Annotated in this window: 58 protein-coding genes, 1 pseudogene and 1 riboswitch (1 of these 60 only partly in view); of the genes and pseudogenes, 10 read left to right on the forward strand and 49 right to left on the reverse strand. The window is 52.1% G+C overall.

The features are described 5' to 3' along the window. From P0X86_RS28425 to uptA, 20 genes are all read right to left on the reverse strand, one after another. Positions 1-1,580, reverse strand: the 5' portion of a protein-coding gene (locus tag P0X86_RS28425; protein ID WP_481858313.1) for a glycosyl hydrolase family 18 protein. It extends 70 nt beyond the left edge of the window; only the first 1,580 of its 1,650 coding nucleotides appear in the window; the start codon lies at positions 1,578-1,580; the stop codon falls past the left edge of the window. A 188-nt stretch (positions 1,581-1,768) separates the two neighbouring features. Further along, entirely contained in the window at positions 1,769-2,188 is a 420-nt protein-coding gene (perR, locus tag P0X86_RS28430; RefSeq protein WP_009594041.1) for a peroxide-responsive transcriptional repressor PerR, read from the reverse strand. Positions 2,189-2,275: 87 nt separating this feature from the next. Then, on the reverse strand, positions 2,276-3,595 hold the full coding sequence (locus P0X86_RS28435; protein ID WP_277747048.1) for a DUF4097 family beta strand repeat-containing protein: 1,320 nt from the start codon (positions 3,593-3,595) through the stop codon (positions 2,276-2,278). 57 nt (positions 3,596-3,652) lie between these two features. Beyond that, positions 3,653-4,270 (reverse strand): hypothetical protein, encoded by a 618-nt coding sequence (locus tag P0X86_RS28440; RefSeq protein WP_277747049.1) that lies wholly within the window; start codon positions 4,268-4,270, stop codon positions 3,653-3,655. Positions 4,271-4,466: 196 nt separating this feature from the next. After that, positions 4,467-5,180 carry an MgtC/SapB family protein gene (locus P0X86_RS28445; RefSeq protein ID WP_096776970.1) on the reverse strand — a complete coding sequence of 238 codons (714 nt, stop codon included), beginning with the start codon at positions 5,178-5,180 and terminating at the stop codon, positions 4,467-4,469. Between the two features lie 48 nt (positions 5,181-5,228). Beyond that, a complete protein-coding gene (locus P0X86_RS28450; RefSeq protein ID WP_213580982.1) occupies positions 5,229-5,687 on the reverse strand; it encodes a GNAT family N-acetyltransferase in 459 nt (152 codons plus the stop codon). A 217-nt stretch (positions 5,688-5,904) separates the two neighbouring features. Further along, positions 5,905-7,344 (reverse strand): Asp-tRNA(Asn)/Glu-tRNA(Gln) amidotransferase subunit GatB, encoded by a 1,440-nt coding sequence (gene gatB / locus P0X86_RS28455; protein WP_192570574.1) that lies wholly within the window; start codon positions 7,342-7,344, stop codon positions 5,905-5,907. Between the two features lie 30 nt (positions 7,345-7,374). Beyond that, positions 7,375-8,832: an Asp-tRNA(Asn)/Glu-tRNA(Gln) amidotransferase subunit GatA gene (gene gatA / locus P0X86_RS28460; RefSeq protein ID WP_213580980.1), complete on the reverse strand. Its 1,458-nt coding sequence runs from the start codon at positions 8,830-8,832 to the stop codon at positions 7,375-7,377. Positions 8,833-8,852: 20 nt separating this feature from the next. After that, positions 8,853-9,140, reverse strand: coding sequence for an Asp-tRNA(Asn)/Glu-tRNA(Gln) amidotransferase subunit GatC (gene gatC, locus P0X86_RS28465; protein ID WP_009594109.1), 288 nt, complete (start codon positions 9,138-9,140; stop codon positions 8,853-8,855). A 174-nt stretch (positions 9,141-9,314) separates the two neighbouring features. Further along, entirely contained in the window at positions 9,315-9,695 is a 381-nt protein-coding gene (locus P0X86_RS28470; protein WP_009594088.1) for a hypothetical protein, read from the reverse strand. Positions 9,696-9,906: 211 nt separating this feature from the next. Beyond that, on the reverse strand, positions 9,907-10,683 hold the full coding sequence (locus tag P0X86_RS28475) for a hypothetical protein (RefSeq protein ID WP_096776965.1): 777 nt from the start codon (positions 10,681-10,683) through the stop codon (positions 9,907-9,909). Continuing rightward, positions 10,680-11,603, reverse strand: a complete 924-nt coding sequence (locus P0X86_RS28480; RefSeq protein WP_277747050.1) for an ABC transporter ATP-binding protein — start codon at positions 11,601-11,603, stop codon at positions 10,680-10,682. The genes P0X86_RS28475 and P0X86_RS28480 overlap by 4 nt, the downstream gene beginning before the upstream one ends. Further along, complete coding sequence (locus P0X86_RS28485) at positions 11,600-11,794, reverse strand: PLDc N-terminal domain-containing protein (RefSeq protein ID WP_009594094.1); 195 nt, start codon at positions 11,792-11,794, stop codon at positions 11,600-11,602. The genes P0X86_RS28480 and P0X86_RS28485 overlap by 4 nt, the downstream gene beginning before the upstream one ends. A gap of 35 nt (positions 11,795-11,829) precedes the next feature. After that, positions 11,830-12,039: a hypothetical protein gene (locus tag P0X86_RS28490; protein ID WP_009594077.1), complete on the reverse strand. Its 210-nt coding sequence runs from the start codon at positions 12,037-12,039 to the stop codon at positions 11,830-11,832. Beyond that, positions 12,036-12,374, reverse strand: coding sequence for a YxlC family protein (locus P0X86_RS28495; RefSeq protein ID WP_015737461.1), 339 nt, complete (start codon positions 12,372-12,374; stop codon positions 12,036-12,038). The genes P0X86_RS28490 and P0X86_RS28495 overlap by 4 nt, the downstream gene beginning before the upstream one ends. Continuing rightward, the gene (sigY, locus tag P0X86_RS28500; protein ID WP_096776962.1) at positions 12,358-12,915 is read right to left on the reverse strand and encodes an RNA polymerase sigma factor SigY; all 558 of its coding nucleotides are present in this window, start codon (positions 12,913-12,915) and stop codon (positions 12,358-12,360) included. Before sigY ends, P0X86_RS28495 begins: the two co-directional genes overlap by 17 nt. Positions 12,916-13,150: 235 nt before the next feature. Then, the gene (locus tag P0X86_RS28505) at positions 13,151-13,342 is read right to left on the reverse strand and encodes a hypothetical protein (RefSeq protein WP_009594128.1); all 192 of its coding nucleotides are present in this window, start codon (positions 13,340-13,342) and stop codon (positions 13,151-13,153) included. Between the two features lie 180 nt (positions 13,343-13,522). After that, a complete protein-coding gene (locus tag P0X86_RS28510) occupies positions 13,523-14,161 on the reverse strand; it encodes an MBL fold metallo-hydrolase (protein WP_015737464.1) in 639 nt (212 codons plus the stop codon). A gap of 2 nt (positions 14,162-14,163) precedes the next feature. After that, a complete protein-coding gene (locus tag P0X86_RS28515; protein ID WP_096776960.1) occupies positions 14,164-14,730 on the reverse strand; it encodes a thioredoxin family protein in 567 nt (188 codons plus the stop codon). Between the two features lie 3 nt (positions 14,731-14,733). Next, positions 14,734-15,345 carry an undecaprenyl phosphate transporter UptA gene (gene uptA / locus P0X86_RS28520; protein ID WP_277747051.1) on the reverse strand — a complete coding sequence of 204 codons (612 nt, stop codon included), beginning with the start codon at positions 15,343-15,345 and terminating at the stop codon, positions 14,734-14,736. Between the two features lie 163 nt (positions 15,346-15,508). Here uptA and P0X86_RS28525 point away from each other — a divergent pair, with 163 nt between their 5' ends. After that, the gene (locus tag P0X86_RS28525; RefSeq protein WP_009594078.1) at positions 15,509-15,823 is read left to right on the forward strand and encodes a hypothetical protein; all 315 of its coding nucleotides are present in this window, start codon (positions 15,509-15,511) and stop codon (positions 15,821-15,823) included. A gap of 238 nt (positions 15,824-16,061) precedes the next feature. Here P0X86_RS28525 and P0X86_RS28530 read toward each other — a convergent pair whose 3' ends face one another. The 5 genes from P0X86_RS28530 to yyaC form a co-directional block, all read right to left on the reverse strand. Further along, complete coding sequence (locus P0X86_RS28530; protein ID WP_277747052.1) at positions 16,062-18,221, reverse strand: O-antigen ligase family protein; 2,160 nt, start codon at positions 18,219-18,221, stop codon at positions 16,062-16,064. 364 nt (positions 18,222-18,585) lie between these two features. Next, complete coding sequence (locus tag P0X86_RS28535; protein WP_176502548.1) at positions 18,586-19,776, reverse strand: class I SAM-dependent methyltransferase; 1,191 nt, start codon at positions 19,774-19,776, stop codon at positions 18,586-18,588. Positions 19,777-19,803: 27 nt separating this feature from the next. Then, a complete protein-coding gene (locus tag P0X86_RS28540; protein WP_277747053.1) occupies positions 19,804-20,496 on the reverse strand; it encodes a DUF6483 family protein in 693 nt (230 codons plus the stop codon). A 340-nt stretch (positions 20,497-20,836) separates the two neighbouring features. After that, the gene (locus P0X86_RS28545) at positions 20,837-21,628 is read right to left on the reverse strand and encodes an alpha/beta fold hydrolase (protein WP_192570566.1); all 792 of its coding nucleotides are present in this window, start codon (positions 21,626-21,628) and stop codon (positions 20,837-20,839) included. Positions 21,629-21,734: 106 nt separating this feature from the next. Next, entirely contained in the window at positions 21,735-22,274 is a 540-nt protein-coding gene (gene yyaC, locus P0X86_RS28550) for a spore protease YyaC (RefSeq protein ID WP_192570565.1), read from the reverse strand. A gap of 178 nt (positions 22,275-22,452) precedes the next feature. On the opposite strand from yyaC, the gene P0X86_RS28555 reads away from it, so the two are divergent. Further along, entirely contained in the window at positions 22,453-22,680 is a 228-nt protein-coding gene (locus P0X86_RS28555; RefSeq protein ID WP_015737472.1) for a DUF1128 domain-containing protein, read from the forward strand. Between the two features lie 106 nt (positions 22,681-22,786). Here P0X86_RS28555 and P0X86_RS28560 read toward each other — a convergent pair whose 3' ends face one another. Next, entirely contained in the window at positions 22,787-23,506 is a 720-nt protein-coding gene (locus P0X86_RS28560) for a pirin family protein (RefSeq protein ID WP_277747054.1), read from the reverse strand. Positions 23,507-23,571: 65 nt separating this feature from the next. Continuing rightward, positions 23,572-24,576 carry an asparaginase gene (locus P0X86_RS28565; protein WP_096776952.1) on the reverse strand — a complete coding sequence of 335 codons (1,005 nt, stop codon included), beginning with the start codon at positions 24,574-24,576 and terminating at the stop codon, positions 23,572-23,574. 281 nt (positions 24,577-24,857) lie between these two features. Here P0X86_RS28565 and P0X86_RS28570 point away from each other — a divergent pair, with 281 nt between their 5' ends. The 3 genes and pseudogenes from P0X86_RS28570 to P0X86_RS28580 all read left to right on the forward strand — a co-directional run bounded on the left by P0X86_RS28570 (position 24,858) and on the right by P0X86_RS28580 (position 26,139). Continuing rightward, complete coding sequence (locus P0X86_RS28570; RefSeq protein WP_015737475.1) at positions 24,858-25,115, forward strand: GlsB/YeaQ/YmgE family stress response membrane protein; 258 nt, start codon at positions 24,858-24,860, stop codon at positions 25,113-25,115. A gap of 48 nt (positions 25,116-25,163) precedes the next feature. Beyond that, entirely contained in the window at positions 25,164-25,574 is a 411-nt protein-coding gene (locus P0X86_RS28575; RefSeq protein WP_009594054.1) for a YtxH domain-containing protein, read from the forward strand. Between the two features lie 134 nt (positions 25,575-25,708). Continuing rightward, a pseudogene (locus tag P0X86_RS28580) lies at positions 25,709-26,139 on the forward strand (DUF5665 domain-containing protein). 99 nt (positions 26,140-26,238) lie between these two features. Here the strand turns inward: P0X86_RS28580 and P0X86_RS28585 are convergent. The 11 genes from P0X86_RS28585 to P0X86_RS28635 all read right to left on the reverse strand — a co-directional run bounded on the left by P0X86_RS28585 (position 26,239) and on the right by P0X86_RS28635 (position 38,280). After that, positions 26,239-27,216 carry a magnesium transporter CorA family protein gene (locus P0X86_RS28585; RefSeq protein WP_192570562.1) on the reverse strand — a complete coding sequence of 326 codons (978 nt, stop codon included), beginning with the start codon at positions 27,214-27,216 and terminating at the stop codon, positions 26,239-26,241. Between the two features lie 122 nt (positions 27,217-27,338). Continuing rightward, positions 27,339-28,109 carry a sigma-70 family RNA polymerase sigma factor gene (locus tag P0X86_RS28590; RefSeq protein ID WP_009594120.1) on the reverse strand — a complete coding sequence of 257 codons (771 nt, stop codon included), beginning with the start codon at positions 28,107-28,109 and terminating at the stop codon, positions 27,339-27,341. Then, positions 28,106-28,555: an anti-sigma B factor RsbW gene (gene rsbW / locus P0X86_RS28595; RefSeq protein WP_015737478.1), complete on the reverse strand. Its 450-nt coding sequence runs from the start codon at positions 28,553-28,555 to the stop codon at positions 28,106-28,108. Before rsbW ends, P0X86_RS28590 begins: the two co-directional genes overlap by 4 nt. A gap of 32 nt (positions 28,556-28,587) precedes the next feature. Then, positions 28,588-28,911, reverse strand: a complete 324-nt coding sequence (locus P0X86_RS28600; protein ID WP_009594079.1) for an STAS domain-containing protein — start codon at positions 28,909-28,911, stop codon at positions 28,588-28,590. A gap of 112 nt (positions 28,912-29,023) precedes the next feature. Beyond that, positions 29,024-30,703, reverse strand: a complete 1,680-nt coding sequence (locus P0X86_RS28605) for a response regulator (RefSeq protein ID WP_036663869.1) — start codon at positions 30,701-30,703, stop codon at positions 29,024-29,026. 20 nt (positions 30,704-30,723) lie between these two features. Then, positions 30,724-31,578 (reverse strand): CheR family methyltransferase, encoded by an 855-nt coding sequence (locus P0X86_RS28610; protein ID WP_374705909.1) that lies wholly within the window; start codon positions 31,576-31,578, stop codon positions 30,724-30,726. 78 nt (positions 31,579-31,656) lie between these two features. Further along, a complete protein-coding gene (locus P0X86_RS28615; RefSeq protein ID WP_277747055.1) occupies positions 31,657-35,316 on the reverse strand; it encodes a response regulator in 3,660 nt (1,219 codons plus the stop codon). Further along, the gene (locus P0X86_RS28620; protein WP_277747056.1) at positions 35,313-36,488 is read right to left on the reverse strand and encodes a PP2C family protein-serine/threonine phosphatase; all 1,176 of its coding nucleotides are present in this window, start codon (positions 36,486-36,488) and stop codon (positions 35,313-35,315) included. The genes P0X86_RS28615 and P0X86_RS28620 overlap by 4 nt, the downstream gene beginning before the upstream one ends. 251 nt (positions 36,489-36,739) lie before the next feature. After that, positions 36,740-37,081, reverse strand: a complete 342-nt coding sequence (locus P0X86_RS28625) for a YflT domain-containing protein (RefSeq protein WP_009594092.1) — start codon at positions 37,079-37,081, stop codon at positions 36,740-36,742. Between the two features lie 87 nt (positions 37,082-37,168). After that, on the reverse strand, positions 37,169-37,702 hold the full coding sequence (locus P0X86_RS28630; RefSeq protein WP_277747057.1) for a hypothetical protein: 534 nt from the start codon (positions 37,700-37,702) through the stop codon (positions 37,169-37,171). 56 nt (positions 37,703-37,758) lie between these two features. Continuing rightward, the gene (locus P0X86_RS28635) at positions 37,759-38,280 is read right to left on the reverse strand and encodes a DUF948 domain-containing protein (protein WP_036663863.1); all 522 of its coding nucleotides are present in this window, start codon (positions 38,278-38,280) and stop codon (positions 37,759-37,761) included. Between the two features lie 278 nt (positions 38,281-38,558). On the opposite strand from P0X86_RS28635, the gene P0X86_RS28640 reads away from it, so the two are divergent. Further along, a complete protein-coding gene (locus P0X86_RS28640; RefSeq protein ID WP_036663891.1) occupies positions 38,559-38,723 on the forward strand; it encodes a DUF1328 domain-containing protein in 165 nt (54 codons plus the stop codon). Positions 38,724-38,845: 122 nt separating this feature from the next. On the opposite strand, the gene P0X86_RS28645 is transcribed toward P0X86_RS28640, so the two are convergent. The 3 genes from P0X86_RS28645 to P0X86_RS28655 all read right to left on the reverse strand — a co-directional run bounded on the left by P0X86_RS28645 (position 38,846) and on the right by P0X86_RS28655 (position 41,692). Then, positions 38,846-40,351, reverse strand: coding sequence for a DHA2 family efflux MFS transporter permease subunit (locus P0X86_RS28645; protein WP_015737485.1), 1,506 nt, complete (start codon positions 40,349-40,351; stop codon positions 38,846-38,848). A gap of 56 nt (positions 40,352-40,407) precedes the next feature. Beyond that, entirely contained in the window at positions 40,408-40,857 is a 450-nt protein-coding gene (locus tag P0X86_RS28650) for a MarR family transcriptional regulator (protein ID WP_277747058.1), read from the reverse strand. Between the two features lie 256 nt (positions 40,858-41,113). After that, positions 41,114-41,692 carry a hypothetical protein gene (locus P0X86_RS28655; protein ID WP_192570559.1) on the reverse strand — a complete coding sequence of 193 codons (579 nt, stop codon included), beginning with the start codon at positions 41,690-41,692 and terminating at the stop codon, positions 41,114-41,116. 188 nt (positions 41,693-41,880) lie between these two features. On the opposite strand from P0X86_RS28655, the gene P0X86_RS28660 reads away from it, so the two are divergent. Continuing rightward, on the forward strand, positions 41,881-42,225 hold the full coding sequence (locus P0X86_RS28660) for a hypothetical protein (protein ID WP_009594133.1): 345 nt from the start codon (positions 41,881-41,883) through the stop codon (positions 42,223-42,225). Positions 42,226-42,333: 108 nt separating this feature from the next. Here the strand turns inward: P0X86_RS28660 and P0X86_RS28665 are convergent, their stop codons facing one another. Continuing rightward, a complete protein-coding gene (locus P0X86_RS28665; protein ID WP_036663860.1) occupies positions 42,334-43,209 on the reverse strand; it encodes a cation diffusion facilitator family transporter in 876 nt (291 codons plus the stop codon). Positions 43,210-43,431: 222 nt separating this feature from the next. On the opposite strand from P0X86_RS28665, the gene P0X86_RS28670 reads away from it, so the two are divergent. After that, positions 43,432-43,620: a hypothetical protein gene (locus P0X86_RS28670; RefSeq protein WP_009594046.1), complete on the forward strand. Its 189-nt coding sequence runs from the start codon at positions 43,432-43,434 to the stop codon at positions 43,618-43,620. Between the two features lie 117 nt (positions 43,621-43,737). Here P0X86_RS28670 and P0X86_RS28675 read toward each other — a convergent pair whose 3' ends face one another. From P0X86_RS28675 to P0X86_RS28690, 5 genes are all read right to left on the reverse strand, one after another. Next, positions 43,738-45,363 carry an ABC-F family ATP-binding cassette domain-containing protein gene (locus tag P0X86_RS28675; RefSeq protein ID WP_090913202.1) on the reverse strand — a complete coding sequence of 542 codons (1,626 nt, stop codon included), beginning with the start codon at positions 45,361-45,363 and terminating at the stop codon, positions 43,738-43,740. A 445-nt stretch (positions 45,364-45,808) separates the two neighbouring features. After that, on the reverse strand, positions 45,809-46,840 hold the full coding sequence (locus P0X86_RS28680; RefSeq protein ID WP_096776941.1) for an MBL fold metallo-hydrolase: 1,032 nt from the start codon (positions 46,838-46,840) through the stop codon (positions 45,809-45,811). A gap of 127 nt (positions 46,841-46,967) precedes the next feature. Then, positions 46,968-47,069 (reverse strand): cytochrome bd oxidase small subunit CydS family protein, encoded by a 102-nt coding sequence (gene cydS, locus P0X86_RS33350; RefSeq protein ID WP_015737491.1) that lies wholly within the window; start codon positions 47,067-47,069, stop codon positions 46,968-46,970. 5 nt (positions 47,070-47,074) lie between these two features. Further along, on the reverse strand, positions 47,075-48,106 hold the full coding sequence (locus P0X86_RS28685; RefSeq protein ID WP_192570556.1) for a cytochrome d ubiquinol oxidase subunit II: 1,032 nt from the start codon (positions 48,104-48,106) through the stop codon (positions 47,075-47,077). Continuing rightward, positions 48,103-49,455 (reverse strand): cytochrome ubiquinol oxidase subunit I, encoded by a 1,353-nt coding sequence (locus P0X86_RS28690; protein ID WP_277747059.1) that lies wholly within the window; start codon positions 49,453-49,455, stop codon positions 48,103-48,105. Before P0X86_RS28690 ends, P0X86_RS28685 begins: the two co-directional genes overlap by 4 nt. A gap of 358 nt (positions 49,456-49,813) precedes the next feature. Between P0X86_RS28690 and P0X86_RS28695 the strand changes: the two genes are divergently transcribed. Next, the gene (locus P0X86_RS28695; protein WP_096776938.1) at positions 49,814-50,944 is read left to right on the forward strand and encodes a virulence factor; all 1,131 of its coding nucleotides are present in this window, start codon (positions 49,814-49,816) and stop codon (positions 50,942-50,944) included. Between the two features lie 118 nt (positions 50,945-51,062). Further along, positions 51,063-51,243: riboswitch (Lysine riboswitch) on the forward strand. 113 nt (positions 51,244-51,356) lie between these two features. Continuing rightward, a complete protein-coding gene (locus P0X86_RS28700) occupies positions 51,357-52,808 on the forward strand; it encodes an amino acid permease (protein ID WP_015737496.1) in 1,452 nt (483 codons plus the stop codon). Positions 52,809-52,881: 73 nt separating this feature from the next. Here the strand turns inward: P0X86_RS28700 and P0X86_RS28705 are convergent, their stop codons facing one another. Next, positions 52,882-54,024: a transglutaminase domain-containing protein gene (locus tag P0X86_RS28705; protein ID WP_096776936.1), complete on the reverse strand. Its 1,143-nt coding sequence runs from the start codon at positions 54,022-54,024 to the stop codon at positions 52,882-52,884. Between the two features lie 107 nt (positions 54,025-54,131). After that, positions 54,132-56,483 carry a YcdB/YcdC domain-containing protein gene (locus P0X86_RS28710; RefSeq protein WP_277747060.1) on the reverse strand — a complete coding sequence of 784 codons (2,352 nt, stop codon included), beginning with the start codon at positions 56,481-56,483 and terminating at the stop codon, positions 54,132-54,134. Between the last annotated feature and the right edge of the window lie 6 nt (positions 56,484-56,489).

Raw genomic sequence — 56,489 nt, forward strand, 5'->3', positions numbered from 1 at the left:
CCGCCAAGCTCCAGCTTTTTGGCCATTTTGACCCGGGATTGCAATGAAGTGCCGTCTTCCATCCATATCTTCTTAATGGACTCTCCCTCCGTGAATTGGACATAATTCTGTCCGGTCCCGGCATCCAGCGAGCCTTTCACCTTCTGCTCCTTCAGCAGGGCCTGCAGCTTCTCCATACCAATCGCTTTGGAGGAAACCTTCGTCTCTCCCGCTTCGCTCGTTTCCGTCCAGACCCTTGTATATAACGGTACGCCCAACACCAGCTTGGATGGCGGTACTGCATCCTCTTCCAGGATTCGCCTTACCGACTGCTCAGCCCATGGCAATGAGGAGACCGATCCCGCTTTCGGACTGGTGGCCCAGTGCTCGTCGTAGGCCATCACCATCATGTAATCAACGGTTTCGCCAAGTCGTTTCCGGTCGAGAAAGAGCGACCACATCTCGCTGTTCGATTTGGGCGTAACGTCGATGGACACAATCAAACCTCTGGCTTTGGCCAGCGGCTTCATTTCCCGCACGAATTGTACGACATGATCTTTATCCTTGGTGTAGACATTTTCAAAGTCGATATTGATACCGTCAAGATTGTATTGCTTGGCATAAGCCAGCATCTGTTCGATGATATGGGATCTTCTATCGAACGTAGACAGCGCTTCGGTTGTCAGGTCAGGGTCGAAGCTGTTGTCCATAAGACCCCAAACTTCCTTGTTCCTGTTATGCGCCCAACTCACATACTGCTTAACCGCTTTGGACTTGACCGTTCCTTCTCCGTCCACGATGCTGAACCAGGTCGGACTGACCACGTTGACCCCGGGCAGTTCGCCAATGCTATCCGTGCTTGGATTCTTGGTGTAAACGGCTTCCCATACCAGGTTGACCGACTTGTTCTTCCATTCCAGCTCAGCCCGCGAAGGGGTCTGCTTCAGAGCCGGAATTTCTTTCAGTTCCCCAAGCTCGATCTGCTCTTTAAGAACATATCCCGTATACCCGTTATCCGCCTGAACGAATAACCATCCCCCCTCTTCGCGCCATACCCGAAGCCGCTCGCCGGCCGGCATGTCCAGTACGATCGGGGACTTCTTCTCCCCGCTCTCGCGCAGAGCCACGGTGTCCTCAGGTTGACCGGGAGCGGCCTTCGCAAGCTGAATCGCATCCCCGGGGCGCATCAAAATGACCGCGCCTGTTGCCGAGTCTTCGTGAACGGCCACCCCATAATGCTGTTTGAGCGGCTTCAGCGGAACGTAAGCAATGCCGTTAACCAGTTCAGGCGCATAAGGCAGGGTCACCGTTTTGCCGTTCAGTTCCCCCTTCGTGCTATCCATCTTCATGCGAAAAACCGATTCGGAAGTCGTGATAATAATCGATTCCGTTTCCTGCTCGTAACGGATGTCGGCATCCACGCTCTCCTGAATCACCGTGATCGGCAGCAGCAGCTCTTCGCCGGACCCCAGAGCAGGATGCTCCTTCAATTCGCCCTGAACGAAAATCGGCTTGTCCATTCCGCGCCAGTCCGGTTCGGTATAGGTCTGGTTCGGAAACAACGTGGTGACAACCCACCAGACCCCCGCCGCAATCAGCATCAGCCCCAGATAAAAAGAGCTTCTGTTTGTACGCCTCTTTTTTCCCCGATATCTTCTTCTTGCCAAACTGCTCCCCCATTTCACTTTCGCCAAATTGCCCCAATGCCGTCGCGAAAAAATAAGCCCTTAAAAATAAAAACGTGTGGAATGGTTCATTCCGCACGTTCATCATCTATAACAACCGGCGTCTATTGACAGGACTTGCAGAGCCCATACAGCTCCATTCTCAGTCCCTTTACTTCAAATCCGGTGCTTTTCTCAGCCTGCACTCCCACATCTTCGAGGGACGGATAGCTGAAATCTTCGATTTTGCCGCAACTTTGACAGATGACATGATGATGGTCGGAGACGTTGGCGTCAAAGCGACTCGAATTGTCTCCGTACGTCAGCTCACGCACCATGCCGGCTTCAATAAACATTTTTAAATTGTTATATACTGTGGCTACGCTCATACTAGGAAAATTAGGTTCCAGAGCCCGATAAATATCATCCGCTGTCGGATGGCCCATAGATTCCACCAAATACGTTAAAATCGCATGACGTTGCGGCGTGATTCGGACACCGGTCGTTTTCAGTTGTTCCAGCGCATGCTGTACGGACGTTCCCATGGTTGCCCACCGCCTTCAAGTTTAACTGGTTTTTACAAAGCTTAGATCGCTCTTACGCTTTATTGTACGGCGTTTCTTGGATTGTTGTCAATCCGGCAGAGGCGTCCAGCCCCCGCTGTTCCGGCCTTCCTCCTGTTCCGGGTAGCTCCGGTAAATGTTCAGGTTACTGTTGCCTTCAATGCGAATGGAATGCTCGCCGGTGCCGGATTCCCCGGAAATGGTTTTCTGCTCGATCTTAAGATTAGGCAGCGTGGTCAGAATTCTTCCGTAACTAATCGTCCCTTCAAGCTTGTAATCGCCCTCGAGAGGAACGTGAAGATTCATCTCTCCAACCGCGCTATATACATTCCAATCGCCTCCGATCCGAGGGGAACGAATGGCTACTCCGCCATTAAGGGACTCGGCGCTTAATTGCGACTCTGCGCCGCTGATCAGAATATTGCCGTTCCTCGTCTGGACCCGGATATGATCCATCGTTCGTTTGACCGTCATGTTTCCTACTTGCGTGGTCAAGTCGGTCTCGCCCGTGATGTCGACGGCCAGCATATTCCCGCGGTTGGTGGACATTTTAATATTACCGATAACGCCGCGCGCGGTCATTTCGCCGTTCAGCGTTTTGCCTGTGACATTCCCGTAGACCCGATCCATCGTGATGGGCCCATTCCCGCTCTCCAGCAAAATATTCTCAATCGCCTCCACGCGGTTTAAGGTAATCGCTCCGTTCATCGTCCGTATCTCAAAATTGAACCGGCGATCATCCGGGACCGCGATATTCAAATTCATTCGGGGCTGCCGTTTACCCGATTCTCCATAGGCTTTTCCCTTGGACCGAATCGTGATCGTCTTGCCTTCCCCGACCTCGATCGTCGACTGCTCGGCGATCGCCTCCGCTACACCGGGCTGCTCTCGGTCGACCCACACTACCGCTTCGACCCGGATATCGTCGACATCCTGCCGCGTGATGGAGATATCTCCGTTCAAGTGATCGACGATGATCTTCTCGGTGTCGAGCTCCACCGGTATATCCAGTGCCGGCTTCTGGAACCGGTTATCTTCCGCTTCGCTGTAATCCACGCCCGCTGCCGTCAAATTCAGGCTCACCCGGTTCCAGAGATGAAGGAAATGCTCCTGCTGGGAAATCACGAATACGGACGCCGTAACGGCGACTGCCAGAAGAATTCCCCGAATATCCGGCCGAAACCGAAATTCCCTGCGACGGCCCAGGGCGCGGGACAGCGTATACCTGACTATATATTCAATGCCGAGCAGGATAAACAGCAGCGGCCACCAACGCTGGAGCATGAATATATAATCCGTCCCTCTCCACTCGTCAAGCAGCAGCAAAGCGCCCGTACTGACAAGCAGCAAGGCGGCCGTATATCGCCCAACTCTGATTTTGTGTTTCATCCGTCTCCTCCCCTCGTCTGATTACGCGGCTTTCACCCAAGTGCCGCTGTACGTGTACTATAGGGATTTTCTCTTGTCTTTATGATGCCTGAGAGCTTCCCGGATCCCGGCCCAAATCCCGATAACGATGAGCACGACGGCGGAGGCCTCCGCACCGTAGTCGCGAATCCCCTGCTGCAGCCAAGGCGGCTTCTGGTGAAACAAAATGAGCAGGGACCCGGTAACAACCAGCATCAAGCCAAAGGCGATTCCCCGTTCGCCGCGGAACAGATGATTAGCCCCGTTCCCTCTTCCGTCACCTCCGGAAGCAGCGGCTGCCTCGCCGCGTCTTTTTCGGGAAATAATATATTCGGCTGCCTGCAGCACGTCATACACGTTATAGAAATAACCGACCGGAATCAGAAGCCCCAGCACGACAAGCAGCGGAACGTTGATCTGCATGCCGATGGAAGAGAAATATAGAAGCGCCGATATATCCAGCAGCAGCAGCATGATGAACGTGATTCCCTTACGGTACATGCCGAGGTACAGATGACCCAAACCTGGAATGAGAGCGGCTAATAAAAGCGCGTAGAGTTTCCGTCTTTTTCGCTGAAGTCCGGGATGCCGCTTCATCCGAATCGAGCGCCTTTTTTTCTTGCGGACTGCGGATTGCGTTTCGGTGGTTGGATTCATAACCTTCTCGCCTCCTTCCAAACATCAAGGGACTGGCGTTGTTTACCGATGTTTTTCTTTGATAGTACCCCAATGCGAAGCCGAAGTAACTGGCAAAAAACTGGATAGGCCGTTCAGGAGAAGCTGATAAGCCTACAAAAAAACGGCCCTGCCGGTAATTCAGCAGATGCCGTTGGGTTATGATGATGGAAGCCGGTTATTCAGCCGTTACCATCGTTACGTGGCCGATTCCCCGCAATCGCCGGGTGATCTCCATCGGTTCGAATTTACGGTCGGTCAAGACTTGCAGCGAAATTTCGAGTCCTAGGACCGCAGGCTGCAATTCCCCGTATGCCGCATTGCTCCGCTCGTTTACGACGAGCTTCTTGATCACGAATTCCTGCTCCTCCAGAACCGCCGATATGTCATCCAAAATATTCGGCGTATTCGCCGCATGCAGGGTGATCAAATGCAGTTTGCTGCCGCGGATGTACCGCTGCTCCAGTTTATTAAAGACCACCAGGTTCAGAAGGATCAGCACCGTGGATACAATCGACGCAAAATAAAACCCGGCCCCTACGGCAAGCCCCACGGCACCCACAACCCAGATGGACGCGGCGGTCGTTAATCCGGTAATGGATTTGCCTGTAAACAAAATGGTGCCGGCGCCCAGGAATCCGATCCCTGTAATGACGGCCGTTGCCAAGCGCGCAGGGTCAATCCGAACGTTAATCTCGTCTACGAAATCGGAGAAACCGTAAATGGATAACAGCATAATAAGTGTAGAACCCAAGCATACCAATATATGCGTGCGAAGTCCTGCAGCATGGTTGGAACGCTCCCGTTCAAAACCGATCAAGCCGCCAAGCAGCATAGCCAGCAGCAATCGTAATAATATGGATACATTATCTATCACCCAAGGATTAGTCAAAAGAACGATACTCCCCTCACGTCACGTCTGTCGAATATGCGATATCATTCATTGTTGATGAAGATGGAACTCGGTCAATTCCACGCCCGGAGCAACCTCGAATGCATGGTCCCTCACGAACCCGAATTTCTCGTACAAGGTCACCGCCGGCGTATTGCGCGTCCCTGTCGAGACCGTGAACATCGGCGCCTCCTTGTAGCATTCCAATACATGGCGAATTAAACTCCCCGCGATACCCTTGCGAAAATGACCGGGATGGACCATCATCCGCGATATGGTAACCTGATTCTGTTCGGGCTCCACCGCTATGGCACCGATGAGATCTCCTTCTTCATTTATATAACCAAAAAAGGTTTCCCCGCTCGCACGGATCGTCTCAAAGGTGTCCAGCAGCGGAGGAATTTCGGAGAATCCGATCAATTCGGCTTCCAAAGGGTACGCCATGTGCTGCAGGCTCCATATCTGCTGTACGGTATCCCGATCCTCCAAGGATAGTTCCTTAATCATCCGTTCATCCCCTAACCGAGTTATTGTAAGAAAAAAATCATCGGCGTGCTCTCAAAGAAGACAGACCGCGTTTAACGGTATCTTTTCTGGCGATATCAGGCAGCAGCCCCTCCGAAGTTCATACTTTCTGATATCTTAAAAAGGAACTTGCCCCGATTTCGGGACAAGCTCCACATCTTCTGAAAACATGATTCGAGGAAACCCCCGGATCGTTTAATTATCCGTTCAGCACCTCAACCAGCAGTTTGTTGGCGAGGGCCGGGTTGGCTTTCCCTTTGCTCTCTTTCATCACTTGACCAACCAGGAAGCCGATCGCCTTCTGTTTGCCTGCCTTGTAATCCTCCACGGATTGCGGATTGTTCGCGACCACCTGCTCGACGATGCCTTTGATCGCACCTTCATCGCTGATTTGGACAAGTCCCTTTTCCTCAACGATTTGCGCAGGCAGCTTGCCGCTTTCCAGCATCTCCTTAAAGACGGTTTTCGCGATTTTGCTGCTGATGGTCCCCTTTTCGATCAAGCCGATCATCTCGCCCAAGCCTTGGCCCGTAATCTTCACTTCAGACAGCTCCAGATTGTTCGAGTTCAAATAACCCAGCAGATCGCCCATGATCCAGTTGGATACGGATTTGGCATCCTTCGTGTAGTTCAAGCTGTCCTCAAAAAAGTCGGCGAGCAGCTTGGATGACGTAATGACCGCAGCATCATAGTCCGGCAGGCCGTACTCGGAAGCATAGCGGGCCTTGCGGGCATCCGGAAGCTCGGGGATCGTCGCGCGAACCGCCTCTTTCCACTCTTCGCTGATATGCACCGATACCAGATCCGGGTCCGGGAAATAGCGGTAGTCGTGCGCCTGCTCCTTGCCTCGCATGGAGAAGGTCTTCGCCTGGGCTTCGTCCCAGCGCCGCGTTTCCTGTACGATCACGCCGCCTTCATCAAGGATTTCCGCTTGACGGAACTGCTCATATTCCAATCCGCGCTGCACGCCGCGGAAGGAGTTCATGTTCTTCAGCTCGGCTTTCGTTCCGAATTCCTTCTGTCCCCATGGACGAAGGCTGATGTTGGCGTCGCAGCGAAGCGAGCCCTCTTCCATCTTCACGTCGGATACGTCGCAATACTGCATAATCGCGCGCATTTTCTCCAAGTAAGCCTTGGCTTCCTCCGGCGTTGAGATCTCCGGTTCGGACACGATCTCAACGAGCGGCGTTCCGACCCGGTTAAAGTCGACCAGCGATGCATAACCTCCGTCGACATGCGTGAGCTTGCCGGCATCTTCCTCCAGGTGCAGGCGGGTAATGCCGATCCGCTTCGTCTTCCCGTCCACCTCAATATCGATCCAGCCGTTTTCGCCGATCGGCTGATCGTACTGGGAAATCTGGTATGCTTTCGGGGAATCCGGGTAGAAATAGTTTTTGCGGTCGAATTTGCTGACATCGCCGATGGTGCAGTTCAGCGCCATGGCAGCCTTTATGGCATATTCCACAGCCTGGCGGTTCAATACGGGCAGAACGCCGGGATGGCCAAGGCAGATGGGACATGTATGCGTGTTCGGCGGAGCTCCGAACGCAGTGGAGCAGCCGCAAAAAATTTTGGAATGGGTATGCAGCTCTACGTGAACTTCCAATCCGATAACCGTTTCATATTTAGATGTAGACATCGATTGTTTCCCTCCTTCTCTGCCGCCGGTTTACAGTTCAGGGCGCCGTTTATGATGATCTGTATTTTGCTCGTAGGCATGCGCGACGCGCAGCACGGTCGACTCATCAAAGGCTTTCCCGATAATTTGCATTCCTACGGGCAGTCCGTCCGCGAATCCGCAAGGGACGCTTACTGCCGGCACTCCCGCCAGGCTGACAGGAATCGTCAGGATATCGTTCAAATACATCGTCAGCGGATCATCGACTTGCGTCCCCAGCTTGAAAGCCGTAGTCGGAGCCGTAGGTCCGATGATGACATCATATTGCTCGAATACTTTATCGAAGTCCTGCTTGATGAGGGTGCGGGCTTTCTGCGCCTTCAAATAATAGGCATCGTAATAGCCCGAGCTGAGCGCGTAAGTCCCCAGCATGATGCGGCGTTTCACCTCATCCCCGAAGCCTTGGCTGCGGGATTCGTGATACAGGTCGATCAGGCTGCCTGCATTGTCGGAACGAACGCCGTAACGCACGCCGTCAAAGCGGGCCAGATTCGAGGAAGCCTCCGAAGAAGCAAGCAGATAATACGTAGCGACCGCATAATCGGTATGCGGCAGGGAAACTTCGTCCCAGGTAGCGCCCAGCGATTCAAGCACCTTCAGCGCGTTCAGGACGGTTTCCTTCACTTCGGCATCAACGCCCTCGCCCAGATATTCTTTAGGCACGGCGATGCGCAGACCGGCAACGTCTCCGGACAATGCGCTCAGATAGTCGGGCACGTCCACTTTGGCGGATGTCGAATCCATCGGGTCATAACCGGCGATGGCTTGCAGGACATAGGCAGAATCTTCTACGTTTTTCGTCAAAGGCCCGATCTGGTCCAGCGATGAAGCGAAGGCGACAAGGCCAAACCGGGATACGAGTCCGTAGGTCGGCTTAAGTCCCACGACGCCGCAATAAGAAGCCGGCTGCCGAATGGAGCCGCCGGTATCCGAGCCCAGCGCGAAGTAAGCTTCGCCGGCAGCTACGGCCGCAGCCGAGCCGCCGCTCGATCCGCCTGGTACCCGGTCCAGGTCCCAGGGGTTGCGCACGGGATAAAAGCTGGAGTTCTCATTGGAGCCTCCCATTGCAAATTCATCCATGTTCAGCTTACCGATCGTTACGGTGTCCGCCGCGCGCAATTTGCCGACAACCGTCGCATCGTAAACCGGCGTGAAATTGGACAGAAACTGACTTGCGCATGTGGTGCGAAGCCCTTCCGTTACGATATTGTCCTTAATTCCGACAGGAAGTCCGAACAACAGTCCGCGCGTCTCCCCAGCAGCCAGCTTGTCGTCCAAAGCCTTGGCCGATATACGCGCGCCTTCCTCGTCCAGCGTAATAAATGCCTTTACCCGATCCTCACGTTCGGAAATACGGGTAAACGCTTGGTCGACCAGATCGGTTACGGAAAGCTCCTTATTCTGCAGCTTATTATGTATCTCCGATAACTTGTAATCAAACAGACTCAAGTGTGTATCCTCCCTCCAGGCTATTCCAAAACAGCAGGTACTTTAATTTGATCGTCTTCTTCATCCGGTGCGTTGAGCAGCACTTTCTCGATCGGCAGGCTCTCGCGCACTTCGTCTTCCCGCATGACATTGCTGAGGTGCAGCACGTGCGTAGTCGGCTCAACGCCGTCCGTATCCAATTCGTTTAATTTCTCGGCATATTGTAAAATCGCATTCAGTTGGCCGGTAAACATCTGCTCTTCTTCAGGCGTCAAATTTAATCGGGCCAGCTTCGCTACATGCTGAACATCCTTATCGGTAATGCTCATGGCTTTGCGTCCTCCTTCATGCCCCCATCCAGTTAAAGGGGTAAAGTCTGTCTCGATAACTTTTCTCATTATATTGTAGAAGCATGGAAGATTCAATCCAATGGCTTGAAGCGCGGAGCTCTCAGGAACTGCTTGCCCGTCACTTCAAAAAAGAGTCGGCCTCAGCCGACTCTCCTAGATCCAAGCGCGAAGATTCACCTGTTTGATGAAGTCCGCCTGGGACATTGCTTCCTTGGTTTCCTCTTCCTCTTCAACACTTTCCAACTCGCCGTTCATCACTTGACGAAACAGCTTCTCATTATATGTCGACAGGGCGAAATCGATGAGCGCTTCCCGCTCGACCCGCTCGGCTTCCTGTTTCAACACGATTGATTCCAGCTCTACATCATCCGCCGGAACAAAAAAATTACGGTTGAGGCTCGGAATCCGAATGACGTAATCGAACGCATTGTCCGGATTTCGGTCATACGCGATGATATAGCCGTATTGACCGATTGGAAGATTCTGCTCAAAGGCATCCGCAACGATTGTGATCTTTTCCCCTAAACGCAGCATCGTCTACCTCCTGAGTTGTCTATCCTTTTTCAAGCGATAAGAAAGTATAAACTTCTACAGCTAATCATCCTTATTTCCCCAGAAAACTTCCGCTATATGCGGTCTGTCTTCCGAAAAGTAAGTCGATTGCCATTTTCTTATCTTCATAGTCTACTAAAAAAAGATAGAGATGTCCATGTGATTCAGATAAAACCTGAATCTCCCATGGAAACTAGGATTGCGGGGACAATGGGCTCCGTCTGAGCAGCCTCGCGGCAACGATAATCGACAGCACCATGAGCAGTATCGCCACGATGATCGGAGACCAGACGCTGCTCACTTCGCCGACAATCCGCTCCGCGGCCATGCTGCTTAATCGGCCCGGGTTCCATTGAAGGCGGGAGGGCAGCAAACCGGACAAGAGCGAAAGCGCGCCGGCCACCGCCAAGCTGATGAAAGCAGCAGCAGGGCCGCGGAGGACGGCGCCGAGCGGCAGGGCAAGCGTTACGATCCAAGCCAGCCATACGACATACAATCCCCCGCCGCTGGCCACCGCTCCCCATTCCAAGGGACCGATGAGCAGATGCGTATAATACGCTGCGCCGCCAAGCCCAAGCGCAAAGGATGCGGCTACCAAAGTCATCATGGCGGCCCATTTGGCAGCCATCATGGGAATCGTGGATACCGAGCGGGCAAGAACAAGCTCAGCCGTGCCGGTGGCCCTTTCCCCAGCTACCGTGTTCATCCCCGCAAGCACAAGCACCAGCAGGCCGATGACGCTGAACTGGCTTAAGGCTGACGCCATCACGCTCTCGGCGGACGGGACGGTAAATAACGCCGCCGCTTCCGGCGGCACTTCTCCGGCCATGGTCAGGATTTCCGGCAAATAATAGGTCGATACCGGCTGCATAATGCCAAGCAGCAGAAAAACGGCGGGGACCCAAATCCATTTATAGGTCCGGCCGGACTCAAGCATCTCTTTTTGATAATAGATCCAGAACGGCTTCATGAGCCCACCACCTTCATAAACATATCCTCGAGCGTAGACGTGCCGGCTTCAAAACGAAGCAGCTCGATTCCGCCGTCGGCAAGCTCTTGGATCAAAGCGGCACGCGCCACCTTCATATCCGTCACCATCAGCTTGGCGCCGCGTTTGCCGAGCTCGATCTCTTGCACATAAGGACGGTTCGCGAGACTGTCGAGCCAAGCAACCTCCCGCTCCCCCGGTTCAACATCAATCGATAAGACCGGCTGGCGGTATTTCGTGCGTAGTTCGCTAAGCGCGCCCTTCTCCGCAATCTCCCCGTCTACCATCAGTATCATGTCATCGCAAATTTCTTCCGCATCATGAAGCACATGGGTCGAGAACAGGACGGTGACTTCCCCCCGCAGGCGGTCGAGCAGGTCCATAACCTCCCGGCGTCCGATCGGGTCCAGCGCCGATACCGGCTCGTCCAGCATGATCAGCTCCGGCTCGTGCACAAGCGCCTGTGCGATGCCAAGCCGCTGCTTCATTCCGCCGGAATAACCGGATATCCGGCGTTTGGCAGCCTGCTGCAGGCCCACCATCTCGATCACTTCCCGACTTCGCCGAATGGCCTCTTTTCCGGATAATCCCGACAGCTTGGCGCTAAACGACAAATATTCCATACCTGACATCCAGCCATAAAACTTCGGATACTGCGGCAAGTAACCAATCCGGCGACGCCAACTGTCCGTATGGCCATCTCCCGATCCATATCGGATCTCGCCCCGGGTCGGAGGAATCAATCCAGCCAGCATTCGCAGCGTTGTCGTCTTCCCTGCGCCGTTCGGTCCCAGCAGTGCCGTACAGCCTCCGCGCTTCAATTCAAACGAGATGCCTTTAACCGGCATGATGCTTCCGATGCTTTTGGTCAGTTCATGAATGCTAAGAAGTTTCTCCGTCAAGCCTCTCGCCTCCCCGCAATAAAATAAGCAATGCTGCCAAGAATGTTACCCAGCAATATAATCAACACCCACATCCATCTCGGCCCACGTATGTTTGCCGGCTCTGCCCGAAACAAAGATAGAAGACCCGTGACCGCAAGAATCGCTTGCAGTGCAAGAATCGGCCAGATCAATCCCCAGTTAATATCCATAACAATCCCCCATGTTCCATATTTAATGAAGAAGCTTAAGACTCGCTGCCGTCTTTACGAATGACGAATATCCAGTAAAAGAGCAGCGGCAACGGCATCGTCGTAGACCCCCATATCCCCCAGAACCAAGCCATCTTGCCAAGCCCCCGCTTCCTTGCATCCAGGAAAAGCCATGTCCCTTGGATCAGCACCAGCACAACGGCAAGGACGATCACTACCAGCGGGCTCTCGTTCACTTCATTCATCGGATTCCCTTCTTTCCGGCAGATCTCAGACTCTTGGAAAATACAAGAACGGAAATCCCCGCGACCATGCCGAACCCGTGAATAAACAGCAGGATCATCGGCGCTGCCAAGGCAGCCATCAATCCCCCGCCGACGATAAAGAGCGCAACCAGAAGAAAGAGCAGCAACTCGTATTTCATCCGCTTCCGTTTGCGTTCCAAGGTATGAACGGCCAACGCATGCAGCCCTTCCAGGGATGGGGATGGCGCATCTTCAAACAATTGATCCACCCGCTTCATTTCCTGGTTCAATTCTTCAATCCATTTTTCATCCTCATGTTCAGGTCCTCTGACCATCGTCACCCATCTCCTTTCGCAGCTGTTTAACGCCGTAGGCGGTCCGCGATTTCACCGTTCCTTCGGGAATGCCGAGCATCGTTCCGATTTCCTCGTAGCTGTAGCCGTAATAGTGCTTCAGCAGGATGGCAATCCGATGATCCTCGGATAATCGGGACAATCCATCCAGCATATCCGTCCAGTCTTCTCCCCGCCGCTCCATCTGCCAGCGCATCCGCCTTGCCGATTGAACCGCCTCCTGCTCCAGCCATTTCTTCTCCCGTTTCTTTCGCCGGGTATTATCGATGAACAAACGGGTAGCAATGGTAATCATCCAAGAGGAGAAGGACGAAGTCCCGTTGTAACGGTTCATGTTCTCCATGCATCGAACGATGGTATCCTGCGCGGTATCTTCGGCAAGCATCGGGTCCATCGTCACTTTCAGCAAATATTTATAAAGGAAGGAGTAATGCTGCTTGAACAGCAGCGCCATGGCAGCAGCATCTCCTAACTGCGCTTGTCGTATCAAATCCTCTTCGCCAGGGATCATGATTGAAATCATCACCTTCTTTCGCCTTCGCCTGTAATACGAATAACTGCAGCCAATCGTTCAAACGGTTATTATATTTATCGTGTGCCAAATGATGTAATTTATATAGATACCTCCGGATGCTTCAGAAATTTCTTATGGTATCCGTAAAAAAACAAAAAAAGCAGCCGGTGGACCCGGCTGCAGTCTCCAATCGGAGGATCATTGTTTCTCACTTCATGATGAGGGTGTCATGTTAGCGGTCCACCTATTGATTCAATCTGATAACCTGCAGCCGATGATGCCATGGCTGCTGCGCGATCCCTTCATCCTTCACCAGCCTGTCCCAGACAACGGATGAAATATCCGTCTGGCCCCGCCGGCGGAACTCCGGTTGCCGATCAATCGCTTCGCTTCTTGTAACATTCCCGTTCAGCAGCGATAGATGATCTTTTCTCACTGGCGCTTCCCCCTAATCACGTCCATACCAAAAAAACTCCCCATAAAATAAAAGAACGCAAACCGGGATGAATTCCACAGTCTGCGTGCTTCGCAATGGGTAACATTTAATTAACCGTATTGTATCAATCTTGTCTATATTTGTCCAGACAAAGTTTCTCGATTTATGTCGGATGTTATCCTACCTGCTCGCAGGAACATAAGGATTCCGCTGCTTTTCATAGCCAATGGTTGTCCGAGGCCCGTGGCCGGAGTACACAACGACCTCATCCGCAAACGTATACAGCGTGTTCTGAATGGAATCAACCAAATCGCGCTCACGGCCGCCCGGAAGATCCGTTCGCCCAACGCCTAGACGGAACAGCACATCGCCGGAAAACAGGTCATTTCCGCACTTGAAGCTCACGCTTCCCGGCGAATGGCCCGGTGTATGAAAGACCTTGAAGGTATGCCCGATCAGCTGCAGCTCCAGTCCATCGGCCAAATCGTACTCCGCCGGCTCGGTGGACAGCGGTCCGGTGACCTGAGGCCACATCAGCGAACCGTTAAGCTTTGGACTGGCTAGCCATTCGCTCTCCAAGGTGTGGAGATAGACAGGACAGTCCTTCAGCTTGCGGATCTCCTCGACGCCCCCCATGTGGTCAAAATGCGCATGGGTCAGCAGGATCGCTTCAATCTCCAAATCCGCTATTCGCTTCACGAGCGGACCCGGGTTCATGCCAGGATCGATAATGATCGCTTTGCCTTCTACAGGCCCTGTCAGTAAATATGCATTCGTCTGAAGCGGTCCTAAATTAAAGGTCTCAATATGAAGTGTCATGATTAAAACCCTGACATCAGTTCACGCAATTCCTTAATGATGGCAGCGTGAAACTCATACCCTTCCCCGTAGGCTTGAATGATGCTTTGCCGCGTGACGGCAAGGTTGTCCTGATAGTCCGTTGCTTCACGATCCGGATTGTTCTGCTTGAACTCAATCATAAACTTCTGAACATGCGCCGGACGTGGTCCCCATGTGCCGAGGACATGTCCCCCGGTATCCGAAATGATCACAACCGGAATGGAACGGGCGCCCATGGTCAGGAACTGATCCATGACGTCCAGATTCTCTTCCATAATCAGCACTTCCGTCTCAATCCCCGCGGTCTCCATCGCACGGAATACGACAGGGATATTGCGCGCAACATCGCCGCACCAATCCGCTGCCAGAATGAGGACCCGCAGATCATCCCTGAAATTGAGGCTTTCAAAAAACTCTTGATCCTCTTCATTCTCCCATTTAAACTGCTCGTAGCCTGCCTTGAACGTATCCTGGTTCTTCTGCATGCCGTCCATGAATTGCTGCGGAGATATGCCCGTACCCAAATGATTTGCCATATTCATACTCATTCGTTATTTCGACCTCGCCTTCGCTGATTTTATCCATTTTATCAAAAAATAAAGAATCATGACGGTTAATGCGCCCAGCAGAATTTCCCGAACGTAAGGCCCAGCCTTCTCGTCGATATGCTCCCACTGGTCGCCCAGAAGCAATCCGAGGTATAAGAATAATGCCGTCCACGGAATAACCGCAAGGGTGGTCAACAGCGTAAACCTGCCCACATGCATTTTGGATATGCCCGCCGGGATGGAAATCGCATGTCTTACCACCGGTACAAACCGAGCCGTAAATATAACGCCGGTACCATACTTGCCGAACCATTCCTCGGCGTAGTCGATATGCTTCTTCTTAATCAGTATGTACTTCCCGTACTTCTCCAGGAAGGGTCTGCCCCCGTAACGGCCGATCCAATAAATGAATAACTGGGCGAGCACGCCGCCAACGGTACCAAAAATCATGGCACCGATAAAATGAACCTCACCCATGGAAACCAGATAACCGCCATAGGCGAGTACGATCTCGCTTGGGATGACCTCCACCATTAATCCGAGCATGATTCCGAAATAGCCCAGCTGCTGGATCCATTCAAACAGTCGGCCCACAGCCTCGTAAAAGAATTCCACGCTTGTCCCCCGCCTTCCTACTGCGTTGATTTCTAGTACTAGCCTATTCTAACACAGCCCGGGACATGCCTTCTACATGCCTTATAATGCGCCCAATTATGGGCGGCGCAGTGACTTTCGCCCGTTTCGGGACATATGGTGAAGCAAAGGAGTGAGTTAAAGCATGCATTCTCCCCATGCCAAACGACCGGGCAGCAAGCCCCCCTCCCCGCGCGGGATACGGCGGGCCTGCAGCAAAGAATTATACCGTACGACCAAGCGGCTCAAGCTGTACCTTCCTCCGGAAACCTTGAAGCAAGGAGAGGAATTGTATTATCGGAAGGTCATCGGAAACCTGATCTGGATTCACGAAAACTACAGCAATAAAAAACTGCTGTGCGACTGGTGGGAAAAAGACGTCTGCGGCGAGCTTGCCGAGCTCTGGCAGGTTCCGGAGCGCCAGCTGGCCTCCGCCTTTCGGGATGCCTTCGGGGGATGACATGACCCCCTCTTCCCCCGTCACACCGTGAGAAATTACGACAAAAGGCTGCATTTGGATCGTCAACCGTAGCTTGATAGGTCGGTCCATTCTACACCGTTCGTTCTAAGGTGAACCAGCAAAGCGTCGTCAACGCCATGCCGCCCTTCATGGTACCGCGTAATGTGGGGCAAGGTAAGTCGCCGCAATCGGTTGCGATTCGGCATGATTCGCCATAGGCAGTGCGGGATAACGGATATCAGGGCTGCCTTGCGGCATGCTCCCGTTCTCCCCATGTCATCGTGTTATCGAAGCGGTTGGCCTGCCGAGCCGCAAGCACGGACAGATGAAAGCCACGGTCATTTCGAAAAGGATCAAGCTCATGAAGGGCAGCCGCAAGGAAGCGATAGCGCTTCAAGGTATCCCATCCGGCCCGGGCCGCCTCAACCGCTCCGGCGGAATCTCCCGCCCTGCGGTGCCAGTCCGCAAGGGCGGCCAGCTTCAGCACGGCCCGGGTTTGCTTGACCGGATTGAAACGATCCAGTTCGATGCCCCTTTTGAACCATGCCGCCGCTTCCTCCGATTCGCCTCTTAGGGAATAACCTTCTGCCAGCTTCCAGCTTAAACCCGGGTGATTCGGCGCATGCACCATGCTTCGTTTCAGCAGCGGAATCTGCTCGCTTGGGGGAAGCCATGCCGAGAGCTTTATGGCCGCATCCGTATTGGCGGGGTTCCACTTTAACGAGGATCGGAGGAGCAGGATCTGCCGGCCTGGCGGCTCCGATGCGGCCCATCGCTCTTGAAGCTCGCTGATGCCCAGCGCCGCGGCGAGGAAAGTCCAAGCCGCGAGCGGGAGAATGGCCATAACCCTGAGCCGTCGCAGCAGGGAAGGGGCCCGCTCCCCTTCATAGCCGGCTTGCAGTTGATTCCATCGTTTGAGCGGCCGGGTTAGCCGTGTTGCCATAGATCCATGCTGAGGCGCCTCATCGGGGGAACCCCCGGCCAAGCCCATTACCGTAAGCCACAATAGGAGCAGCCATACCAGCCCGAAGCCCCAATCGAAATCCACGGACGCATGTCCGATCAGCACGAGGGCGGGGGGCATGAATCGGGAGCTTGCCGCGATGAGCCTTGCAACCATAAAGATAACCAAAATAAGGACAAGCAGCAGCCCAATGATTCCCGTATTCAACAGGATATCCATATATCCATTATGCACCTCGGCACCCACATAGGGCTGGGACTGAATGGCAAGGTAGGATTGCCGCCACGTCTCCCCTCCCCGTCCCAGCCACGGCGACGACCGGGCCAGCTGCCAGGCGTCGCTGTACATGAGGCGGCGCGCGCTTAGCGTTGCCGCGCCGCCCAAGGTCCGATCCTGCACCTGGAGCAGGATCACGACAATCGCTGCGGCTGCCAGCAAGGCCGCAGCTCCCAGTGCCCCGGGCGCGGCATAACGCCGCCCGGGCCCCCCGCTGTGCCGCCAGCGGCACAGCAGCAGGCCGGCGAGGACGCCGCCGGCCCAAAGCCCGGCCAGCCACAGCAGGCCGGGCATCACGGCTGGCGCCAGCCTGGCATCCGCCAGCTGGCGGTACAGCAGCGCCGCGCTCGCCACAGGCGCGGCGGCAGCCACCAGGAGCGGCGCCAAGGCACGCCGCTCCTTGGCGAAGCCGGCCGCGCACGCAAGAGCGGCCGCGAGCCAGGCGCCGCGCGACTCCGTCAGGAGCAGCGCGGCGGTGTAGGGCGCAAGCGGCAGCAGCGCAGCCGCTGCGCGGAGCGTGCCCGTCCGGTTCCGCAGGACGGACGGCAGCGCGAACAGCCGCTCCAGCAAAAAGGCGGCCATCACCGCCCCGAACGTGTTCGGGTACTGAAGCAGGCCGCCAAGCCTCGCGCCGGTCGCGCTAATGTCCGCATCCGCCGTATGATAGATCCCATACGGCAGCTCCATAAGCCCGTATACGGCAAGCAAGGCGCTGCCGCACAGCACGGCGCCCAGCAGATGCCAGCCGGCATGCATGATGCGTAAGCCGGGGCCTGTACGGCACGCGCGCCAAGCAGCAATGGCAAAAGAACCATAGCTTCCCCACAGGATGATTTCCTTCATCGTGCCTTCCAGAGAGAGGGGGCGCCCTATCCCGTGAAAGACGTAGATGAGAAGGATTGCGCAGATGCAGCCAAGAATCACCCGCAATTCTCTGTCCGAAGGAACCGCCTCCGGCAGTTTTCCCATGCCATGATTCTTCCGGCCTTGAACGGCATCATGCCAATCGGCTCCCGTCATGAGCAGCAGAAGCACGCCGAAACCCGCTCCGATCCAATATATATCCTCGTCAAAAAACATTCCGCTCCGAATACTGGCACCAAGCCCCAGCCCGATCAGCATCATCCCGCAAACACGATGCAGGGTATTCGATGCCATTACACCACGCCCCGTTCAAGAAAGAATGCGTAACCCTTCTCCGTTTCTGCCACTTGCACGCTCCCGCTCCTCCGCGTGCCGAACATGAAACCCGCCTAATAGCCATTGTGGACAAGGACGGTCGGCGTTATTCTTGATTCAATGTTGGCGATCACATCTGGTGCGGTAAGGGCCGCATGGTTCCCTGGATCAAGGCTTTGATTGCCATCGCAAGAAAAACGTCCATCGACGTACATTCTTTAGAAGAATGACCGCGTTTGGATGTTGATTACCTTGCGATAACCGGAAGACCGGCTTCAAAGTTCCTATTTCCCATCAAAAAAGCGATGAACGTGCGCGCTCGCACGTTCATCGCCAATCCGGTTCAACGCGATTCCATTTCCGTATTCGGGAGCAGGTCCTTGCAAGCCCGTTCAAGGTACGGCGAGGCGCTTAAAAAATCGCGAAACGCGGTATACTCCTGCCATAGTTTATTCCGGTCTCCGGCAGAACCGCTGACCGCACGGATCAAAATATTCTTGGGCGTATGTTCCATATCGATAAACTCCAGCAGCTGCGTCTTGTATCCCATCAGGTCGAGAAGCTTGGCCCGAATGGCGTCCGTGGCCAGCGCCGAGAAGCGTTCCTTCAGTATGCCGTGGGACAGCAGCGGCTCCATGACTGGGCTCTGGACTTGGGCGAACAGCTCGTGCTGGCAGCAAGGCACCGACAGAATCACCGAAGCCCCCCAGCGGACCGCTTTTTCCAGCGCCGCATCGGTTGCGGTGTCGCATGCATGCAGCGTGACCACCATATCCACCTGCTCCAGTTCGTCATAATCCGCAATGTCGCCGACAAGAAACCGCAATTGGGTATAATTCAGTTTTTTCGCCAGCATACTGCAGTGTTCGATGACATCCGCCTTGAGATCCAATCCGACAATATTCAGCTTTCTGCGCGCGGTTACCGCCAAATAGTGATACAAAGCGAAGGTCAGATAGGATTTGCCGCAGCCGAAATCGACGATCGTAAGCGGACGGTCCTCCGGCAGATGAGGGAGGACATCCTCCACCATCTCCAAGAAGCGGTTGATCTGTTTAAATTTATCGTATCTGCGGGCAAATACTTTGCCATCCTCGCTCATGATGCCCAGCTCCACCAGAAACGGAACCGGCTCTCCCTCTTCAAGAATGTAGGTCTTTTTCCGGTTATGCGACAAATCCGTTTTGGTCTTCGAAGCGGATTTGGTCAGAATCGAAACCTTGTATTTCTTCGAAATCAGAACCTGATAGTCCGCTTCCGGCGTATAGATCATCGCTTGCCGGAATACATTTTCGAACATATCCAACAGTACGGCCTCCGCCTCATCCGCCGGCACATTCTGATGGGTGACCTTGGTTGCGGAATAATAGGCGAACTGATAGTGCAGCTTGTTCTTGAGCTCTACGGGCTTAACCGTTACTTTGCTGTAGGTCATGCCTTCCCGCTTGCGAAGCTGGCTTAGCGTAGCCGTAATCAATGATGCTTCTTCCATGATGTTATGAATCAATTTTCTTAATGCATCCAAAAGGTACATCTCGCTTTCTTTTATGTTATAGACAGGTTAATCGAGGCCGGGAAACGGTTTGTCTCCGTCCACCGCCGCATGCGGAAAACGGCGGAGGAGCTCGTCCATTCCTTCCTCGACTTCCTCCAGCGGAAGCCCGCCTTTTGCCAAATCCTCGGGCCGTTTCTGCTGCAATCTTTGATAGAACCTTACGCCTTCGTCATATTCGATCTTACCGCTATCCAGCAGTTGGTACAGGGTATTCTCCGCTTCCGCGAACATCCCCTGCTGCTCCGTATACGCATAATAATCCAGCATCGCCGTTTCGGGCCACGCGTAAGCCCTTAAACGTTCTTTCAGCAGACCGATCCGTTCCGTCAACCCGATCAGTTTCGGATCCGCCCCTTGCAGGGCTGACTTCAAATATAACTGAAAGACCTTGGTATAGAGCATAACGGCTTCTTCTTCGCGCTCAAGCTCGAGCAGCAGCGACGCTTCCTCTTCCATCAGCCTTGCGGCACTCTGCAGCTTGTCCGCTTCCAGATAACCATGATTGCGAAAGAGCTGCTCGATATCGGCTGCGGACAAGGAGCGAAGCAGCCCTGAATTCAGTCGGAACTGGCGTTTAAAAAGCTCATCCAGCTCCCATAAAGCTTCGGTGTGCTTGCGCTCCTGCTTGAGCGAAAACACTTTGGCTATCATCTGTGTCATATCCTCGATAAGCCGCACAAGATAATCCCTGCGAAACATGCACTCGCCCCCAACCTGCATCCGTGCCGGATGCAGCGAATTGTTGACCTCGTCTTTAACCTTCCGGCAATTCCCGCTGCCGAGGAACTTAGGACCGGCATGCCAGGCAGCTTCGGTGAATCCCCTGCAGGCGCATTCATGCCGGGTCTATTCCAATCCGGATCACGATTAAATTGTAGGCTATCCGGGACCAGAATTCCAGTAGCCGCCCTTCTGCCTCGTTCACGCTTTGTTCAATCGGGGTCCGGAAACGATGGAGGGGCCACTGCAACTGCAGCCCACAATGCAATAAACGGATACCCCGCAATAGGAGTATCCGTTTATTATAAACGATATGGATTTATTCTTGCTCCAGCCGTCCCATGAAAGAGGAAATGACTTCGCCGAGCTTCTCGGGCGTCTCCATCATACTCATATGACCCGCGCCCTCGATCACGATCCGGGTTACGTTGTCATGGTCTGTGGTAAAGGTGCGCTCCGCCGGAATCAAGCCGTCCTTCTCTCCTGCTACAAGCAGGATCGGCAGCGTGGAAGCCGAGAGCACATCGCGCCGGTCCGGACGCTCGCGCATGGCCAGCGCCGCCCCTATCGCACCTTGCGGCGGTGTAAGGTAACCGATCTCCTTCGCCCGCTGAATGCATTCCGGCTTGGTTTCCTTCGTATCCGGAGCAAACAGGCCCGGCACCAATCCGTCAACAAAAGCCGTAATGCCCTCCCCTTGGATGGCGCTGACCGCTTTCACCCGTTTCTCCTTCGCTTCATCCGAATCCGGATAGCCCGTAGAATGGATCAGGCCAAAGCCGTTCAATCGAGAAGCGTAGCGCTGGGCGAAGGAGAGCGCTATATATCCTCCGAGGGAATGACCGAGCAACGCCGCCTTCGGAATATCGAGCTCATCCATCAATAGCAGGACGTCGTCCGCCATTTGTTCGATGGTATACGATCCCATCGGTGCATCAGACCGCCCGTGACCCCGGAGATCCGGTACAATGACTCTGAAACCTTGAAGATATGGCAGTACCTGTTCCCAATAGGCGGAGCTTCCGCAGAAACCGTGAAGCAGAATGACCGGCTCACCTTGTCCCTGATCCACGTAGCAAATCGTGCTGCCGTTGCATTGTACTTTTTCCATAGCGATACCCTTCTTTCTATTCAGCGATGCCCTAGGATAGACACCCATTATTTTATAAAGAATGAACTATTATTAAACTAAAACAACCCCGGTTGAAACGCGTGTCTTACGGCCTAAGGCCAAAGGCCGCAGCGGCTTGCTTCGCTATCTGCTCCGCCATTCCCATGACCTGGTAAAGGGACGTCACTTGGAGGGTCCAATACGGCTTCGGTCCATGAACGTTCACGACCGCTGCCACGCTGTAGTCTCCCACTGCCGGCAGCTTCCCGCCGACGGATTGGGCCGGCGCCAGCGGACCTTCGCTTGTAAAGAAATAACCGACGGAAGAGGATTGTCCCAAGCAAGCATCAATGGCAATAACCACCTGATCCTCGGGTATGCCTTGAAGCTTTGCCTCAAGATTGAAAGCATCACATGGTTCGGGCAGCGTGCCGATCACCTGCGGAAAACCGTATTCCACAAGCCGGCTTCCAGTCAACGGACCGAGCGCGTCACCTGTGGAACGGTCGGTGCCAATACATAAAAATACGATGCTGCCCAGCGCATGGCGCCGCGAAATCCCCTGAAAAAAACCGGCCAGTTCATGGCCCGACATCTTGGCTTTGGCAGCATGCGCGCTTGGCGTCTTGCCGGCTTGTTCGCTCATGACGGACCTCCTTGATTAAATGGTTCGATGATTAGCATCGCTGACGGTGAAGCGTTTTTTTCTGATTTTAACCTATCTTCCTCACCGATGGCAAAAACATTGGTCGAGCCGCACGCTAACATGTTACAATACAGGGATGAAAATCGTAAATCCGCCTAAGAGAGGATGGTGTTATTCCATGGATTTGAGTGAAAAATCCCAAGCCAATGTCGAGTATATGATCGAACAGATTAAAACGAAGCTACGGATGGCTACAGGCGCTGCCATGCAGGCCTCTGCCTTCTCGGTTAACCAATATGATGATATTTATGATCTGTACGATATGGTCATGAATAAACAGAATCTTAGTATTTCCGAAGTGGAAGCCGTTGTATCCGAGCTTGGACAGCTCCGCGGAAACCAGTAGGACGGTATCTTCACGTACTTTGAGTGTATTCTTTAGAAGCGCTTTTGTCATGACAAAAGCCCCGGGTACTTGCGAATCTCGCAAATCCCGGGGCTTTCTGTTTACGTTATGGCATATCGATAAAGATCATTTCCGAGCTTCCCTCACTGGAGTTCCCCCGGAAGGTCAACTCATGACGACGCTGTATCCTTGCCGCATCGCCCGCCTTAATATCGAATACGCCGTCTTCCGATGATATTTCGACATGACCGCTTATGACGTATAAATGCATTCTACGATCCCCGGCCAGACTGTACGTCAGTTCTTGTCCGGTCTCCAGTATGCTGCTGTACATCACAACATCCAGCGACTGGGGCAGGCTCGACTCACCATTGCCTGAACCGATGATCGGAAGCATCTGGTTCAATTGCTGTTCTTTTGTGAAATTGCTTTGATGGTGACTGGTCTCAAGGCCCGGCTCCGCAGGGAGAAACCACATTTCCAGATAGCGTACGTCCTCCGAAGATGAGGCATTCCTCTCGGCATGGTACACGCCGGAGCCTGTATTCACGACATGAACCGTACCGGGCGTAAGCTCCATGACCTTCCCTGTATCATCCTCATACGTCAACGTGCCTTCCAGCACCAAATGCACAATCACCAAATCATGATGAAACCTTCGATCAAACCCCTCCATCGGTTGGAGCACGTATTCATTATGCGCCAGAAGGCTTCCAAAGTGCTCGTTATGCGGGTCTGTATAATCACCAAAAGAAAAGCTGAATTCGCTGTGAATACCGTCTTCATGGGTAGTATGTCTTTCCGCTGCCGTCATGATTTTAATCATGGCCGGTCACCTCCGCCTTTTTTACTATTCAATACCCCGGCGGTTTCCGGTCTAATCAGTCGCCTTTAAGCGCGGAGCAGCTTAAATCCGGTTTCTACCCTGCCTACTCGAAGACCCTCATCATTATATAAATCCTTAGGATATGCAGCTTTCAGCCGTTCGATGGTCGCTTTGCTGCCATAGCCGATTTGTTCCAATATGGACTCCGCGATCCAGCCCCATTCTTCCTCGGAGCCGTCCGAAATTTTGAAAGAAATGCCGAGCCGCTCCTTCTTAAGGCCGAAACAGTACACTCCCTTGAAGCCGCCCTTGGCCACAATATTAGGATCTTCCAGAAGAAGGGTATCCACTTTGTGTTTACCCGCCACCATATAAGGGGCTGCATGCATGGCCTTCGTGATTTGCATGACCGCCTTTCGCGTCGGCTCGTCCTCTATGAGGTCCGGGCATGCAAGCTTCATGTAGGCTGTTGCCAAAGCGCGGAGCGGCATGGCGAATACCGGCAGTCCGCATCCATCGGTTCCCAGTTTAACATCGCCGGGAGCCAATCCCGCCAAATAGGCGACCGTCCGAAGGATTTCCTGCTGCAGCGGATGTTCCGGCTGATCGTATCCCGTCAACGGATATCCCGCCATCTGGCAGTAGGCCAGCATGCCATAATGCTTGCCGGAGCAGTTATGGTACCATTTACTTTTCTCGCCGCCGCCTCGCAAAAGTGTTTCTTTGCTTCCTTCGTCCAGCGGCCAGCTGGATGCGCACACCATGTGGGTTTCGCTGATGCCCGCCTTGCGTGCAAAACGCTCCAACACTTCCACATGAGCCTGCTCCGCACGATGCGAAGCCGTCATGATCGCAATTTCCTCATCGGACAGTCCGTAATGATCGACCAGCCCGCCGCGAATGGAAGGAATCGCCTGCATCGGCTTGGCCGAAGAACGCGTAAATGCGACATAATCCGGATCTCCCGCATAAGCCTCGACCTTACCTTGTTCATTCACAATACATATATGTCCATTGTGGACGCACTCCAAGATGTCCGCCCGATATTCCTTCACCAATACAGTGTCCATGTTGAATAACTCCTTCTATATACCGTCTGTTACGAATGATTCCTTGAAAAGCCTGTATGCTTGCATCTCCCCGAGATCACGCTTATTCGAGAATGATTGCGAATCTGTATTCAGTATAGTACAAAAAAGGGCAATTGACAGCAGGATACGTTCCATAGAGGACGGACATTTCATTTATCTCCCGTTTTGCACGTCTCCTGTTTCATGGTGTGGCCTTGCGTTTAATTACGAGATAAGCAAGCCCACTCGAAACACATTGCTCTGAAAAAGGAGGCGATCGTATGTGGGGAATCATCATCAGCATCGTGATGGCAATCATCATCGGGATAATCGGGGATGCGCTGGTTGGTCATGAAATGCCGGGCGGAATTATCGGTTCCATGATCGCAGGTTTCATAGGCGCATGGCTCGGACCGTGGCTCTTCGGAGCTTGGGGTCCTGTCATAGGCGGATTTGCCATTGTGCCCGCAATCATCGGTACGGCCATCTTTGTATTCCTGCTCGGTCTTGTTGCCAAGTTGTTTAGACGCACAGCCTGATCCTCGTGTTTATATTCATTTTTATATTAACTAAAAGGAGTGAAAGTTATGAATAACGCAGAACAAGAATATCCAGTACAAAGCGGTTCCACATTCTTCAAAGGTGCTTTTATCGGTGCCTTGGTCGGAGCGGCGGCAGCTCTGTTGTTCGCTCCAAAGCCAGGCCGCGAGCTTCGCGGGGATTTATCCGAGAAGCTGAGCATGGTGTCGGATAAAACCAAAGAAGTCGCTTATACCGTAGGCGATAAAGCTTCTGAACTGGCAAAAACGGTAGGAAGCAAAGCCTCCGATGTCATGGCCACCGTGAACGAAGGCCGCCAAAGCATTATGTCCAGCGTCAAGGAAGCATCGGCAGACGTGTCGAGCGAGGTTTCAAGTGCTTCCAAAGATGTGAAGGATAAAGCGATGGACACCTCTTCCGAAGTCAGCCGTGAAATGAAAACGACAACGAATTATTAATTCGTAGGGTCACGAATAGCCAGCTGACGCAGCTGGCTATTTTTGTGCCAGATCCGGCACGTTGTCTTATCCACATTGTATGGATTCCGAAGTGAAATGAAACGGCGCATCTGCCTGGAAAGCGGGGATATTTCATGAGTAAAGCAAACCCATATCATGGCGGCTCCGGCTTCTCAACCCGAAGCGGCAGTCGTTCGACACGAAACGAGGAACAACGAGTGCAATCCGAATCGTCCAGGGAAAGACACTCGAAAGAGGCGGATGAGGTGCAGGAGCATCCCTTTGAGCTTAGGCACGAAGTGAAGAAATTGAACACGCGACTGGACAAAATCGCCGCCACGCTGGAGAAGTCCGAAATGAAAGACATGATCGATAATTACATGAATCCCAAGAAACGCATCATTGCCAACCTCACTGCCGGCCTGGCCCGGGGTTGGGCTTAACCCTTGGCACGGCTCTCGTGCTGGGTCTTCTGGGTTATATTCTCAGCTTCTTTGTCAATGTGCCGATGATAGGGGATTTCATCTCGAACCTGCAGGGATATATTGAACAATCCAAATCCTAATTCGTCTCTATTACCTGAACAAGCCCGGTACCTTTAACGGTTACCGGGCGATTGTGATGAGTTATTGCTGCACTTCTTATGCAATCGTGTACTTCGCACTCAAATATTCCTGTTTTTGGACTTTACTTGAAGCAGGTCCCCCGTCCATCCCTTCGCACGCATCCAAAGGTACATCCCTCCGGTCCAGAGCAGGGTGAAGCCAATGACTGCCGTGAAGCCCCAGAACGTCTTAATGCCGGGCAAGTTCTCGAAATTCATGCCCCATACGGCTCCGATCACGGTTGCCGGTGTGAATACGACCGTAAAGATGGTCAAGGTCTTCATGATTTCATTGCCGCGGAACGCCGAGATGGCATCATCTATGGATACCAGCGTATCGATTTCGCGCTCATAGTGATAAATCAGCCTTTCCATTCTTTCTACTCGATGCAGGAGCTGTTGAAACGAGCGGCTGGCATCCAGCTCGCCGTGATACCCCTCCTTCGCCGCAGCGATCAGCTCCTGAAAAGGAATAAACAGGTTGCTCCATTCCAGCAGCTCAAACCTTGACGAGAGAATGTTATCCATTAAAGATCTTCGGTTGCGTGTACGCATATCCTTTTCGACAAGACGCAGGTTATGTTCGAATTGATCCATTCCTGCATGGTAATAATGCAGAATGGCCCGGGCCAATACAAACAGGCCGTCTACGGGCCGCTCGCATTGATGAAGCATCGAGGCTCTATCGGCCTTGGCCATCACGCTGCGGGTATGCTCATCCAAATTAATGGTGATCAGCACTTGAGCATCCACATAGAAATAGAACTGTTCCGACTTATGATGCTCGTGTTCATTCGTAACCTTATAAAGCATGGACCCCATAATGACCGCCTCCACCCCATCCTTGAAACGAACGGATAAGTAATTCCGCTCCTTTAACGACGGTGCCAGATTAAACCATTCGGCTGTATAAGGATAGCGTGACCGAAGCTCGCCGATCCAGGAGGATTGCCAGTTATCCGTTCGGACATCGTGCCATTGCCACCCCCCTGCAAAATCATAAATATCCTGACCTTCTGTCGTATCCGGCCCAAGCATGATTTCCTTGCCACTCCCTTCGATAAATACGGATATTAGGTTTCAAAAAAGGCACGCATTCCCGTGATGGAGGAAGCGTGCCTTATGTTGCTATACGTCTGTCTCTACGAAGCTTGTCCATATCAATACGAAGAATTGGACATGATTTGCTTCAGTTTTTCCGTTGCCCGCTTCTGGATACGCGAGACACTCATTTGCGACACACCTAACCTTTGAGCGATCGCTCGTTGGGACTGCCCCTCCTGAAATGCCAGCAGCAGCACCTTCTGCTCCTGCTCCTTCAGCTGGCTCATCGCCTGTTGAAGATCCATGCGCTTCTCGACGGAATCAAAGTCGTTCACGTCCGAACTGATCAGCTCTCCAAGCGTGGCCCCGGTTTCTTCCTGAGACAATGGGGAATCCAATGATACATAATGATAGCATTCCCTTCCCGCCAACACTTCAACGGTTTCCTCAACGGAAAGATCCAGGTAGGATGCAATCTCATTCACATCAGGAGATCGTTCAAGCTTCACCATTAATTCATCAATCGCTTGCTGGACCAAGGCCCCCTTCTCCTTGATTCGTCTTGGCACTTGAATGTACCATGATTTATCGCGGAGGAAGTTTTTCATATGCCCGATCATACTCTTCATGGCGTAGGGCTCAAACGGAATCCCCAGGCTAATGTCGTATTGCTGAAGCAAACGGATTAATGCCATTTGACCAACCTGATATAAATCCTCATACAGATCGGGCCGATTCCGGGCAATTTTGCCTGCTGCCATCTTGACCATCGGTTCATATTTTTTAATCAGCACCGTTGCGATATCGTTATCCTTCGTCTGCTGATACTGTTCTATTAAATGAACTGCTTCATCTCTGGACTCTTGGGGAGTCGCCTTATCACTCATACTGGCTCCTCGCTTCTTGCGAGCCGCTTCGTCAGCGTAACCTCGGTTCCCTTTCCAGCCTGGTTTGTCACGCTCACCTCGTCCATAAGCGCCTCCATCAGGTAGAAGCCAAGTCCTCCGATTTGGACCTCGCTGAGATCTTTATCATGAAGTGTACGATCGCCAACCGCCCCCACACTGTCGAAACTCTCCCCTTCATCTCTGACCGTAATGGATAGCGACTCGCCGGTCACTTGAAATAAAACCTCTACCATTCCGCCTTCCTGGCTATAAGCATATAAAACCGAGTTGTTACAGGCCTCCGACACCGCAACCTTCATATCTTCGATCTCTTCATAGGAAAAGCCCATCTTGGAAGCTATCCCGTATAGATTCAACCTTACAATATCCACGTATTCAGCACTGGCAGGCAAATTAAGTGTTATTCTTTGTACATCTGAATTCATTCTTTTCGATCCTTTCCTATTGGGAATTCTTCTTACGACTGAAAGAACTTCGCAATACCCGTCATATCGAACAGCTTTTGAATTTGCGGCGGAACTTCCTCAACTGCAAAGCGTGCTTCCATGCCATGTCTGGCTTTCAGTATCGACAGAAGAATACCAATGCCCGTACTATCAATATATGTCATGTCCTTCATGTTGACGATCAAGTCTACTTCGGAATTGCCGACAAGAGGCTCCATTACCAATCGAAAATCCGGAGCGACGGACAAATCAAGTTCACCGCTCAAAAATACAGTGCATACGCCCTCGTTCATTTGGGTTTTGGCATTGAACTTATCATTCGTTTTTGTATTCATAGACACTCTCTCCCAATCATTTGTTTTCCCTTTACATAACCCGTTATCTCGCTTGTTGAAACAGGTTAACGAGGGATCAAGGCGCGCTAATATATGGAAAACGATTCATTCACTAGCCGTTGATGATTCGAACTTGGCTTGGGCTGATGTCCCATCCGTCCGGCTCTACCGGCATATAACGGGATATCAGGTGCTTTACACAGCTGATTTTGACCGGTTTGCTGATATATTCATTCATGCCGGCATCAAAGCAGCGCTTCTGAATCCCGTCCATGACATTGGCTGTCATCGCAACGAGTACGGGAGCGTCCGCTTCCGGCTTCATCTGGCGGATGAGGCGAGCGGCCTCCAAACCGTCCATGACCGGCATTTGCAAATCCATAAAGATCATGTCGTAAGCTTTAGGCCCGGCAGCCATCTCAACGGCCTGCCTGCCGTCTTCGGCCATATCCGCAATCATTCCCATCTTTTCAAGCATGCTCTCCATCAGCTTTCGATTAATCGGATGGTCGTCCACGATCAGAATGTTCGGCTGTCTTCCCCCGTGCACCCGATATTTGTCCGAATGTTCCTCTTCCCGTAGCCGAGGATGCTCCTCCTCATGCGTGTGAACGCAGATCGTGAATACGAAGGTGGCTCCCTCCCCTTCCTTGGAGTCAACCTCGATCTCTCCGCCCATCATCTGCACAAGCGATTTACAGATCGCTAGCCCCAGACCTGTTCCGCCGTAGCGTCTGGTCATCGAGGAATCCAGTTGAGAGAACGGCTTGAACAGCCGGTCAAGCTTCTTCGATGAGATACCGATTCCCGTATCTTTTACCGTGAATTCAAGCGTTAATCGATTCTCTTCAGCCTTGGCAAGCGAAACAACCAAATACACGCCGCCCTCATTCGTAAATTTCACGGCATTGGATACCAAATTCACCAACACTTGACGCAGGCGCCCCATATCGCCGAATACCATCGAAGGGATTTGATCCTCGATATAATACGTAAGCTCCAAGTTTTTCTTGGAGGCTTCTCCGGAGAACAAACCGAACACTTCCTGAACGCAGGACTTAAGATCAAACGGATATTCCTCCAGCTCCATTTTGCCAGATTCCATCTTGGAGAAATCCAGAATGTCATTAATGATGTTTACCAAGGCATCCGCACTGTTGCGGATAATCGTGGCATATTCACGCTGTTCATCCTGAAGCTCGCTGTCCATCAGCAAATCAATCATCCCGATAACGCCATTCATTGGCGTTCGGATCTCATGACTCATCATCGCCAGAAACTCGGTTTTGGCTTTGGCGGCAATCTCGGCTTCTTCCTTGGCCAGCACTAGCTCTTGATTAATCTTTTCCAGTTCCTGAGTCTTCTGGTGCAATTGCGCGGACTGGATCTTCAGCCTGTTATTGGTCCGATACATATCGACAAAACCCTCGATCTTGGATTTCAAGATTTGAGGGATGAAGGGTTTAACCATATAGTCGATTGCACCGGCGGAGTATCCCGCAAAAAGATGCTCCGCGTCCTTGCTGTTTGCGGAAATGAATATTATCGGAATATCCTTTGTCTTGTCTCTCGCCTTGATCAGCCTTGCCGTTTCAATGCCGTCCATGCCGGGCATTTGGACATCGAGAACAATCACCGCAAAATCATACTTCAAGAGATATCGCAAAGCCTCTTCGCCCGAAGTAGCTTTAATGAGCGTGTATTGTTCGCTGTCCAGAACAGCTTCGAGTGCAAGTAAGTTTTCAGGGCGGTCATCTACCAACAGAATATGAATCGGTTCGTGAAACCCCATGAGATCCTCCTACAAAACTTCTATTTAATCTTTCGATAGATTTTCTCGACGCGGTCCAATGTCTCATAAGCTTCGCTATAATTCGTAAAGTGTATGGACTCTTTGGCGCCCAGGACGAGAATACCGAAATGGCTTAGACTCTCGTGAAACAATCCGTGCACGTGATCCCGCAGCTGGTCATTAAAATAGATCATGACATTCCGGCAAAAAATCACGTTAAACTCGTTAAAGGAACGGTCCGTTGCCAAGTTGTGCTCGGCAAATATCATGTTTTTCTTCAAGAACGGCTGAAAAATAACCGAGTTGTACTTCGCGGTATAGTATTCGGAGAACGAGCGGGTACCGCCCGCCTCCAAGTAATTCTTCGTATATTGCTTCATGCGTTTGATATCGAATACGCCTTCCTTGGCCTGCTGGAGCGAACGCGAATTCATGTCCGTCGCATAAATCCGGGATTTTTCATACAGTCCCTCTTCATGAAGCAAAATGGCCATGGAATACACTTCTTCTCCGGTTGAGCAGCCTGCATGCCAAATCCGTATATACGGATACGTACGAAGCAATGGAACCACCGACTGCCTGAATGTCAAGAATAGTGTCGGATCCCTGAACATTTCCGTAACAGGAATCGACAAATTATATATGAGCCGCTCAAAACATGAACGGTCGTGCAGTACTTTGTCTTGGAGGGCAGAAATCGTGGAAACACCCTCTGCATGAACATGATGCCAGATTCTCCGCCTCAACGAAGGAATGGCGTAATTTCGAAAATCGTAACCATAGAATCGATGAATGCCATCCAAAAGAAGTTCGATCTCGATCTGTTCCAGTTCACGCTCGCTATTCTCTGTCAACAACAGTTGTTCTGATTCCATATGGTCACTAGATGACATTACGCTTGCACCGCTTTCCGAGTGTTTATTTGCTACTTGTACTTTACCCACAAAAGCGGCTTACGAATACAACCAAACCCTCATTAGGGAAAGAAGTTGCTCTGTCTGAATCGGCTTCTTCATATAATCGGAAGCACCCGCTTCAATGCATTTCGCGCGGTCCTCTTTCATGGCTTTGGCCGTCAGGGCAATAATCGGCAATTTGTCGAATTCCGGCATTTCGCGTAAACGGCGCATCGCCTCATAACCGTCCATCTCCGGCATCATCATATCCATTAACACCAGATCGAAATCCGGATTCTGCTGAAGGAGCTCGATCGCTTCCCGGCCGTTCTCGGCAAAGGTCACTTCCATATTGTATCCCTCCAGCACGCTGGAGAGGGCAAACACGTTGCGGATATCGTCATCCACAAGCAGAATTTTCTTGCCTTCAAACAGTTCTTCCTTGTTGTGCAGCTTCTGCAGAATTTTACGTTTGTCCTCCGGCAAATCGGCCTCAACCCGATGCAGGAACAGCGTCGTTTCATCCAAAAGCCGTTCCGGGGACTTCACGTCCTTAATGATGATCGACTCCGCATATTTGCGAAGCTGCATCTCTTCCTTCGAATCCAAATCCTTGCCGGTGTAAATAATAATAGGCAGATCCACCAGGTTCTCGTCATCGCGAATCTGGTCAAGCAGTTCAAAGCCTGTCATATCCGTCAGCATCAGATCAAGCACCATGCAATCATAGCGCTGCTTACGCAGCTCGCTGAGCGCCTCGGCGCCTGTGGATGCCGCCGTAATCGACACATCGTCATGGCCGATCAATTCGATAATGGAATTCCGCTGAATATCGTCATCCTCGACAATCAAGAGATGTTTCATCGATTTTTCCGCATAGGATTGGATATGCGTAAACGCGTCCTCCAGCGCTTCCCGGCTTGAAGGTTTCTTCAGGTAAGCGATCGCTCCCATCATTAAGCCTTGCTTCACTTCATCCACAACGGAGATGACATGCACCGGAATATGGCGGGTAACCGCAGAGCTCTTCAGCTCGCCCATGACGGACCAGCCGTCGATTACCGGGAGCTGGATATCCAGAATGATGGCATCCGGTCTGTACGACTTGGCCATCTCCAGTCCGATGTCACCCTGCAGTGCGACCAAAGCCTTGAAGCCGCGGCCTCTGGCCATATCGAGCAGGATTCTGGCAAACTTCACGTCATCCTCAATGATGAGCAGCACTTTATCCGTCGGCCCGAGCTGGTTACGATCATCGTCTACCTGTATGGCAGGCTGAACCTCTTTCGTAACCATCTTGGCTTTCGGTACGATCAGAGCGCTCTCCGGCGGTGCCTCCATCGCTGCGGCCGCTTCCTTCGCACCGTCCGCCACTTCTGGATGGCTTGCCGGCAGGAAGAGGGTGAAGCAGCTTCCTTTGCCTTCCTCCGATTCAACCGTAATGCCCCCGCCCAACAGGCGGGATAGCTCGCGGCTGATGGAAAGGCCAAGCCCGGTTCCGCCGTATTTGCGGCTAGTAGTACCGTCCACCTGCTGGAAGGCTTCAAAGATCAGATCCGTTTTGTCTGCCGGAATGCCGATTCCGGTATCTTTGACAGCGAAGGCCATATAGTCCGATTCGGCATTTAGGTAAACCGGAAGCTTGTCCTTGTCGGCCTTCTCGACCTGCAGCTCGACAGAGCCGCTATTCGTAAACTTGAAAGCATTCGATAACAGGTTGCGCAGAATTTGCTTGACGCGATGACTGTCCGTCACGATGCTTTGCGGGATATCCTCTTCAATGTGAACGCCCAAATTGATATGCTTGCGCGATGCCACCGCGGCGAAATTCTGCTCCACGAAGGCTTCGATATCCGGAAGCTGGACGTCTTCATAGTTGATTTCCATTTTCCCGGCGTCCACTTTCGATAAGTCGAGAATTTCATCAATCATTTTGAGCAGGTCGGAGCCCGACATGTAAATCGTCTGTGCATATTCAATCTGCTTGGAGCTTAGGTTCCCATCCTTGTTCTCAGACAGCAGCTGCGACAATATCAGCAGGCTGTTAAGAGGGGTGCGCAGCTCGTGGGACATGTTCGCCATGAACTCCGACTTGTATTTGGTTGTAATCGAGAGCTGCTTCGCTTGCTGCTCGAGCTGTACTCGCGCCTTCTCGATTTCATCGTTCTTCTCTTCCACTTCCTGCACTTGTTCCTCAAGCGCACGCGTCTTGGCAACAAGCTCGGTATTGTAGTGCTCCAGCTCTTCCTGCTGGCGCTGCAGCAGGTCCTCGGAACGCTTGAGGGCATTGGTCTGCTCCTCCAGATTCTCGTTGGTACGGCGAAGCTCTTCCTGCTGCGTCTGGAGCTCTTCCGATTGAACCTGAAGCTCTTCGGTCATGGCCTGGGATTCGCGCAGCAGCTGCTCGACCCGCAGTCGGCCTGTGATATTGTTCAGAATAATGCCGAGGGACTGGCTTAGCTGAGACATCAGCTGCTCCTGCAAAGATGTCGTTTCCTCGAACGAAGCCAACTCGACGACGCCCAGCACTTCATTCTCGAACAGAATCGGGTAGATCATGATAGACACCGGCTTGGATGAACCCCAGGCGGATTCCACCTTCATATAGTCCTCAGGAGCGCCTTTCAGGACGACCGGCTTCTTATCGAGCGCCGCCTGGCCTACAAGCCCTTCCCCGATCATGAACGCAACCTTCGGCTCTTCTCCGCCTTCATGGGCATAGGAGCCCTTCATCTCCAATTTGTTCGGATGTTTGTCTTCCTGACGGATATAGATGGCTCCGTAATGAGCTCCCAAGATCGGCGTGAATTCGCTGATGAACCGCTGGCCGACCTCTTCCAGGGAATTGATTCCTTCCAGCAGCTCGGTGACTCTGGCCATGTTAGAGTTCAGCCAGGATTGATCACGCTGCGCCTGGAGATAGGTCTCCTCGATGCGCTGCTTCTCGATGATGTCTTCGGACAAGTCTTTGAATACTCGAGCTACGTCCCCAAACTCGTCCTTGGACGTAACCTTGATACGGCGTATGGCCTTCAGCCTGCCTTCGCCGAAGCTCTTCAGCATCATGGAGACCACGTTGATGCCCCGGGTTATGCTTGGGAGAATCCATAGAATGACCAGCATTCCGATAAGAAGCCCGCCGGCCATGATGTAGATGAATATTTGCACGGAGCGGTCGTAAGCGGCTTTCGCTGCGGCTATATCATCATTGATCTTCTGATTCTCGTAGCTGCTAAGCTCGTTCAGGCTGATCAGCATCTCCTCCTGGACCGATTGCCCGGTGGAATTACGGAGTGCGTTGGCCCCATCTGCGTCGCTGGTAGAGAGCAGTTCCAGCGTCTTGTTCTGATACACGATATATTCGTTAACCGCACGCTCGATCCGGACCAGCAATTGCTGTTCCTCTGCGGTATTTACGCTTTCCTTGATGGCCCTAAAATACTCCTCCGTCTGCGCCGTCATCGTCTCGATTTCCTGTTTGGACACCGTATACGTAGACGGATCATTGCTCAGGATCATATTCGTAAGTTCGCGCGCCATATTGTTGACTTCTCCGCGCATGCCGCTGGAGTTCCGCACCTTCTGGTATCGCTCCTGATAGATTTGGTCCATCTGGTTGTTCATATAACTGATCCGGTCGTACCCGATCAGGGTCAATACCAGCATAAGCGCCAGTAATGTTGTAAACCCAATGACTAACTTGCTCTTAAGCTTCATTGATTGGTTTCCTCTCCTTTTTTAAGAGATATCCAAACCAGGCATTTATCGTCCTCTCGCTCCTGCGATGGATCATCCACAAAATACTGTTCCTTCATTTCGTCTTCTCTCCAATGGTGAGGGCCGCCCAAATGCGTCTTCAGGTAATCCAGTTTCTCGTCATGTCCGCCCTCTACCAATTCGAGCAGGCCATCCGTATACATAACCAAATGACCTTCGCCTTCATAATGAAAGCTTCTTGGCTCCATGTCCTCGATCCGGTCGAACAAGCCAACCGGGCAGCAACCTTGATCCAGCGTCATGACCTCGCCGTCCTCCTTGAAGAACAGAGCCGGGGGATGTCCTGCGTTGACATAGTCCACCCGCTTCAAACGAGTGTCCACGACAAGATAGATGGCCGTAAAATAGTACTGAATCAGCTGTTCGCCCAGGTTCAACTGATTGAATCTGCGATTCAATTCTTGAACCACCTTCTCCGGTTCGACATAAGTCGTCACCGTATCCTTCAGCACCGAAGCGATGAACATGCAAAACAGGGACGAAGTAATCCCGTGTCCCATCATATCCAGCAGAATCACGCCATAACGTCCGTCGCCTAGCGGAAACCATGCATACAAATCTCCCGCAAGCTCTGCCGAGGGCTGGTACAGCGCATGAATCTCCAGCTGTTCATCTTCGATGGGCGAGCTTAACACGGCATTCTGAACCATGGCCGCAAGCTTCAATTCCGCCTGGACCCGCTGTTCCCTTTCAATATGCCAGTCTTTCTCGTGCTTCAACCGAAGCGCGAGGCGTATCCGCGCCATCAGCTCCACCTTGTTGATCGGTTTCGTGACGTAATCGACGGCACCGGCATCCAGCGCTTCCGCCAGCTTCTTCGAATCTCCGACGGCGGTGACCATAATGATCGGTATATCTTTCAAATGCTCGTATTGCTGAACAATACGGCAAGCTTCTATTCCATCCATCTCAGGCATCATCATATCGAGCAGCACCAAATCGATAGCCGCCCTACGGGGATTCGGATCATGGCTGCGATCGCCGATCCCCAGGTGTTCCAGCATTTCCAGGGCTGAAGATGCAGATAGTGTATTTTGATAATTTTCCTTCTTCAAGATTTCTCGAATAATAATGACGTTAGTCGGATTGTCATCTACGATTAATATTCTCATTGCCCTCTCCTTTAACGTTACGGCTTATGCGGCAGAAATCCTTTTCCTACTATTATACTATAATAACCCTATGATCATTTGCCATAGAAAAAGGTTCTCAAGCTTGAATCTTCCACTTTTAATAGATATATGGAACATTCTTTTAAAACATAGATAAGGAATGAGACGTCAATAGTCTCATTCCTTATCTATGTTTTAAGTCCTATAACTCCTATGTCGAATCAGCGCCAGGCTGAACGTTCAATGCTTCCTCAATCCTTCTTAGCTATCACGAGCACTTTGCCAAGGTCCAATTGTTTCTCGTAAAATCCCGCCTCGGCTTCGGTAAAGCCAAGCGATACGATTTTGGCACGCAGCTCATCCCCGCGGGACCGGAACAGATTCGCCAGGGCATCAAACACGCCTTCTTCCTTAATGCCTACATTATTGGCATCGGCTGCTTCCACAATCCGGCTCGTCTTGTCCGAATCATGGGCCAATACATAAATGTGATCCAGATCGTAACCGGACTGCCGTAGATTCTGAACCTCCTGAACCGCTTGCGTCCCGTTTTCCACGACTTTGGCATATGACTTCGTATTGGTGAATTCCATTGTGAAAACCTCCCCTAATAGTGTTAAACCTCAATTTAGGTTATAGTCCATTGGTTATTAACCGTAATTCTCAAGGTTGAAACAAATTTATTCACTATAATCGAAAAATAAATCGACGCCTTCGATTTCACCGGTATCCCGGTCAATGTATACCTTAAGCGCATGATGGTTCTCAAGGTATACATCTCCGTCCTCCGCCTTAAAATACGGCTTACCCAGGGATGACCGGACATGATCGGTCGACATGCCTATATGCTGGCCTTCAACCTGAAAGGACTCGGCAGAGGGCTTGACATGAACATATTCCGTGTAGCCGTTACGGACTCCAACTTCCATATCTTTATAAAGAAGCTTAGTGGTCCCGCTTAGGCCATCCTGTTCGATTCGTGCAGGCGTTCCCAGCTTGCGGACAATATCACGCTTGGTATCCGCAAGCGATATCCCGTTTAACGTCCCATAGCCCTCTGAAGAGTTGTCGCCGGTGTGTGCTTGTCCAACATCCGCAGCGGCATGAACTACAGGCGCTTGCCATATCTCGGCAGCAGGCTGCTGCGCTGCCACAGCACCTCCACCTCCGGAGTAAACCATGAGCCCGACCATCAACAGTGCGACATTCCACATGCGACCTCCTCCTTTCATCATCTTGCCGTGTTATACCCTGGCTTGGCTTAAACCTGTTATCTGGCTTTTTGACGACGGAAACTGTTCCACAGGCCAACTGCCGTGTCCACGTAGGACAGCCAGTTCCGGCTGCGGGACTTTTCTTCCGCTTCCGTCTTCTGATAGACGGCGTCATACGACTGGAACGTGCGATCTTGTGCCGTCAAAGGCACTTCCATGCGGGCGGGCTGCTCTTTCTTCTGCTCTATCCGGGATTGCTTAAAGCGGCTAACCATGCCGGCGGATATTTGCTTCACCGCATAAGTGACTTCGCTTAAAGCTTCTCCCAGGTTTTTGACGGTATCCATAACCGGATCAATTTGTTTCATCTTATGCTGAACATCCACCGTAATATCGTTCGTATTTCGAATGGTCTGCTTCACTTCATAACTCAATTCGTCGACCGTCTTTTGTACTTCCTGAAGCGTTTGTGTTACCTTTTCGAGCGATTGCGTGGCCGCCTTCAATGTCTTGATCAAGAAGAATACGAGAACCGCAAATGCCACGGCAATAATGGCAACACTGATTTGAGTTAGCATACGTTGTCCCTCGCTTTCAAGTTATGTTTGGTTTCGGATACGCAATAGTTACCCTATCCCCCACCTCACGAAACAAAGGGTTCCTTGCCATCCATGCCACTGTTCTCCAGCTTGTTTCATCCCCTGCCGCCCCGGTTAAAGAACACTACGAAGGGCGCTGCGGCAACGCCGATGGCCCCTACCGATCTTCAAATTGGATAAGAGCTCCTTACTTGGAGCAGCATGCGATGACATGCTATATATCCAATAAAATCGATGAAGAAAGCAGGGTGAATATGATGTTAAAATGGTCCGTAATTTTTCTGGTGGTTGCACTGATTGCAGGGATCTTCGGCTTCTTCGGCATCGTTGAGGCTGCAGCCAGTATCGCGAAGGTTCTGTTCTTCGTCTTCGTTGTCCTGTTTGTGATCTCTCTCTTTACCGGACGCAGACGAAGTATGTGACGGCGTCACATGTTGTTAAAGCCCGTGCATTGAATATACACATAGGAACGTGAAAAAGGGTGTCCCTCCGTTGTTACACGGATGGGACACCCTTTTTATGGCGTGCTTGAATTTGAGGCGGCTTAAGCGTTCGTTGCTGCAGCCTCCCGGCTTCCGGCTGCCTTCGGCTCTTCCGCCGGCTTCGTCTTCTTGATGAAGAAAGCCAGAATCAAGGAAACCACGCTGATCCAGGTGGCAATAACAAAGGCATAGTTAATGCCATAAATCGTTGCTTCGTTGCCCAGCTTAAGCAGGTCGGCCTGATTCTTCGGATCGAACAGGCCCGACTGCATCAAGGCTTCTCCTCGGCTCTCCGCCTGGGTGGACATGACGGTAACGAGAATCGCGGTTCCGATCGAGCCGGAAACCATGCGGAGTGTATTCGACATGGCCGTACCATGGGCGTTCAAGCTCCGCGGCAGCTGATTCAATCCCGCGGTCTGAATCGGCATCATGAGCATCGACATACCGAACATGCGGGCCGTATAGATGATCATGATCTGGCCGTAAGACATCGTTTCGGTCAGATTACTGAACTCCCACGTCGTAATGACCGTAATCGCCAGACCGATAACAGCCAGCCATCTTGCGCCAACCTTATCGAATATCGCGCCCGTGATGGGTGACATAATTCCCATTAGAATCGCGCCGGGAAGCATGAGCAGACCGGATTCCACCGGCGTAAACCCGCGAATCTGCTGCAGATAAATCGGCAGCAGGATCATCCCGGCATACATCGCCATCGTGACGATGACATTGATCAAGGTCGTTAACGTAAACATGTTGTACTTAAATATACGGAATTCCAGCATCGGATTGTCGGCCTTCATTTCCCGCCATACAAACAGGATGAGGGCAACCGTGCCGACCGCAAGGGTCGTCACGACCGGCGTGCTGGACCAGCCGTCGTTCCCGGCGTCACTGAAGCCGTAGAGCAAGCCGCCGAAGCCAAGGGTAGACAAAATGATGGCGATCATGTCCAGCTTGGGCCGGCTGACCTCTGTCACGTTTTTAAGGAAGAAGACACCGATTAACGTAGCGATAACGGAGAAAGGCAGTATCATGTAGAACAGCACCCGCCAATCGTAATGCTCCACGATATATCCGGAAAGCGTAGGACCGATCGCAGGAGCAAAAATCATGGCGATCCCCATCATCCCCATGGCTTTACCGCGGTTCTCGATAGGGAAAATGTTCAGAAATACGACGGTCATAAGCGGCATGAGAATTCCTGCACCCGCTGCCTGAACGAGGCGTCCGGTTAGAAGGAATGCGAAGTTAGGGCTGATGGCACACAGCAAGGTGCCGATCGTAAACAGCGTCATGGCGCTGATGAACAGCTGCCTGGTCGAGAATCGCGCTATCAGGTAGGCGGTAACGGGAATCAGCACTCCGTTCACCAGCATAAAGCCTGTGGTCAGCCACTGGGCTACCGTCGGTTTGATGCTTAAATTTTCCATGATGCTCGGCAGAGCAACATTCATCAAAGTCTGGTTAAGAATGGCGACAAAAGCGCCAATCATTAATGCGGCAATGATGGGGCCTTTCTTGACAGGCTCGCCGGGGCGAGCAGCAGTATGGGTATTCATCGGAAGCTTTCACTCTCTTTCTAAGTAAGTTCGTCCATATCAATAGCATGTTTGTTCTATGTGGACAGCTGACCTTGGATATACTCAACATTCGTCAAAATTTTGCGGTACAGGGAACTCAACTGCCTAACCTCTTCATCTGTTAGAAAACCATATAACAAATCGCTCAGTTCGGCGCGTTTATTGGCCAACTGCTCGATCAGCTCCCACCCGAGCGGCGTAATCTCCAGATGGATGACCCTGCGGTCGGTTGTATCCCTTACGCGGCGCGCGAATCCGCCTTCGATCAATTTATCGGATATGCCCGTGACCGCGCCGCACGTCACATGAATGGAATCCGCCAAGTCAGACAATCTCAAAGCACCCTGTTCGTGGAGCTTCTCCAAGGCGGTGTACTGAGTTCTCCCAAGCTTAGGGAACCCCTCCTTCTGCCATTCATTCTGCACAGTCCGAAGCATCTTCTTAAATAGCATCTCCAACTCCAGAATTTCATTCCGCATGGACATGTATTTTTTTACACTCCTTTAATGGTCCAGCACTCCTTCAATAGAGACACCCTCTCCTTCGCCTCTAAATACTTTAGTACTAAAACATTTATTTCTAAACATTTACTGATTATAGTGGGGGATCATTTCAGTGTCAATGTTTACATATATATTTTTTTCATAATTATTTTCTGAAAATAATGCTTTATCATGAAAGAAAATGCAAAAAGACCCAGACATCGTTTCCTTGTCTGAGTCTTTAGCCGATTCTCTTGCTTTACTTAAACAACGAAGGAATCGACATCCAATCCATCGTAAAGTTCAATTCCAGGCCATCGGACAGAAACTTAACATTCTTCACGGTTACCAAATCCGGCAAATAGTCCTTCAGCGAAATTTGAATGGGGTCAAGCCGGAACACATTCAGCGGAATCTCAACGCCACGAATCGTTGTCGATTCATGCGCCAGGTGAAGATAGCTTCCCTCGGCTGACATCTGGAAGCGCAGGACGGCTCCAAACGGCAATACGCCCCATTTTCCGTTCATGCGGGCTGTCATGGTGGTACCGTTCATTACGAAATCGGCTCCGGTTATATCGACGCCAAGGTCATGCGTGCTCATATATTTTACCATGTTCTTCTTGCTGAGTTCCCCGACTTCCTCCGTGCTTAGTTTCATGCGGGTATCCCGGTTCGACACCATGGTCATCAATTTGTCCTTGAAATCAACGGATCGATAGCGCATGTCCAGGGATTGCGTAGGATAAACAAACCAGACTGCCGCACCGATGATCACAAGCAACAAGACAAGTATTCCCAATAGGAATCGCCCGGTTCGTTTCTTTCGGCGTACCATCCAAAGATCCCTCCTCCCAAAGGATTTCCCTGCTGGAGCAGGGCTTTTCCCATCCCCAAAGTATATAGGAATCCTGGAAACTTGTCACGATTTGAGAATTGTACCCAACTTTCTTGGTTCAAAACATCCAAATGGTGGTTATTACGATATTGTCAAATACTACTTCGGTCCCAAGGAGGAATCATTCCATGAAAAAAACGCTAAGCATTACTGCAGCCCTAGCACTCACCCTGTCCCTAACCGCCGTAGCAAGCGCGGATCCGATTAACGGTACGGTATCCAACACTTCAGGACCGGCTCCGATCTCGGTGGAAGACCCGATCATCAAACCTGAAGAAGTCGTGATCGTACCGACGCCGATGATTGAGCTTACAAGCAAAACTTACTTCTACAACGCTCCAAACGGCGAAAAGCTTGGTGCCCTGGCTCCGCAAAAGCTCGACACCACCGGCAATCGTTACGATGTCATGCTTGGCGGGGAATGGGTTGAAGTATATACATGGCTCGGTAAAGCTTGGATTTATGTAGAGTAATCGTGTATGGCTATCGGGCTTCATGATCCTTCATGCACCCCGGCATGTTAAATGGCAGGTCAAGAGAATCTTGGCCTGCCATTTGTATACCTGCACATTCGGTATCCCTTAGGAGGATCCCTTAGGCTCCACATGAATATGGACGCTCATAATATTATGAATCTTCTCCATCTGCTCTTCGATTCGGTCACTGATCTGATGCCCCTCCAAAACGCTGATATCCGGGTCTACCTCGATGACGACGTCCACCAATACATGATTGCCGTGGATTCGGGCTTTCATATCCTTGATTCCCTCGACACCGGGCGTACGGGCAATCGTGCTGCGCAAATCCGACAAACGGTTTTCATCAAAGCCGTCGGTGAGGCTATAGGTACAATCCCTGAATATTTCCCAAGCCGTTTTGCAAATAATGACGCCAACCGCTACGGCCGCCACGGTATCCAGCCAGGGCAGGCCGAATTGTGCGCCGATGATGCCGACAGCGGCCCCAACGCTGACGAGCGCATCGGACAAGTTATCCTTGGCCGCTGCCATCAGCGCCTGGTTATCGATGCGCCTCGCAAGGTTCCGATTGTAACGATATACGCCCAGCATCGCAACGGCACAGATGCCGGCTACGCCGGCAGACCATAAATTCGGCACTTCCTTGGAGCCTTCAAAAAAAGAACGGACGGCTTCAACCAGCACTTGGATGCCCACGACCGCCATGATGAAGGAGGCCACCAGCGCCGCGATCGTCTCCGCCCTCAAGTGTCCGTACGCATGATCGGAATCCGGCGGCTTCTGGGAAATCCGCAGCCCGATCAATACGGCGAGCGATGCCACGATATCCGTCAGGTTGTTGAAACCGTCGGCGAGCAAAGCACTGGATGCAAACAAGTATCCGCAGAATATTTTAAACGATGACAATACGAGGTAGGCCGCAATGCTGATCCAGGCCCCTCGCTCCCCTTGTTTGATGTTATCATAGGCATTCACTATACGCGTCTCTCCTTTGCTTGCTCCGTGCAGACTTCAAGCGATATCCATCATTATCCATATTTAATCCTAGCAAAGGTCTTTCGTGTGGGTCTAGAGAAACATAATTGCTTCGGTCAAAGAACCATGGACGTAGAAAATGGTATTAATCATTGTTACCCTTGCCGGACGATTTAAAAACGAATAAAATGAGGACAAGCGAACATAAAGAGGAGGGTGATTTCTATGCCCGAGAATAATGAGCCACGCAAAGTGAATTTGGCTGATGCGATCAAGCAAAAGCTGGAACAAAAGAAACAGCAAAATACATCCGCGAACAAGCCGGGGCAATTCCAAGCCGGTTCAGCGCAAAAAATGAAAAGCCAAAACAACAAAAAGCCAAACAACCAGCGTCGTCGTACCGGCGGTTCGTAAAGAGCCGATCCGTACCGCACGCCAAAAAAATGCTGCATCTCCCATACCCGGGAGGTGCAGCATTTTTAATGAAAAGGCGGGATGACAGCTTATCGCCATCATCCCGCCGCTTAATTTTTAAACTTCAACCGGGTACATGCTTTCGCGAAGCCCCTTGATCTCTTCACTCTCCAGATACTCGTCATAACTCATGCTGCGGTCGATGATGCCGTTAGGCGTAATCTCGATAATCCGGTTGGCAATCGTCTGAATGAACTGATGGTCATGCGAGGTGAACAGAATCGTTCCGTCGAAATCGATCAAGCCGTTGTTGAGCGCCGTGATGGACTCCAGATCCAAGTGGTTCGTCGGCTCATCGAAGATCAGCACGTTCGCGCCGTTCAGCATCATTTTGGCCAGCATGCAGCGAACCTTCTCGCCTCCGGACAATACGCTCGCTTTCTTCAGCGCTTCCTCGCCCGAGAACAGCATGCGGCCAAGGAATCCGCGCAGGAACGTTTCGTCCTGATCCTTGGAATATTGGCGCAGCCATTCCACGAGATTCAGGTCGACTCCGTCGAAATAAGCCGAATTGTCTTTCGGGAAATATGCTTGGGTCGTGGTTACGCCCCAACTGTATTCGCCGGCTTCCGCTTCGGTTTCGCCGGTGATGACCTGGAACAAGGTCGTTTTCGGCAAGCCGTTTGGCCCGACAAACGCAATTTTGTCACCTTTATTCACGACAAAACTCACGTTGTCCAGCACTTTCTCGCCTTCCACGCTCTTCGTCAAGCTGTCCACGGTCAGCAATTGTTTGCCGGCTTCGCGTTCAGGCTTGAAGTTGAGGAACGGATATTTACGGTTGGATGGACGGATATCGTCCAGCGTAATTTTATCGAGCTGCTTCTTCCGGGATGTCGCTTGCTTCGATTTCGAAGCATTCGCGGAGAAGCGCTGAATGAAGGCTTGAAGCTCCTTGATCTTCTCTTCCTTCTTCTTGTTGGATTCGCGCTGGAGCGCGAGGGCCAGCTGGCTGGATTCATACCAGAAGTCGTAGTTGCCGACATACAGCTGGATTTTGCCGAAATCGATATCCGCAATATGCGTACATACCTTGTTCAGGAAGTGACGGTCATGGGATACCACGATAACGGTGCCTTCATAATCCATCAGGAAGTTCTCGAGCCACTGAATCGATTCGAGGTCCAAATGGTTGGTAGGCTCATCGAGCAGCAGGTTATGCGGCCGGCCGAACAATGCTTGGGCCAAGAGAACGCGGACCTTCTCGTTGCCGCTCAGCTCCGACATTTTCTTGTCGTGCAGCTCACGCGGAATGCCGAGGCCGATCAGGAGCGCAGCCGCATCCGGCTCGGCATCCCATCCGTTCAGCTCGGCGAATTCGCCTTCCAGCTCACCCGCACGCATGCCGTCTTCTTCGGAGAAGTCGGCTTTTGCATACAGCGCATCCTTCTCTTTCATGATGGTATACAGTCTGGCATGACCCATGATGACCGTCTCCAGAACCGGATACTGGTCATATTCATAGTGGTTCTGCTTCAGAACCGCCATCCGTTCGTTGGGAGTCATATGAACCTCGCCTGAGTTCGGTTCGATCTCGCCGGAGAGGATTTTTAGAAATGTAGACTTACCCGCCCCGTTAGCGCCGATGAGGCCGTAGCAGTTGCCCGGGGTGAATTTTATATTGACATCTTCAAATAGTGCTCGTTTGCCATAGCGGAGCGTTACGCCGCTTGTACTGATCATTAAGCATTACCATCCTTTATCACTATTGGTTTCAGCACATTATAGCATAAGTACGGCGGTTATCGAAGCTTCTGGACGATATAAAACGGTTTTAAACAAATATAACCTCCTGCATGGGCCATTTCATGCTGACCAGCCACAGGAGGCCGACGATCAAAGATTATCTTTTTCCAAGTTTCATAGAACCGAAGCGTTTCTATTAATTTAGAAGAAACCAGTCGGACCGGATCCGCTGTCTTACCATAGACTTCACCGGGAATCGATTGACGATCCCGTGCAGTTGGCTAAGAAAAACGCTGCTGCCGCAAGAGCGGTCGGCATTTGGCCCAAAACGATGACGATTAGAAGGAACTAATAAATGGGCCCGAAAGGTTATAGGACCTTTCGGACCTTTTTAGGCAGTCTGTAGTGTGTATGCCGATCGGAATCGCTTCTTGGGTTTCCGTTACGAAGTCACGCTTCTTCGTTCCGGCTGAACCTTGAAGGTTTCCCCGTACTTCAAGACGCGAATCCGCTCCTTGGCAATCCCGAGCCGCTTTCGTTCCGCTTCCATCCGGTCCAGCGCTTCCCTGGCCGTATCATCGGCCAGCTTGAAGGTCCCGTAATGCATCGGAATCATCGTCTCCGCCTTCACGTCCTGAAACGCCTGCAGCGCCTCTTCCGGATTGACGTGCTGCGACGTCATGAACCACTCCGGCTCGTATGCCCCGATCGGCATCAAAGCGAGGTGAATGTTGAACCGTTCGCCGATCAGCTTAAAACCCTCGAAATAACCGCTGTCTCCGGCAAAATACAAATTCGGCGGAAGCAGTCGGGTACCGTCCTCTGCGACGGGTTCGTTATTGCATGGCGATTCATCGGAAGAACTCGAATCCGTCTTTCCATCCTGCAGCACGGGCTCCATCACGAATCCTCCCCAATGGGACGTATTCGTATCAAACGGTGTCCGCCGCGTCCAATGCTGTGTCGGCACGAAGGAGAATTTCACGCCTTTTATGGCAACCGATTCCCACCACTGCAGTTCGATCACGCGGCGAAAGCCTTTATTGATCATTTTCCGACGCAGACCAACCGGTACAATGATGGTGGTATCCGCACGGTACAGCTTACGGATCGAGGAAACATGCATATGGTCATAGTGGGAATGCGATATCAAAATGACATCGATCGGGGGGATCTCATGAATGGGAAGTCCAGGTTCCCCAAGGCGCTTATTAAACCCCATTCTCCGCGCCCATACGGGATCAGTCACAATATTCATGCCTTCGTATTGAATGAAGAACGTGGCGTGCCCGATCCAGGTAACGGAGGTTTCGTGCCGGTTGCTATGCAAATACTGAAGATCCGGCGTCAGGTTCGGAATGCAGTAGGAATAATCCTTCTTCTTCTGACGACGTTCGTCGCGCCACTGCTTGAACTGTTTAAGCGTTTTGTCCGTGCTGACGTTATCGATATTGTTATAGCGAATTCTTGGCATGCAGCCTCCTCCTTCCATTACCCTGTATTTTACCCGTATTGAGCTATCCGCTCAACTTTGCGCTTTGTTGTTCTTTTTACACCGAATGATTCTTGGCGAAACAGCCCGGATTTATTTTGTCCATCCCTCAATCCGAAGGGTCTTTATACTTGACGACGTAAATCGCCATAAAGGCTACGGCAGCCAGTACCGTGAGCAGCGGTGCTATGAAAATGCCGAAGTCCTCCACTTGCCTCACCCCTTCTTCGCGGATTTGCCGCGAATGTAGTTCGCATCGAACAGAAACAATCGCATCAGCAGGATCAGGGAAGGCACCAGCACGCAGAAGCCGAGAATAAACGCGGTAATCAAAGCGATGGCCATCGTATCGTTGGTGATGCTCTCATGAATGTGGATGTAATCATAGAGAATGTACGGCAGATGCGAGCGACCATATCCGTACCAGGCAAAAGCGAATTGAAGCATGACCATGATAAATGCGATGCCAAGGCGGGTGCGTTTCCACACGAGGTATACCGCGATCACAAAGCAGACGAACGACGCGATAAACATCCAGGCGATATCCAGCATTTGCCCAAAATGGACCGGATTCTGATGGTTGATCTGGAAAAACGCGAAAACCGAAGCCAGGATCGTCGGCCCGCTCCACCCCAGTGCATAACCCCGGACCACGCCGAACGCCACCTCATCCCCGGCACGCTGCGCGTAATAGGACAGGAACATCGCCGAGATGTACAGAACGCTGACAAGGGCTAGCAGAATGACCGACCACGTGTACGGATTCGTGAAGAACGTGTACCAGTGAAGCTCCACCTTCCCGCCGTCCATATAGATGATGCCGCCTTCGGAGATGGCCAATATCGTCGACAAGGCGGCAGGAATGAGCAGCCCCGTCGCTCCGTATAGTCCCATGTATACGATATTGTTGCCCGTCTGGCTGCCATACGTATGATAGGCGTAGTAAGCGCCTCGGATGGCAAGCAGCACTAGCGCCAAGCTGCCTGGGACAAGCAGCGCGGTACCATAATAATACGCGGCATCGGGAAAGAATCCGACGAGCCCGACCACAAAAAAGATCAGGAACACATTGGTCACTTCCCAAACGGGGGACAGGTATCGCTGGATGATATTGTGGATCTTGTTCTCATGTCCGGTAAGCACGCTATAGAAGCTGAAGAATCCGGCACCGAAATCAATCGAGGCCACCAGCAAATAGCCGAACAGGAACGTCCATAGAACGGTTATGGCTACCATGGCATAGCTCACTTGCGGTCTCCTCCTTCGATTTCGAGTCCCAGCAGCCGGATTTCCTCTTCCGCGCTTTTATTCCGGAACAATTGGCTCAGCACGCGGATTGCGGATACGGACAAGACCAAATACAGTAGAATAAACAGCACCAGCATCCAGCCGACGCTCGATGAAGTGGTCGCCGCATCCGATACCTTCATATAGCCCCGCACAATCCACGGCTGCCTTCCGATCTCGGCAAGGAACCAGCCCAGCCATATGGCTGACATCGATAAAGGCCCTAAAGCCAATATACTGAGCAGCAGCCACTTTGGGTAAGGCTTTTTGCCAGGAAGTTTCCTTCGGAACATATACAGGAGAGGAATCAGAACGATCACGGCACCGCTGGTCACCTTCAAATCAAAAAAATAATGCACGGACATCGGCGGTCTCTCGTTCTCCGGAAATTCATTCAGGCCGATGACCTCCGTACTGGGGCTGTTCCCTGCCAGTATGCTAAGCGCGTACGGAATCTTTAACGCATACTTGATTTCGTTATTCTCATCCAGAAAGCCACCGTAAATGAGCGGGGCTTCGGTCATCGTCTCAAAATGCCACTCGGCGGCCGCCAGTTTCTCGGGCTGGTATTTGGCCAGGAATTTGCCGGAAAAGTCTCCGATCATCACGGTGGCCACGGCAAACACAAAGGTGGAAATGACGGTAAGCTTCAGCGCTTTCTTAAAATAGACGTGCCTGCTTCCCCGAAGTAAGCTGAAAGCCGCGATGCTGGCCAGCGCCGCTGCGCTTGTCGTAAACGCCGACGCCAGCACATGGCTCACCTTGGTCGGCGTCGCCGGATTGAACATGGCCACGAACGGATTCACGTTCGTAAACACCCCGTCCACCAGCTCAAAGCCCTGCGGCTGGTTCATAAATGCATTCATGCTCGTGATAAAGAATGCAGAAGCGGAGGAGCCGATCGCCACGGGAATTAGCAGCAGCAAGTGGGTCCATTTGTTTTTGAACCGATCCCACGTATAGAGATAAATGCCAAGAAAGATCGCCTCCACAAAAAAAGCGAAGGTTTCCATGAACAGCGGCAGCGCAATGGCCTTACCGGCTACGCGCATAAAGGTGGGCCACAGCAGGCTGAGCTGCAAGCCGATGGCGGTTCCTGTCACGACGCCGACAGCTACGGTAATCACGTATCCCCGCGCCCAGCGCCTGGCGAGCAAGGTATAATGGTCGTCCCCCGTCCGGATCCCCCTCCACTCCGCCAGAGCCAGCATAATGGGAATCCCGACGCCGATGGTTGCCAGAACAATATGTACAAACAGGGTCAGTCCGGTCAGTATCCGGCTCATCAGTACTGGATCCAGTGATGACATCAGGTTCACTCCTCGGGTGTGTTATCCAAAATGATGCATGTAGCGCAAATATCCTTTCACGGCCCCGTACAGCATAATGGCCGCCACGATAAAACATAGAATCGCAAGCTTTTTCTCCTGCTTCCTGTACATCGACAGCCTAGCCTCCCTTATGTATTTCGGACTTCCTGTGCAAGGGGTGCCGCCCTTCGCCGTAATTCTTTGAAAAACATGAATGAATTCCATCCAACATTATCAGTTTTACAAACCCTTCCTCTTTTTATCCAAAGTCCGGTCAATTTGTTGGAATCCTGTGCATGATGTTTTTTCCGGCATGGAAAAGAGGTACAATAAGAGGATAAGGAGGCGATAAAAACCCATGAAAATTACATTCATTGAACCAACCCCGAGCCCGAACTCCATGATGCTTCATCTTGACGAAACCCTGGAGTCCGGTATTCGCAGAACATATACACTAGACAACGAACGGTCGGCTCCTCCCTGGATCAGGCAGCTGCTCCATATCCCTGGCGTAAAGAGCGTGTTCCACACCCTCGATTTCATCGCGCTCGACCGTAAAGGCAACGCCGATTGGCCTTCCATTCTGGGCGCCGTTCAGGAAATATTCGGCCAGGAGGGACTCGCCGCCGGACTCAAGGAAGGCGCTGATGATATCGCATTTGGGGAAGCCCAAGTGTTCGTGCAATATTTCCGCAATATTCCGATGCAAATTCGTGTCAAAAGCGGGAATCAGGAAGAACGTATCGGTCTGTCGGAGCGCTTCTCCCAAGCCGTAGCCGCGGTAGGGACTTCCTCGCTTATCAAGGAACGCAAGCTCAAGGAGTACGGCGTACGCTACGGCCAGCTGGAAGACATCGCCCGTGACGTGGAGCAGGAGCTGGAAGCCGCATTCCCGCAGGAGCGCCTCGATAAGGTCATTGCCCAGGCGATTGCCCACGGTGCCAGCGACGAGGATTTCGTCGAGCAGCGCCGGAAGCTGACGGACGAGGAAACCGAGGCCGCGATGCAGGATGAGGACTGGCGCGTACGTTATGCCGCGCTGGATGCGCTGGAGCCGACGGAGAAACACATTCCGCTGCTTCGCAAAGCGCTTCGGGATCCGAAGATGCAGATCCGACGGCTCGTCGTCGTGTACTTGGGCGACCTTCGGACGCCTGAAGCGATGGAGCTCCTGTATGAAGCCATGCGCGACGAAACGCCGGCCGTTCGCCGTACCGCTGGAGATACCTTGTCCGATATCGGCGATGCCGCCGCTACCCCGGTCATGGTCGAATCGCTCAAAGACAGCAGCAAGATCGTTCGCTGGCGTGCAGCCCGCTTCCTATACGAAGTCGGTACGGAGGAAGCGCGTTCCGCCCTTGAAGAAGCCGCCAACGATCCGGAATTCGAAGTAAGCCTGCAGGCACGAATGGCGCTGGAGCGCATCGAATCCGGCGAAGAAGCTGCCGGAACCGTCTGGCAGCAAATGGCTAAACGGAATCAATCGTAATCGCTCGGCGGAAACCGCCTTGAACCGTAAAAATTAACCATTGCTTCTGACATGGAATGTGATTTATACTTAGGACTCTCTTGTTAGAATTGAATATACAGATAGCCTCATCATTCCAAGATGAGGTAGAGGTTGCAGACATGATCAGTAGTTGTGCCGAGGCAAAGAGAAGCCGGTGAAGCACAGTGAAAGGCATGAATGCCGAAGTGCAGGGTATCCTCTTGTATCCTGTGCTGGGGCCGTTGTCGAAAGAGACGGAACTGTCACGGGGGATTTCCTCGTGTTGTGCTATCTTCATGGAGGGTATGATGCGGATACGATCAAGACCGCAGGTATAGGACCTGCGGTCTTTTTGTTCTAACAGGGTATATTTTAAATATCATTTCTTAATGTATAGAAGGAGTGTTCGACCTTGAATCGCAAAAAAGCACCGGCTGCTTCGCTTAAGCAGAGCTTTAAAGCCCGTCATATGACGATGATCGCCCTTGGCGGATCAATCGGTACGGGCCTGTTCCTGGCAAGCGGAACGGCCATCGCCTCTGCCGGTCCGGGCGGAGCGCTTATCGCGTATGCCGCCGTAGGCCTCATGGTTTACTTTCTGATGACCAGCCTGGGCGAACTCGCTACGTATCTTCCGGATTCCGGCTCATTCAGCACCTACGCCTCCCGGTTTGTCAGTCCCGCCTTCGGATTTGCCGTCGGCTGGAACTTCTGGTACAACTGGGCCGTTACCATTGCCGCCGAACTCGCGGCGGCGACGGTTATAATCAAGTTCTGGTTCCCGGACAGCCCGTCATTTCTGTGGAGCCTTCTGTTCCTGGCGATTATGTTCGGCTTAAACATTCTATCCGCCAAAGGATACGGCGAATCGGAATATTGGTTTGCTATCATTAAAGTAGCGACCGTCATTGTATTTCTTATCATCGGCGTTATGATGATTTTCGGCATTCTTGGCGGCGAAGCGGTCGGATTCAGCAACTTTAGCCTAGGCGACGGGCCGGTACACGGCGGATTCTTTGCGCTGGTCGGCGTGTTTATGGCTGCAGGCTTCTCCTTTCAGGGAACCGAGCTGATCGGGGTAGCCGCTGGCGAAAGCGAGAATCCGAGAAAACATGTGCCCAAAGCCATTCGTCAGGTTTTCTGGCGTATCCTGATCTTCTATATTTTCGCCATTTTTGTTATCGGCATGCTGATCCCGTACACCCATCCGAGCTTGCTTCAATCCGGGGTCGACAATATCGGTGTCAGCCCATTCACCCTGGTGTTTGAGAAAGCCGGCCTTGCGTTTGCGGCTTCCGTAATGAATGCGGTCATTCTCAGCTCCGTGCTGTCTGCCGGCAACTCCGGGATGTATGCCTCGACCCGCGTCCTGTATGCCATGGCGAAGCAGGGCATGGCTCCGAAATGGCTGAGCCGCCTGAACAGCCGCGGCGTGCCGGTTGCAGCCCTGATCGTAACCTCCGCCGTGGGCATGCTGGCGTTCCTGGCCTCCTTCTTCGGCGATGGCGTCGTTTACGTGTGGCTTCTGAACGCCTCCGGGATGTGCGGATTCATTAACTGGCTGGCGATTGCGGTGAGTCATTACCGCTTCCGTAAAGCCTACGTTGCCCAAGGCAAGGACCTGAAGGATCTTCCTTTCCGTGCGCGCTGGTTCCCCTTCGGCCCCATCTTCGCTTTCCTGCTCTGTCTCGTGGCCATTATCGGTCAAGGCAATTTCAGCGGGGAGATCGACTGGTTAACGATCATTGCCACGTATGTCAGCATTCCGTTGTTCCTCTCCATCTGGTTCGGCTACCGCTTGATTAAGAAGAGCCGCATCGTGCCTTTGGATGAGTGCGATTTGAGCACGGATGCCAAATCATAATAAAGACGAATATGCAAAAAAACAGCTTCCTCCCGTTGTTGGGAGGAAGCTGTTTTTCATTTGGCACGGACACCTACCATATGATCTGCACTCTAAGATCACCCGTGTTTTCAAAAGCATTGTGATAATATTTGATGGACCCCAGATTGTTCTTTAACTGAAGCTGCTGGAGCACGCTCACAAGCTCTCGCTCGCTGCCGTCAAACCGGAATACCAGCTTGCGGCTGCCTTCCGCCTTCGCTGCCTTCACCAGCGGCTGAAGCTGAAGGTGGGAGCTGACGATGGCGCGGGCATCGTACAGCTGATACTCCAGATCCTTCTTAATCGCTTCGTATGCTCCCGCTTTCGAACGATCCTTCGCGGCCAGCCCGGCCAGCGTGTTGCGGTAAAGCGTATTCGCCTTCGGATAGGATTTCACCCAGGTATGATCCCGGCCCATCTGCTCATCCGTTCGGAGGTAATACGTGTAGGATACCTCGTTGTCACGATCAGGAACGGGATCGTTCCACGTCGTGTCCAGGTGGTACCATTTGCCGTCCAAAAGGACCAGATTCCAGGCATGGAGCTGGCCTTGTGGATTGTCGGAGGCGTAAGCCGTACCCTCCACGATTTTGTTCTGAATCCCGGCTTCCTTCAGCAGCTTATGCGTTAATAGAGAATAACCTTGGCATACCGTGCTCCCCGTGTAAAGCCCGTCATAGGCCGTATATTTCGTAAGCGTCGTATCGTATTTCAAGTTGCGGACAACCCAATCATGGATGGCTTTCACCTTCTCATGATCATTCATGCCCGGCTTGATGATCTGCTTCAAAATGCGGTCGGTATGCTGGTTCACGTAGTTCGTCTGCTCCGCGGTCTCGCGATAGCTCAACCGGACGGTAACATTGGCGGAACTGGATGTTCCACGATAGTCGTAGCTATAGCTGGCAATGGTGTAATGGATATAAGGATCACTGGCCATCGCCTGATCAAGTGCGTCTTTTAGCTGCGATTTCAGCGATTTGGTCTCGCCCTGGTAAACAAAACGCACCGTCGATTGCCTGTCGCTCATCGCTGTCAGCAGTTTCTGCTGTATCGCATGGACCGACTTCACGACCGCTTTGTTGGAAGTGGCATAGACATCACTGAGATTAGCTGGTTCTGGTACTGCTGCAACGGTTACCGCCAAAGTCCCTATGAACAGTAATTTAACGATCGTTCCTCGGCTTCGTTTCATCGGTACACCCGCCCTTCATCTTCCTCATCCGTATGCACCATCATTGTAACACATAACATCAGGGCTTAAGGGTTCTAGTTTTGTCGACCGGGCACGAATATTAAATACTACCAATAAAATGAGGACAAGAAGGAATCGCTTCGCCCCGCCAGCTTCGACATGCGGACCAGAACCTCAGCCGCTTCCGCGCGCGTCACTTCGCGATTAGGCAGGAACTTGCCATCCACCGCCGGAAGAAGTCCCAGCTTGAGCGCGATCAGGGCTGCGCCTTTGTTCGTCACGGCGTCGGCATCGGATATCCCCTGCACATCGGTTGGAAGAATAAAGGCTTTGGACAGCTTCTCGTAATTCAAAATCCGGGTCAGCGAGCTTGCCAGTTCATCCCTGGTCAGCTTACGGTCCAGCTGCAGCGGGCTGTCCGGGTCATACGGAATCCAATTCTGCCCGATCAGCACTTGGATGGCCTGGTAATACGGATGGTCCGGCTGCAGGCCCGCGTACGGATCCATGGTGGATCTTCCGTACACCTGCTCGTAGGACGGGCTAACCGAAGCCGCTACCAGCTGATACCATTCGCCAAGGGTGATCTGACGATCCGGGTACACCTTGCCGTCCTTGTCCGGAACCAATACCCGATATTTCACCAGCTCCTTCAGAGCCGCTTCGGCTGAATGCCCTGCCGCGTCAGTCACTGGCGGAATATCCTTGCGGTTCATTTCCGGCATGATATCGCGCCATTCTCCGCTCTTGGCATCGAGCGGTACCTGCATGCCGCCTAAAGCCTGCTGTTTATGTGTCGGATAATAAATCAGCTTGATGAAAGGCTTGGTGATTTCATTATTGGCAGACAGGTAACCACCGTAATAGCCGTATTTCAGCTTCAGGTCGATCTCCTTCAAATACTGCGCTCTAGCCTGCTCCTCGGTAATGGCCGGCTTTACGTCCGTTGGCAGCTTGGAGAGGACGCCTTCCGAATTCACGCTAAAGCCCTGGATTTGCCCGTTGGCCTCAATCGTGAGGTTCAGGGAATCGCCCATGACGCGAATATCGCCGACATAGCGCTGGAATGAAAATTGATAGTTGAGGGTTTTCGTGTCCTTACCCATTTTATCAACCGATGTCAGCTTCCATTCCTCGGAAGCGTTGGGCACCAGCTTGCTTACCGTCTTGAAAGCAAGATCCTGCGCAGCCTGCTGCGAAATCGGGTTCTTCACTTCCGCAGTTTCGGTCCGGTCATAACGATATCGGTTGTACGAGTAGATCTGTCCGGTCTTGGCGTCCACCTCTGCGGATACCATCTCTCCTCCGCCCATGGCGGAGATCGCATGTTCGCCCCATCTGATGTTCCACGTCTTAACCTCTTTGTTGTTCCATCTTGTACCCAGACTCTTGGATTCTGTCTTCAAGCCTGACGGCAGCTTGATCTGCGACTCCACCCATCGGGCTGCCGCATCACCGCCGGCGAATGGACCCGCGACCGGCTTAAAGGTTTCTTCGGTTGCCGGAATCGTGCCGTCCTCAACGGAGACAAGCCCGCTCTCTTCCCCCGTGAAACTGATGAATTTGCCGGTATTGGCATCCATTGAATAACCTGACAGATCATTAGGTATGTAACCTAAAAAATATTCGCCTTTGGCATTGTTATATAAATTTTCCGGCACATAAGCCAAGGATACTTGGAATTGATCTTCAAACAATTTGCGGATCGAGGCCTCGTTCAATTTCGGCGTGGATGAAGGAAACTCCTCACTGACTTGATTGCGGGAATATTGAATCGTATTGCCCTGTCCATCCAGCGTGATCGTAATGCTGTTCACATCCGATTCAATTCCGTTCACCGAGGTCTGGAAATAGAAATCAAACCGGGGCGGACTGAACAAAGCAGCTTGCATACCGAGATACGCTTCATTCTCCTTAAGCTCGCTTGCCTTCACGTCCGACACGTGGGTGCTGATCCATTTCAGCGCCTTCTCCTTGGCTGCTTCCCGGGTTAACGCCGGTTTGTCGCTATCCTGCTTCAACAAAGAGTTAGGGAGATAGATATGAATAAGTTCACCCGTAACCGCATTGACCTGGGCATTGAAGCCGGAGCTTGAGTTCCCTTTGGTCAGCACCAATTGCAGATCCCATGCAAGCGCACTTGATCTCATGTCGTCATTCTCCAGGAACTGCACGTTCGACACCTTTACATTCTTGAGTTCAGGAAAAGCCTTCTTCACGATTTCTTCCGCCTGTTTGGACGAAATTTTTGCACCCTTCGGTATTTCGTTATCCGTAACGCTTTCGGAACCGGCTTGACCACTGCTGTCGACGGAAGTTACCGTTTCGGATACAGCGACTCCGCTGCCCGGAACGGAATTATCCCCCCATACCGGCTGCGCCAAACAAAGCATGGCCGTAGCCGTAACCGCACAAACGGTCTTTTTTACCCTTACTTTCTTCTTCCCCGATGGATTCACTTGATT

This window comes from Paenibacillus sp. BR1-192, assembly GCF_029542445.1.
Lineage (GTDB): Bacteria > Bacillota > Bacilli > Paenibacillales > Paenibacillaceae > Paenibacillus_AQ > Paenibacillus_AQ lautus_A.

Excerpts from the sequence above, each read along its gene's own strand:
- P0X86_RS28535 (WP_176502548.1), bottom strand. The coding sequence starts at position 19,776 with ATGTACCTTTTGGATGCATTAAGAAAATTGATTCATAACATCATGGAA.
- P0X86_RS28515 (WP_096776960.1), bottom strand. The coding sequence starts at position 14,730 with ATGAGTATGAATATGGCAAATCATTTGGGTACGGGCATATCTCCGCAG.
- P0X86_RS28470 (WP_009594088.1), bottom strand. The coding sequence starts at position 9,695 with ATGCTGCGTTTAGGGGAAAAGATCACAATCGTTGCGGATGCCTTTGAG.
- sigY (WP_096776962.1), bottom strand. The coding sequence starts at position 12,915 with ATGATTTCAATCATGATCCCTGGCGAAGAGGATTTGATACGACAAGCG.
- P0X86_RS28575 (WP_009594054.1), top strand. The coding sequence starts at position 25,164 with ATGAATAACGCAGAACAAGAATATCCAGTACAAAGCGGTTCCACATTC.
- P0X86_RS28625 (WP_009594092.1), bottom strand. The coding sequence starts at position 37,081 with ATGGAATTCACCAATACGAAGTCATATGCCAAAGTCGTGGAAAACGGG.
- P0X86_RS28705 (WP_096776936.1), bottom strand. The coding sequence starts at position 54,024 with ATGAAACGAAGCCGAGGAACGATCGTTAAATTACTGTTCATAGGGACT.
- P0X86_RS28530 (WP_277747052.1), bottom strand. The coding sequence starts at position 18,221 with ATGGCATCGAATACCCTGCATCGTGTTTGCGGGATGATGCTGATCGGG.
- P0X86_RS28585 (WP_192570562.1), bottom strand. The coding sequence starts at position 27,216 with ATGCTTGGGCCGGATACGACAGAAGGTCAGGATATTTATGATTTTGCA.
- P0X86_RS28605 (WP_036663869.1), bottom strand. The coding sequence starts at position 30,703 with ATGGGGTTTCACGAACCGATTCATATTCTGTTGGTAGATGACCGCCCT.
- P0X86_RS28555 (WP_015737472.1), top strand. The coding sequence starts at position 22,453 with ATGGATTTGAGTGAAAAATCCCAAGCCAATGTCGAGTATATGATCGAA.
- P0X86_RS28540 (WP_277747053.1), bottom strand. The coding sequence starts at position 20,496 with ATGTTTCGCAGGGATTATCTTGTGCGGCTTATCGAGGATATGACACAG.
- perR (WP_009594041.1), bottom strand. The coding sequence starts at position 2,188 with ATGGGAACGTCCGTACAGCATGCGCTGGAACAACTGAAAACGACCGGT.
- P0X86_RS28670 (WP_009594046.1), top strand. The coding sequence starts at position 43,432 with ATGCCCGAGAATAATGAGCCACGCAAAGTGAATTTGGCTGATGCGATC.
- P0X86_RS28690 (WP_277747059.1), bottom strand. The coding sequence starts at position 49,455 with ATGTCATCACTGGATCCAGTACTGATGAGCCGGATACTGACCGGACTG.
- P0X86_RS28660 (WP_009594133.1), top strand. The coding sequence starts at position 41,881 with ATGAAAAAAACGCTAAGCATTACTGCAGCCCTAGCACTCACCCTGTCC.
- P0X86_RS28440 (WP_277747049.1), bottom strand. The coding sequence starts at position 4,270 with ATGAATCCAACCACCGAAACGCAATCCGCAGTCCGCAAGAAAAAAAGG.
- P0X86_RS28475 (WP_096776965.1), bottom strand. The coding sequence starts at position 10,683 with ATGAAGCCGTTCTGGATCTATTATCAAAAAGAGATGCTTGAGTCCGGC.
- P0X86_RS28695 (WP_096776938.1), top strand. The coding sequence starts at position 49,814 with ATGAAAATTACATTCATTGAACCAACCCCGAGCCCGAACTCCATGATG.
- P0X86_RS28495 (WP_015737461.1), bottom strand. The coding sequence starts at position 12,374 with ATGGTCAGAGGACCTGAACATGAGGATGAAAAATGGATTGAAGAATTG.
- P0X86_RS28590 (WP_009594120.1), bottom strand. The coding sequence starts at position 28,109 with ATGAGTGATAAGGCGACTCCCCAAGAGTCCAGAGATGAAGCAGTTCAT.
- P0X86_RS28450 (WP_213580982.1), bottom strand. The coding sequence starts at position 5,687 with ATGATTAAGGAACTATCCTTGGAGGATCGGGATACCGTACAGCAGATA.
- rsbW (WP_015737478.1), bottom strand. The coding sequence starts at position 28,555 with ATGAATTCAGATGTACAAAGAATAACACTTAATTTGCCTGCCAGTGCT.
- P0X86_RS28655 (WP_192570559.1), bottom strand. The coding sequence starts at position 41,692 with ATGGTACGCCGAAAGAAACGAACCGGGCGATTCCTATTGGGAATACTT.
- P0X86_RS28490 (WP_009594077.1), bottom strand. The coding sequence starts at position 12,039 with ATGAATGAAGTGAACGAGAGCCCGCTGGTAGTGATCGTCCTTGCCGTT.
- P0X86_RS28570 (WP_015737475.1), top strand. The coding sequence starts at position 24,858 with ATGTGGGGAATCATCATCAGCATCGTGATGGCAATCATCATCGGGATA.
- P0X86_RS28620 (WP_277747056.1), bottom strand. The coding sequence starts at position 36,488 with ATGAGAATATTAATCGTAGATGACAATCCGACTAACGTCATTATTATT.
- P0X86_RS28485 (WP_009594094.1), bottom strand. The coding sequence starts at position 11,794 with ATGGATATTAACTGGGGATTGATCTGGCCGATTCTTGCACTGCAAGCG.
- P0X86_RS28630 (WP_277747057.1), bottom strand. The coding sequence starts at position 37,702 with ATGTGGAATGTCGCACTGTTGATGGTCGGGCTCATGGTTTACTCCGGA.
- gatB (WP_192570574.1), bottom strand. The coding sequence starts at position 7,344 with ATGTCTACATCTAAATATGAAACGGTTATCGGATTGGAAGTTCACGTA.
- P0X86_RS28560 (WP_277747054.1), bottom strand. The coding sequence starts at position 23,506 with ATGATTAAAATCATGACGGCAGCGGAAAGACATACTACCCATGAAGAC.
- P0X86_RS28610 (WP_374705909.1), bottom strand. The coding sequence starts at position 31,578 with ATGGAATCAGAACAACTGTTGTTGACAGAGAATAGCGAGCGTGAACTG.
- P0X86_RS28600 (WP_009594079.1), bottom strand. The coding sequence starts at position 28,911 with ATGAATACAAAAACGAATGATAAGTTCAATGCCAAAACCCAAATGAAC.
- P0X86_RS28545 (WP_192570566.1), bottom strand. The coding sequence starts at position 21,628 with ATGGAAAAAGTACAATGCAACGGCAGCACGATTTGCTACGTGGATCAG.
- gatC (WP_009594109.1), bottom strand. The coding sequence starts at position 9,140 with ATGAGCATTACCGATAAGGATGTTCAGCATGTAGCGAAGCTGGCCCGA.
- P0X86_RS28525 (WP_009594078.1), top strand. The coding sequence starts at position 15,509 with ATGCATTCTCCCCATGCCAAACGACCGGGCAGCAAGCCCCCCTCCCCG.
- P0X86_RS28675 (WP_090913202.1), bottom strand. The coding sequence starts at position 45,363 with ATGATCAGTACAAGCGGCGTAACGCTCCGCTATGGCAAACGAGCACTA.
- P0X86_RS28635 (WP_036663863.1), bottom strand. The coding sequence starts at position 38,280 with ATGCTAACTCAAATCAGTGTTGCCATTATTGCCGTGGCATTTGCGGTT.
- P0X86_RS28615 (WP_277747055.1), bottom strand. The coding sequence starts at position 35,316 with ATGAAGCTTAAGAGCAAGTTAGTCATTGGGTTTACAACATTACTGGCG.
- P0X86_RS28650 (WP_277747058.1), bottom strand. The coding sequence starts at position 40,857 with ATGTCCATGCGGAATGAAATTCTGGAGTTGGAGATGCTATTTAAGAAG.
- P0X86_RS28565 (WP_096776952.1), bottom strand. The coding sequence starts at position 24,576 with ATGGACACTGTATTGGTGAAGGAATATCGGGCGGACATCTTGGAGTGC.
- P0X86_RS28645 (WP_015737485.1), bottom strand. The coding sequence starts at position 40,351 with ATGAATACCCATACTGCTGCTCGCCCCGGCGAGCCTGTCAAGAAAGGC.
- P0X86_RS28435 (WP_277747048.1), bottom strand. The coding sequence starts at position 3,595 with ATGAAACACAAAATCAGAGTTGGGCGATATACGGCCGCCTTGCTGCTT.
- P0X86_RS28510 (WP_015737464.1), bottom strand. The coding sequence starts at position 14,161 with ATGACACTTCATATTGAGACCTTTAATTTAGGACCGCTTCAGACGAAT.
- yyaC (WP_192570565.1), bottom strand. The coding sequence starts at position 22,274 with ATGAGCGAACAAGCCGGCAAGACGCCAAGCGCGCATGCTGCCAAAGCC.
- P0X86_RS28680 (WP_096776941.1), bottom strand. The coding sequence starts at position 46,840 with ATGCCAAGAATTCGCTATAACAATATCGATAACGTCAGCACGGACAAA.
- P0X86_RS28640 (WP_036663891.1), top strand. The coding sequence starts at position 38,559 with ATGTTAAAATGGTCCGTAATTTTTCTGGTGGTTGCACTGATTGCAGGG.